Origin of the sequence: Pediococcus cellicola, assembly GCF_001438655.1 — a bacterium.
Classification (GTDB): domain Bacteria; phylum Bacillota; class Bacilli; order Lactobacillales; family Lactobacillaceae; genus Pediococcus; species Pediococcus cellicola.
In genome coordinates this window covers 57,672-112,082 of sequence record NZ_JQBR01000007.1, presented here as the reverse complement: position 1 = coordinate 112,082, position 54,411 = coordinate 57,672, and the positions used below count along the sequence as shown (strand labels likewise).

Below are 54,411 nucleotides of genomic sequence, written 5' to 3'. Positions count from 1 at the left end.
ATATTATTTCAACTGTCAACTTGACAGGGCCTAGTGCACGCATTCCCGGCCTTTTTATTTCTCTAAACTTTAATAATCGAAATCAGAAAAAAAGCTGACTTCTCCGCTTAGTGACGTTACCCATTTATCAAAAAACGCGTCACTAACTTTAACGTTTCGGATCGTGTGGCTTCCCTAAATTGGTGAGTCGCACCTGCAACAATGTGTAGTTCACTGTGTTGATAGATAGCGTGATAGCGCTTAGAAGCCACCATATCTACTACCTTATCCTGGTCACCATGCATTAAACACACGGGACCGGCATAATGCTGTGCCACCTCATAAATGGGTAAAGTTTGGGCGGTTCGCAAGTAAAATCCACCAACAACAGTCCCATCATCAAGTGTGAGCGTTTCTGGAATGGCATCTGGATTATACTTAACGCCCATCAACTTTCCCTTTTGCGCATCATCTTTAAGAGTGGCTGCCGGAGCCAACAGTACCAATTTGGCAATATCTTCTGGATAATAGCCGGCCAGCATGCTGGCCACTACGCCTCCTTGAGAATGCCCCAATAGATAAATTCGTCGAATATTGGGTAAAGATTTGGTATAAGCCAAAATTGCCTGACCATCCGCAATTTCGTTTGGCATTGTCATCTTTGAGAATTGCCCTTCACTTTTACCGCAACCGTTGAAATCAAAACGAATTGTTGCCAGTCCCGCTTCGTGGAGACTTTGCGCAATTTGCGCCAGCAAGGCTGTTTTCTGATAACCTAAATCGCCAGTAAACCCGTGCATCAAAATCACAATATCATAACTGGGTGTCGCCGGTGTTTCTAGAACACCATGCAACTTTAACCCATCCCGTTTAATTTCGACATCCATTTAAAAACTTTCCTTCTCTAGTAAATTAAAAATACTCCATAAGTTATCGTAACAGGATTCTTAACTTTTTTCAGCTTTCAACATCTATATGATTAGTCTTCATACAGGGCAGCCACTTTTTGTTGAATATCAGCATGATCCATAAATTCATCGTAACTGGTTTCCGCTCGATCAACCACACCATTGGATGATACTTCGATAATATGATCCGCAATGGTTTGAATGAATTGACGGTCATGAGAAGTTAAGATAAGTGATCCAGAAAAGTTGATTAAGCCATCATTTAAAGATGTAATCGATTCAAGATCCAAATGATTTGTAGGATCATCTAATAACAAAACGTTGGCCTTGCTTAGCATCATCTTGGATAACATGCATCGTACTTTTTCGCCACCAGACAACTTTGTAATTGGCTTATTAACATCTTCACCTGAGAATAACATTTTGCCTAAGAATCCCCGCAAAAAGGTGTTATCACTCTCTTCTTTAGGTGCAAATTGACGTAGCCACTCCAAAATATCCAAATTTTCATCCGTAAAGTACGCATTAATATCTTTAGGTAAGTAACTGCGTGTGGTGGTCTGTCCCCAAGTAACTGTACCAGAATCTGGCTCTAATTCACCAGCAATAATCTGAAGTAAAGTCGTTGTTGCCAAGTCATTTCGACTTAACAAGGCTGCCTTTTCACCGGGTTTAACGGTAAAGGTCACGTTATCCAAAATTTGCACACCGTCAATAGCTTTTGAAAGTTTATCTACTCGTAACAAATCATTGCCCAGTTCACGTTCTGGCGTGAAACTGATGAACGGATATTTTCGTGTGGATGGTTGAATATCGTCCAGCGTAATTTTCTCTAGTTGTTTTTTACGTGATGTCGCCTGTTTTGACTTAGAAGCATTCGCACTAAACCGAGCCACAAACTCTTGCAACTCTTTGATCTTTTCTTCTTTTTTGGCATTCGCATTTTCTTTAAGTTTAGCCGCCAACTGACTTGATTCCATCCAAAAGTCATAATTCCCGACGTATAATTGGATCTTGCCAAAATCAACGTCACACATCATGGTACAAACGGCATTCAAGAAATGACGGTCATGAGAAACCACAATGACGGTGTTTCGGAAGTTGCCTAAGAAATCTTCAAGCCATGAAATGGTTTGGGCATCCAGTCCATTAGTAGGTTCGTCCAATACTAAAATATCAGGATCGCCGAAAAGAGCTTGACCTAACAGCACTTTCACTTTCTGATTTTCAGTTAACTCGCTCATTTTTTGTGTTTGCATCGTTTCATCAATACCTAATTGCTGTAAAAGCTGTGCTGCGTCAGATTCGGCATTCCAACCGTCCATTTCAGCAAACTCACCTTCAAGTTCTGCCGCTTTTATACCATCCGCATCGGTGAAATCTTCTTTAGCGTACAACGCATTCTTTTCTTGCATAATTTCATAAAGACGCTTATGCCCCATAATGACCGTATCCAAAACGGTTTCTGTCTCAAAAGCATAATGGTCCTGATTCAAACTGGACATACGTTCATTTGGTGAAATTGATACGTGTCCTTTAGTAGGCTGTAATTTACCTTCTAGAATTTTTAGAAATGTAGATTTTCCAGCTCCATTAGCGCCAATAATTCCGTAGCAATTTCCTGGCGTAAACTTTAAATTCACATCTTCATAGAGTTTGCGATCAGAAAATTGCATACTCATATCGGTAACTGTAATCATTTATTATCCTCACTTATCTTGATAAATCCCGTAAAACCGGGGTTAAAATCTCTTCACAATTCTTCAAATGTATCATAAGGAACTAGGTAAACGCAAGCTATTCACTTCAAAATTATCCCAATTATCTGATGTTTACGGCTCCAAAACGATAAAGGCGTGTTTGCTTTTCGGAAACACGTTTTAATGCTATTCTTTAAGTAATAAAAATTGCAAAGTTAGTGAGGGTGAATACATGCAACGCTCTGAACATGATTGTATTAAGTTAGTGCCGCTTTTTAACCACCTACCCGATAGTGATGTGGACAAAATTGAAACCATCATGACGCACAAACATTATGAGGCTGGCGAATCACTTTTTCTTGATGGCGGAAAATTAGATACTTTAATTATTGTCGCCAATGGCCAGGTAAAGGTTTCTAAAATTGCCGCGAACGGTCGCGAGCAGCTCCTCTATCTTCTTCAATCTGGTGACTTTGATGGTGAGGGCGCCCTTTTTCAAGAAATGACACGTAGCTCAACCGGTGTAGCCCTGATTCCTACAAACGTTTGTCAAATTAGTCGAAAAAATTTCCAAAAATTATTAACCACTTCGCCAAGTATCAGCATGAATTTAATTAATGAGTTTGGACAACGGATTTCTTCATTAGAGAAGCGGACCACGGAAGCTTCTACAGAAACAGTGGAAGCACGTATCGGGAATTACCTTGTAGAGACTGGCGCAAGCTTGAATAAGGATTCCTTTAAACTTCCTATTAAAAAGAAAGATTTAGCTATTTATTTGGGAACTACACCAGAAACGGTAAGTCGCAAATTAACAGAGTTCGAACGTAAAGGTTGGATCGAACAGGGGCCACAAAAGCAAATTAAGTTATTGGATAAGGATGCACTTGTCCTAATTGATTAATAAAAAGTACCCACAGCGACTTAAAAACAAGTCTTTGCGGGTACTTTTTAATTTTTCGGTTGCCGCGTCACTTTCACTGCTTTATTGACGAAACGTGTTAAAAGAAGCAGCTTTTTTGCATGCCAGTTCTTGCGGTTTGGGTTGCGGCCACAAGAATGGCCATCGTCCAGAACATAAAAGATTATTAGCGAATTGGGCTAATAATCATCCTTTGTGTGGCGTAGCGCCAGTTCTTGCGGTTTGGGTTGCGACCACAAGAATGGTCATCGTCCAGAACATAAAAGATTATTAGCGAATTGGGCTAATAATTTCCTTCTGTGTGGCGTAGTGCCAGTTCTTGCGGTTTGGGTTGCGGCCACAAGAATGGCCATCGTCCGGAACATGATAGATTATTAGCGAATTTAGCTAATAATCATCCTCCGTGTGACGTAGAAGCTAACCGCTCCTTTTAACACTCTAATTCTATTCTTCTTCCTCCAAACCTTCCCCTGCTTCCTTACCAATTAAGCCCTGCAACAACCTAATCGCCCGGTTATCATCGCCCCGCAACCTTTCCATATATTGCTTCAATGCCGGCCGATCCTCGTTTTCCGCCAACTTAATCGCTCGATCCACAAACAAATTCTGTGTCACATAGTCCTGCACCGTCTCACTCACCATCTCATTTGCACTAAAATACTTATTCTTGCCGTTTTCACCGATCATCGAATACTCACTATATTCATCCGTCGTTGATGCCGGTTTTTCATCTTCATCCAACAACAACTCGCCGACCTCATCATAATGCGCCCGGTTCTGCTGAATCAAATCTCCATACACTTGACGCAAGGCCGGGGCACTCAATCCTTTTACATACCATGAAACTTGATGTAATTTGGCATCTAATACCGTGAAATTTGACACAATATGATTAACCATAGCCCCTGCCGTTGGGACATGATGATCGATTTCTGATTGTTTCTGTTCTGCTGCAAATAATTCTTCTGGTGTTTGTGACATTTTTGGTTCCCCCTAATTTCTTAATATGTCTGTATTATAGCGAGAACAAAAAGAAGTTAACTTGACCAAAATCAAGTTTTAGAAAATCTTTTTGCAAACTTCAAAACGTAAGTTAAGGTTATGCTATAATCATGTTAGCGATTACAGTAACCGTAATCATTTTTTGCATAGGAGGAAATTATTAATGAAATTAGGTGCAATTGAAGCCGGTGGCACAAAATTTGTATGTGCCGTCAGTGATGACAATATTAATGTTGAGGATCGTGAACAATTTCCCACAACTACCCCTGAAGAAACGATGGCGCAGGTTTTTACATATTTTGAAGAGCATCCCGTCGATGCCATTGGAATTGGGTCATTTGGTCCCGTTTCTTTAAACGAAGACGCAGATAATTTTGGCTATATTACTAACACGCCAAAATTAGCATGGAAAAATTATGATTTTTTGGGTGCCATGAAAGCACATTTTGACATTCCCTTTTACTTCACGACCGATGTCAATGTGGCAGCTTACGGCGAATACAAGGCCGGTGCAGGTCGTGGAAAAAAGAACATCTTATACTGGACAGTTGGTACTGGTGTTGGTGCTAGCTATATTCAAAAAGGCAAATTTCTACAGGGCTACAGTCATCCCGAAATGGGCCACATTTTATTACGTCCGGATGAACGTGATCACGGCTTTGAAGGTGTCTGCCCATACCATGGTAACTGTTTTGAAGGCCTGGCAGCTGGTCCAGCTATTGAAAAGCGATTCGGCAAAAAAGGTTACGAAATTGATCCAAGTGATCCATTCTGGGAAATCGAAGCGAACTATATCGCCCAGGCTTGTGTGAATGCAACTCTCATTTTACGTCCGGACATCATTATTTTTGGTGGTGGTGTGATGAAACAAACACAGCTATTTCCACAAATCCAGGCTGAATTTGTCAAACAACTCGCAGACTACGTCGACTTTCCCGAAATTACAGGTTACATTAAGCATGTTGCTTTAGGAGATGACGCGGGAATCACGGGTGCATTAATGTTAGCTAAAAAAGTTGTGAATGAAAAATAGTAAATCTTAAAAACACAGTCGACACCTTTTAAGTGCTGATTGTGTTTTTTGTAAAATCGTTTTCTTTCCCTTCGTCGCTAATTAGGCTAAAATACATTTAACAATAAAATTATTTGAGGAGTGATTCATTTGGCAAAATATGAAACTTTATTACCACGTTTTTTAAAGTATGTGAAAGTCAATACGCGATCCAATCCTGAATCCACCACAGTCCCAACTGACCCTAAGGAAGTTGCTTTCTTAAAAACTTTGGCACAAGAACTTAACGATCTAGGCCTTGAAGACGTCCACACACAACCGCAAAGTGGTTACGTGGTCGCTACCTTGCCTGCTAATGATGGTGGGAATACCCCCGTCCTTGGATATATTGCACACATCGATACGGCTGACTTCAACGCTGAAAATATTCAACCCCAGCTCCACGAGAATTACGATGGGCAATCCGATATTCAATTAAGCCAAGATGGCAAATGGGTATTAAAAGTCTCTGAATTTCCAGCTTTACGAGATTATAAAGGACAAACCTTAGTCACTACAGATGGAACAACCTTATTAGGTGCTGATGACAAATCTGGAGCGGCCGAAATCATGACTGCAATGGAATACTATCTCAGCCATCCTGAAATTAAACACGGCGAAATTCGGGTTGGGTTTGCTCCAGATGAAGAAACTGGTACTGGTGCGGACCACTTCGATGCCAAGGATTTCAACACAAAATATGCTTACACCGTAGATGGTGGCCCATTAGGTGAGTTAGAGTATGAAACCTTTAATGCGGCGCAAACGAACGTAGAAATTCAGGGTAACGAGGTGCATACAGCAACTGCTAAAGGCGTTATGGTTAATGCTTTAAAGGTGGGAATTGACTATCATAATTTAGTTCCAGAAGGTGATCGTCCTGAATTAACAGATGGTCGACAAGGATTCTTCCATCTCTTTAAAATGAGTGGGACACCTGACCATGCTAAATTGGTTTATATCATTCGTGATCACGATCGGAAGGTTTTTGAGCAACGTAAGCAAGAATTACAGAACATCGCTGACAAACTAAATGCTGACTTTGGTGAAGAACGCGTAAAAGTTGAGACCCATGATCAATACTATAATATGCGCGAAGTTCTCGAAAAAGATATGACACCCGTTGAATTAGCCAAATCCGCCATGGAAAACCTAGATATAAAACCAAATATTTATCCCGTTCGAGGTGGGACTGATGGTTCCAAGATTTCATTTATGGGAATTCCAACCCCTAACCTCTTTGCGGGTGGTGAAAACATGCACAGTCGTTACGAATTTGTTTCAACCCAAACAATGGAAAAGGCTGTCGATCTTATTTTGGAAATTAATCGTATTAACAGTGAACAAGCAGCTAAATAACTAAACTTAACACACCAATCAAAAACGCTATTTGTCAATTTCGGTTTTATCAAAACCGTTATTGCAAATAGCGTTTTTATCTCCGAAAAGCAATAGGTGGTGCCTAAGTATTGCTCCTGCGGGATCGCGATCCCGCCTCCACAACACAGACAATCTTGTTTTCACTGAGTCTGAGGACAACTCCGAAAAGCAATAGGTGGCGCCTAAGCATTGCTCCTGCGGGATCGCGATCCCGCCTCCACAACACAGACAACCTTGTTTCTTCACTGAATCTGAGGACAACTCCGAAAAGCAATAGGTGGTGCCTAAGCATTGCTCCTGCGGGATCGCGATCCCGCCTCCACAACACTTAGGCGCCACCTATTAACCGCTTTTCTTCGTTCACTTTTTATGCGACATGTCCTTCCACCGTTGCTATATCAGACTTTCCATCCTGCTTCACAATTGCCTCAATCGCCGCCTTAATTCCCTTCACATCATCTTCCAAACTCAGTGACGGTGTATTCGGCCTGCTTGTCACCTGCTCCGGCAAAAACGGGATATGCATAAAGCCCGCCTTCAACTCATGAAATTCTTTATCAATCATATACTGCACCTGATACATAATATGATTGCAGACATACGTTCCCGCCGTAGTTGAAACACTACTTGGCAGCCCCGCCGCTCTGATTGCCTTAGCCATCGCTTTGACTGGCAACTGCGTAAAGTACGCATTTTGGCCATCTTCATGAACCGGCGTCCCCAAAGGCTGATACCCCGCATTATCCTTGATCCGCCCATCATCAAAATTAATGGCCACGCGTTCTGGCGTCAAGCCAAATCGACCACCTGCCTGACCGATACTCAACACATAATCCGGTTTTTCTTTTAATATCGCCGCATGCGTCACTTCAGCGCATTTTCCAAACACCGTCGGAATTTCAACCTTCACAATTTTGGCTCCCGCAATCTCATCCGGCAAACGTTTAACCGCCTCAATTGCAGGATTAATTTTGTCTTCACCAAATGGATCAAAACCAGTTACAAGTATTTTCATTTTTAAATTCCTCCTTCGTTAAAATGCCAATAAGTACATCAATAAAATTTGAATCACCAACATCGAAATAGCAATCGGTGCTTGTTGTTTGATCACGCCCAGCGGGTCTTTCATTTCCATTAGAGCCACCGGTAACGTATTAAAATTAGCGGCCATCGGCGTCAACAAAGTGCCACAATAACCTGAAGTCATTCCCAGAGCAGCCACAATTACCGCCGAACCACCTTGTGCAACCACAAATGGAATCCCAATTCCGGCTGTAATAACTGCAAATGCCGCAAACGCATTTCCCATAATAATGGTAAACACCGCCATCGCCACACAATACAGAATCACACCTAACAAATGATTTCCCGCCGGAAATACACTAGAAATGGCTTGTGCAGTCACCTTGCCAACCCCGGACGCGGTAAATACCACACCTAAGGTAGCCAAAAGTTGCGGTAACACACCCGCAGAACCAACGGAACGAACCATTCGCTGCGTGTCATCAAAGACTTCTTTCCCAGTTGATTTGGTTAAAACAACTGCCACTACCAAGGAGAGAATGGCCGCCGCCCCAATCCCGACTTGGCCACCAAATGGCGTGAATTGGGCCACCAGAATGGCTACCACTGCTAAAATAACACTCGGTAGAAAAATCCATCCCTTTAGTCGCTCAGCCACTTTTTCTGCGTGAGAGACATCGATGTCTTTAATGTGACCCACTTTCACTTGTTTCAGTAAAGATAAAAGACCAATTACCAGCAGTAGTGCTCCCACAACCGCTTTGGGTAGCCATTGTCCAAGCGCAAAGATAATCGCAAATAACGTCCAAAACAAGCCCGTACCAAACCGTGCCGAATTTGTTTGATCACGGAATGACTCGATGGCTGCGATCAAGAAACCGGCTCCGATTAACACGTACAAAAACGTCAAAATATTATTAATGAGATTAGTCAATATTCCCACGTCCTTTCTTCGCTAATTGGCGATCAAATAAGTGATTATAAATGAAAACGAGCACTAACGTTAACAAGGCGACCGGAATTGAATACAACACAATTCCAGTAGGATTTACTGAGTACCCTAAAGACTTCATTGTACTGGCCATTAATAACACGCCACCAGAAGCCACAAACAGATTCTGTGCAAAAAAGTTACCAAAGTTTTCAGTAGCAGCCGACCTTGCTTTAATGCGATCCACATCTTTGGGAGCTAATTTAGCCTCTACACTAGCTGCCGCCTGCGCCATCGGATTAATTAACGGGCGAATGAACTGAACCTGCCCTTGTAAAGATATCCCAAAGACGCAAGCTAACTCACGAATAAAGAGATAAATATCGAAAATTCGTCCTGGCGTCAAATTTTGAAGCCGATGAATCATATTCACCGCTGAAGCTTTCAATCCGTTACGTTCAATCACACCAATCATTGGTAATGTTAAGAAAAATAACGAAACCATGCGATTATCCAAGAATCCCTGTCCTAAAATGTTTAAAAACTGTGTAAAGTCAATTCCTGATGCTAATGCGGTAGCCAGTGCCGAAATCAGCACTACTGCGACAGTATCTAGTTTAAAGGCAAAGCCCAAAATAATAACTAAGACACCAATTAACCGTATGTATGCCATTAAATGATCCCCCTATATAAAAATTTTAATATTCCTATCATCAATTTATCATGAAAAGTTTCACACCGCAAACTAATTCACAAAAAGAGATCGTTAGCATGTCAAGAATACACCGCAATCACGCCTAAAAGCTCTATAAAAAAATCTTCGCCACAATTTTAGAAAAATTTTTGAATGATCGATAGGACCAATGTTATCCAATTGGGCTAAATAAAGAAAGTAACTGTCTTTGTATGAAAGCCATCTTGGGTTGTACCTTTCGTAAGCAACCAAAATGCATGCGGCAAGTCAACGATAACTCAGACCCATCGCCTATCAAAATGTAGTAGTGGTAGTTGAGTTGTTCGTAGTTCCCATGTAATGACGTAGATATAGACCAGTATTAAGAAGCACCTCGTACTCTATTCACAGTTTTTTACATATAAGATCTTTAGTTCTTGAGTGTAAAAAAGCGCCTGGTCTTTTTCTATTTCTAAACTTAAATAGTCGAAATCAAAAAATTCCTGATGCATTTAAGCATCAGGAACCTTTTTGCGTTTTAAAATACATATATATTTTTTTAATTAAGTATAACTGTTAGTGGACCGAAATTTTATGGCCAAGCTATAGTGACTTTTTATTTTTCGTAATGAGTTTTGAGTTTGCGTATTTTTTTACCTGATCGTGGGCTAGATAAGTCAAAAATATAATCGGACCGAACAACATGTACGCCAGTCGTACAAAAAAAGTTGCCATGGTATCAAAATTCCGGTCGGTGAGTTCGAGCTTTTGGGTCGTTAGATTGTGCTGTAGATTCGCATAACTATTATCACCCCATTTATCCTTTTTGTGATGCTTTTCATGCTCTTTCTGGGTGATTTTTGCACCAAGTTGTAAGAGAGAAATGTTTTTTAGGGATGGTATGCCCCTTTTTAAAAGGCTAAATTGCATTATCCAAGAAACAATGAACCAAATGTTGAAAAAGCTTAATTTTATTTCAATGTGATTATCTTTATTAAGATTAAAAAAAATTATTAACAAGATCATGATTGCTGATTGTTCAGCGATTGCCGTCAAATAGGTTTTATTTTTCATAGGATTACCTCTTGTCTTTTCTTCGCTTAGGAACATAACGATTAAAGACTGATCAGTTATTTAATTCTTATCTGACTATTATAAACAAAAAGTGACTTAAATAAATGGGGGGTGCCAAATTTTATGCTTGATAGATGGGTTAACACTTTTGTTCGTTGGAATTGGGCAAATTCTTATTTTTTTGTCAGTCTCTTTGCTTGCAGCGTTTCTACGTTTATATACAAAAACTAGCGTCAGTCAGGATAAGCCTTAAATACTAAGACCTTAAGGAAAATCATTATATATTTATGTCAGAAAAGGCTGAAAACCGCTATGACCAGTCCGATTCACTCACGGCTGCTTGACTATTTTCCCGAAGTCGTTGTACCACATAGACACTAATTCCAAGCGCAAACCCGATTGTTGCCGGAAGCACCCACGCAAATCCTTGCTCAAAAAAGGGCACATATTTGCTCTCAAAGCCGGTCAAGCTTTGGACAAATCCTGATTTTGAAATCAGTGCTGGAGTTGCATTTAAACCGTCTATCAGAGCCGGAATAAATGTAAAAATTGTGGTCAAGATGTAAACAACTCGTGCGCGAGGGAAAAATGACGATCCTAACGACAAAATAATTAAAGTAATACACAATGGATAAATAAACATCAGAAACGGTTTTGCCGCATTGATAATGGTTTCAAATCCAAAATTAGAAACGATAAACGAAATCACTGAAACAATTACCACATAAGTTTTATAACTCCATTTGGGAAACATGCCATTAAAAGCTGTGGCAAACGAAGTCGTTACCCCCACAGCGGTCGTCATACAGGTAATCGTAGCCATAATAGCAGAAATGTAAACACCCGCGTTACCAAAAAAGTACTGGGTAATTTGACCTAAAGCGATTCCGCCATCACTGGCGATTTTTAAATGACCCAGGCTGGTTGCGCCGACATAAGCTAGCCCTGCATAAATTAAGGCCATCGCGCTTGCTGCAAGGATACCTGATTTAACCGTTAATTTTGCTACAGTAGCTTCTTTTGTGACGCCTAATGCTTTAATCGCCATGATCACGACAATGCCAAATTCAACTGATGCCAATGCATCCATTGTTTGATAGCCTTGAATAATACCATTGCTCATCGCGCCATGCTTCCAAGCACCCGTCACTGCTTGCCCAGCTGTGGTGCCCATTGGTTTAAAAATTGCAATGGCAATTAAAAGAACCACCATGATAATAAAAGTAGGATTCAAATAGCGGCCTAGATAATCCACAATTTTATGTCGATTGAGAGATAATAAAATAACTACGGTGAAGAAACAAGCCGAATAGATTAACAACCAAATTGGCGCACTAGCTGCACTCACATGCGTGGCAATGCCAAATTCAAACGGTACCGTTGCCGTTCTTGGCGTAGCAAACGCTGGTCCGATCGCAATATACAAAATGATGGTAAAAATTAGGGCGTACGTTTTACCAATCGGCTGTGCTAACTCATAAACACCATGTGTCCGTGTAATGGCAATTGCGGCTACTCCTAATAAAGGTAAAACGGTCCCCGTTATGATGAACCCAATAATTGAGCCTAAAAAAGCAGCTCCGGATTGTTGCCCAATTTGAATTGGGAACGTTAAGTTGCTGGCCCCAAAATACATACCAAACAACATTGACGCGACTACAACAAGCTCTTTCCAAGTAAATTTCTGTGCCTGATTCATTAAAAAACTTCCTCTCGTGATATTCTAGTCTCAAATATGAAGAAAATAAAAAACGCCCTCAGGATCATCAGATCCAAAGGACGTCTTCACGTGTTACCACCTTAATTCACAAGTCTTTCACAAAACTTGTCTCACCATGTACGCCATGTTTTTGTTCACTTAATACACTGGCACAATATTGGGTGCAACCATACTTATCTCAACAATAAGTCCGCTAGTCGTTACCTTTCTAAACTAGGAAATGTGTTTTTTCAGCCCCAAACACTTTCTAGAAATTCGCTAGTTCATACTCCGCAAAAACTTCTCCACGTGTTTCTCATTTATATTTAATGTTTTTAATTATAGGCCGTCAAAAATTGGTTGTCAAATCAAATTAAGCAGCCTAATTGTTATTTTTAAACAGCTTGACATCCCCGAATACCAGCGATAAACTGAGGCCAAGTTAGATATCTGTAAAAAATCAATGAAGAGATGAGTATGATCCCGCCATTTTCAAGAGAGCCCTATAGCTGCGAACGGGTAAATGAGTGATCAGAAGATGGTCTTGGAGATATACTGCTGGAAGCCTAGTGCGACAGTAGTGGTGGCGCACATTATCGCGTGAGAACTCAATTAAGCTCTCTAAGGAAATAATTGTGAGATTATTTCGAATTAAGGTGGTATCGTGATCATTTCTGAATTGGAACGCTCGCCCTTAACGTTTTCGTTAGGGACGGGCTTTTTTTATATCTAAAATTAAAACTAAAGGAGTTTTACCTCATGACAACTCAAACAGACTTACGCGCACCTTACCGTTTCGATCAAGTTGGTAGTTTGCTACGAACCTCAGAATTAAAAACGGCACACAAAGATTTTGCAAATAAGAAAATTTCGGCAACTCAATTAGAAACTATTCAGAATCAAGAAATTAAAAAAATCGTCGCAAAACAGGTCAGCCTCGGACTTCACGCTGTAACTGATGGCGAATTTAGCCGTTCTTGGTGGCACCTTGATTTTCTTTGGGGCCTAAACGGTGTTGGTAAATATAATTATCACAAAAGTTATAAATTTCATGGTCAAAAAACCCGGACTGATAATGCCTATTTGACCAGTAAAGTAAGCTATAATCCGGAACACCCATTCTTCAAGGCCTTTCAATACTTGAACTCACTTGTTCCAGAGGGTGTTGTCGCCAAGCAGACCATCCCATCACCTAGTCTATTATTCCGTGATAATCGTAGTGACAACGCGTCAGAATTTTATGAAACTCATCAAGACTACCTCGATGACTTAGCCAAGGCTTATCATCAAACCATTCAACATTTTTATGATCTCGGTTGCCGTTACATTCAATTGGACGACACTACCTGGGCTTTTTTAATCAGTAAACTTGATGAAACCAAAGATGATCCCAACGCACAACAACCTTATCGCAAAATCGCCGAAGATTCTGTATACGTGATTAATCATCTTCTTGAAAATCTTCCGGAAGACTTAACGGTCACAACCCACATCTGTCGTGGAAATTTCCGCTCAACTTTTCTCTTTTCCGGTGGTTATGATGTGGTAGCTGATTATCTTGGTCAACTTAACTATGACGGCTTTTTCCTAGAGTACGATAATGACCGGGCCGGCGATTTCAAACCATTAGCAAAAATTTGGCACCATGATGCTCATAAACGCATTGTGTTAGGCTTGGTCACTTCTAAGTTTGCAGAGTTAGAAGATCAACAACACCTCATTGCTCGCATTCAGGAAGCCACCAAAGAAGTGCCGCTTACAAATCTCGCACTCTCTACCCAGTGTGGATTTGCCTCAACTGAAGAAGGCAATAACTTAACTGCCGACCAGCAATGGGCTAAGCTACAGCTGGTTATTGATACAGCAAAAAAAGTCTGGTCAGATGCCGAATAACATTTTCTAATTTTCAAAACAGCCTCAAACTTCTTTTTTAGAATTTTGGGGCTGTTTTTTGAAGACAACTTGTCATTTAAAAACGTTCAAAAAAGACACTTAGGGCTAAACATGATACTATTAAAGAGAAACAAATTGCAGGAGTGTTTGGGGGAAATAAACATGGGAAAAATTAGAATTAATAATATGAGCTTTCACACATTTAATGGCGTGTTTGCCGAAGAAAAAAAATTAGGGCAACGTTTACAAATCGATGCGGAACTCACCTACCCAATTGAAGAAAAAGTGCAACACGATAATTTAAAGGAAACGGTCAGTTACGCAGATGTCTATCAGACCATTGAAGATTTCGTATTAAATCACAACTATAACCTAATTGAGAGCGTGGCTAATCACCTTCTCAAGCTGATCTTAGCTAAATATCCCACGATCCAAGCCGTTAAACTAAAGGTTCGTAAATACAGCGTCCCAATTGCCGGTATTTTTGACAATATTGAAATTGAGGTTTCTGGAGACCGTAGTCATGAAAAATAAAGTTTATTTAAGTGTGGGATCCAATCTTGGTGACCGACAAGCCAATCTGACCCAAGCCATTGAGCTATTAAAACAAAATCCGGCTATCCAAGTTGAAAAAGTCTCTCCCATTTACCAAACGCAGCCCGTTGGTGGTGTCGTTCAGGATAACTTTTTAAATCTGGCTATCCGTTTACAAACCTCCCTTTCGGCCCATGACTTATTGGACGCCATTCATAAAATTGAACAGGATCTTCGTCGAAAGCGGTTGGTCCATTGGGGGCCACGTACCATTGACTTGGACATTTTATATTTCAATCACGAAACATATCATGACCAAGCTTTGACCATTCCCCATCCCGAAATTGGCAATCGCCGTTTTGTTCTCATCCCACTTTTAGACGTGCTGGATGACCCAGCTTTAATCACCCAAACCAATCAAGCCCTGCAGACCACGCCAGACAAAAATTGGGTGGAAATTTTACACTAACACGAGGTAAATTAACTAATGAATAAAGAAAATAGCGATAAAATTGAAAATGCCGTTCATAACATTATTGAGGCAATTGGTGATGATCCCAATCGTCAAAGCATTCAAGAAACGCCGGCTCGGGTAGCTAGTGCCTATGCTGAAATCTTTTCTGAAACCGGCAAAAAACATTTTCACGATTACAAGATTTTTAACGTTGCTGAAAACGCCGGTATGGTTTTAGTTCAAGACATCCCTTTTTACTCAATGTGTGAACATCATTTGTTACCTTTTTTTGGAACTGTCAATGTTGCCTACGTTCCCCAAAATGGGAAGATTATCGGTTTGAGTAAGATTCCACGTTTAGTGGATTTTGCCGCACACCGTCCAAGTGTTCAAGAAAACATCACCGTTTTAATTGCCAATGAGTTGCAGCGTATTCTGAACCCCAAAGGAATTGCGGTCTCCATTTCGGCCCGCCATATGTGTATGGAAATGCGCGGTATCAACAAATCTGGGCTCTTTACGTATACCAATAAATTTTTGGGTCAATTCAGTACCGACCAAGAACTAAAAAATGAGTTTTTGCAACAAACCCATCAGAGGTAATGACCCATGTGTGAAGAACAGCAAACTTATCAAAACCTGGTTACCCAAATGAACCAGCACGTTCTCGTGACCGAAAACGACCGGGTAGAGATTCTAAGAAAAGTTTTAGTCGCCTTAAATCATCCTGATCACACCTATAAAATTATTCACATTGCCGGAACTAACGGCAAGGGCTCTACTGGGGCAATGCTAGCTGCCATTTTACAAAAAAATGGGTATCAAGTCGGCCATTTTTCTAGCCCTGCCATGGTCGATACACGGGAACAAATTCGCCTAAATGGACAGCTCATTTCTTATGCACAATTTTTAACGGCACATCAATTTATTCGAGAACGGTTACCCAGAGCAATTAAGGCAACCGACCTCTCCATTTTTGAGTGGTTTACCTTAATTGCTCTGGTGGCTTTTCAACAAACCCATATGGATTTCGTGATTCTTGAGGTGGGCCTCGGTGGTAAAAATGACGCAACCAATGCCATTTCATCCCCGTTTTTGAGTGTATTTACACATATTGACTACGACCACACTCAAATTTTAGGCCACACCATTCGTAAGATAGCGATGCAAAAAGCCGGGATTATCAAGCCTGGGACCACGATTTTTGTGGCACCTCACCAAAAAAGACTCACCCGTCAGGTATTACGTCTTACTGCTGCCCAGAATCAGGCCACCATTCACTTTGTTCGTGACATTCATTTAAAAGTCTTGAACGCAGCTTATGAAAGCACCAGTGTCCGAATCAGTGGGCCCTTGATTGCACCACAAACCATCCATTTGGGGCTGGTCGGTACTTTTCAATTAGACAATTTGGCGACCGTTTTAAGTATCGTAACCTGGTTACAACACCATCAGGTTCATCTAGTTACGACCGAGGTGCACACCGCTTTAGCCCAACTTCACGTTTCCGGCCGTATGCAACTTTTACGACAAAAACCTTCTGTCTTTCTGGATGGCGCCCATAACCCAGATAGTGCCAAACAACTGGCAGCCACCTTGAAACGTCTCTATCCACAGCAAAAGGTAATTTTCCTATTAGGCTTTTTAGCCGATAAAAATTACGTGGAAATGTTACAAATTTACTTACCGATGGCCAAAATGATCTATGTCAATACGCCTAGACAACACGAGCGTGCCTTAGACAAATACGAATTGCAACGTGTTGTGACACACCAGTTTCATTTTCCTAAAGAGCATCTGGTGGTGGCACCATCTGCTAAATCAGGGTTACAAATGGCTTTGAAACAAGCAAGCCGTGATGACGTCATTATAATTACCGGTTCTTTTTATTTTATTAAACAGTTCGAAGGTGAAAAAAATGTTTAAACGGCCTGTTGTAATTGCCTCTAACAATCTGGACAAAACTGGTGAACTCGTTTTGTCCCTGAAAGCATCCCGTATTCCAGCAGAATCCTACCGTGCCGTCCACAAACGGGTTCAATTTCCAAAAGAAGGCACTCATAGTTACTTTGAAAACGCCCGCCAAAAGGCCTTATTTATGGCACACTTGCTGCCAGATGACTATGTGTTAGCGGACGATACAGGTATGATGGTAGCTGCTTATCCAGACAAATTTGGCGTTCAGACTGCTTGTCAACTCAAGACTTATCCCACTGATGAAGCTAAAAACCTTTACCTCATTAAGCTTGTTGCCGGAAAAAGTCGCCTCGTTACTTTTCGGACAGAACTTGTTTTATGCACACCCAACCATCATTTATATCATAGCGTGGGAATTTTTAAAGGTACTTTTAGCACTGAAGAACGCGGTCAAAATGGCTTTGGTTTCGATAAAATCTTAGTCCCATTAGGTGACACTCAAACGTTGGCCGAAAAAACAACTGCTCAAAAATTGCCCTTTTTACATCGGACCAAGGCTGTCCATCATTTACTTGAAAAGGTGGTTAAAAATGACTATGAATATTTCTGATCGCACTGATACTTTCAAAAATCCTCAAAATTTTGCAGCACAACTTGCACACCGAACTTTAGTTCAGGAGCGTCAAGTATTTTTGCAGTTTACTGATTTAACTGCTGTACAGCAAGCAACGTTAAAGAAGCTTTTAGCAAATTTTGACGTGGTTAGCCAATCTGAAGAGACGCAAATTCAAACCGTCATACCTCTAGTTGCACTAAACTTATTTATCACTCAGTTTAAGAAACATTTTGCCGACCAATCCAGCGCACAAACTGCTTTGAAGGCCATCTATGAGCACCATACCGTCTATTGGGACTATGGTTCTCACCATCGTGATTTGATTGAAGCCCCTTTAATTTACGGCATCTTGAACATTACCCCAGACTCATTTTATGATGGTGGTCGTTTTTTTACACCAGAAAATATCAAAGCCCAGATTGCTGAAATGGTAGCAGCCGGTGTTGACGTCATTGAACTTGGTGGGCAAACAACGCGACCTGGATTTAAAGAAGTTTCGGTGTCTGAGGAACTTAAGCGCATCATGCCTTACATCGACTATCTCCATCAAACTTATCCACAAATCACGCTTGCGGTGGATACGTATAAATATGACGTCATGAAAAGTTTAGTCGCCACCGGCTATGTGAACATCATTAACGACGTGCAAGCCTTCACGAATGACCCACGTAAGTTAAAACTGCTTGCTCCCACCAAAATCGGGTTGTTAACTATGCACAGCAGTCGCAATACCGAATACCAAAATCTGACGCGAGAAATGCGTACTTTTTTCACTACGAATCTAGCTCAACTCACAGCGGCTGGCATTGACCGCACTAGAATTGCTTTAGATCCAGGCATTGGGTATGCCAAAGTGGCCGATGGCTATCAAGATTATGCGATGATGCGTAATATTGATCAATTCAATGATTTCAATCGACCCACAATGATCGCCATTTCACGGAAGGGATTTGGCGCCAAACTATTTGGGTTAAAAAAGGATGATCGCTTACCCGTTACTTTGATCGCAGAGACCTACATGGCAATTCATGGAGGCAACATTTTACGAGTCCATGATATTGCTGAAACCAAGCAGCTAGTCAAAATGTTACAAACCATTTATAACGGTTATTGGTTCCGAGATTAAATAAAAAAATAAGACGTCATAGATGACTTGGACAAGTTCTTCTGTCCAGAATCAATGACGTCTTATTTTTTATTAATCTAACAGTTTGGCAAAGCTGCCGTCCCAAACGGCTTCATGATGCTTAATGATTGTCTGGGCATCCAAAAGATCCGAATCAAATGTAGTTACTAAGTTTCGCTTGACTTCCACTTGGTAGCCCAAATGATTTGCGATACGAATCGTTGTATCCACACAGTATTCAGCTTGTCCCCCGCAAATCTCAACACTGTTGGTACTGTATGTTTTTAAATAGGCCTCTAAATTTGTATGATAGAAAGCATCTGGCTTAGTTTTGACAATAAACTCGTCTTTTTGTGGCTTAAAGTCTAGGCTGGATGCTAACTGAAATGCTTCTGTATCACTTGGGATCTCTTCATCGGTTGTTTGCACGAAGAAAATTGACTTCTTCGCTTGTCGATAAAGGGCAATTCGATCGTTAATTCCAGAAACAATCTCATCAAAATTCGCCATTTTATTCAGGGCATTTTGCATGTCAACTACGATTAAAACGTCTGCCATAATCTTTCCTCTTTCATCATTGATATTTTTGTTACTTAAATGACGCTGAATTTTCCTTGATACACAAGTGTGTTCAGAATCAATTTTGACGCCTACCAAGAATCAAAAGCTTTACACTCCTACTAAAGTTTCCCAAACAAGCGTCTTATTTCATTATAATACAAAGATTGATTGAAATGGAAAGCGCTACAAATGGATTTAAATTTTTTTAAGAATTAATGAGTTATCCATTTTTTTCAAACAGCGCTATTCATTCGGTCGCGTGGCTTTTTTAACTGCTGCCATAGCTACCGCATTCACGTAATTTAGCGGATTATCATAGTTGGGTTGGAAAAACATATCCACCATGGATAACTCTTCAATCGTCATTTTAGTTTGAATGGCTAAGGAAATGACATTGGCAGATTGTGCACAGTCATATTCACTATAAAAAGCCCCTCCCAGGACAATATGTGTCTTGGGATCCCAAATTAACCGCATCAAAATAGGTGTTGTACTTAACATGAATTCGGGACGATAATTTTCTTCTAAAGTTACGCTTGCTACTTCAACGCCACGCGCCTTAGCGCCACTTTCCGTTAATCCTGAGGAGGCCAAAGTTTTGCCAAACAAGGCCACTGCCGATGAGGCTTGTGTCCCCAAATATTGAGTCGTGGGTGTCTCAATATTTTCTCCAACCAAAATACCTTGACGAATTGCATTTGTGGCGAGTGGAATATAGTCCACTTTTCCGGTGGGATTATAATGGACCACGGCAGAATCGCCCGCAGCAAAAATTGCGGGATCCGAAGCGCGCATGTACGCATCAGTTATAATGGCCCCATTTGGCAGCATCTTAACTTTGCCTTTAAGTAAGTCAGTTGCTGGTCGAAACCCGGCACACAAAACTGCAAAATCAGCCGTGTAAGTTCCTTGTGTGGTCTCCACGGTCACCTGATCATCGCCACTAAAAGATTTCACCATTTCATCCATGGCCAAATTCACACCATGATCCTGGTAGTCTTTTTCAACTCTTAGTGCAATTTCTGGATCAAAGTTTTTGGCTAATACATGCGGTAGCCCGTCAATTAAAGTCACTTTCTTGCCTGCCAGTGAAAGTTGTTCCGCTAACTCTGCGCCAATATAGCCTGCCCCAATAATCACAACTGATTTTGCATCAGGCGAGACTTCACGCAAGATTTTAGCGTCTTGCCAGTCCTTACATAACTTCACCTTTGGATTATCAATGCCCGGTATAGGTGGCAACACTGGTTTGGAACCTGTAGTCATAACCAATTTATCATAGGAATCTGTAAAAGTTTGTCCAGAAGCTAAATCTTTCACTTGAACATTCTTTTTGTCAGTATCAATTTCTAAGACATCGTGACGCATTTTCATCGTCGCTCCTAATTGTTCTAGCTCCTTTGGTGATGTATAAAACATTTTATTGGGGTCAGATACATGATTTCCAACCCATAAGGCAATGCCACAGGAAAGAAATGACAAATTGTCATTGTGTTCATAAACAGTCACCTGATAGTCCGGATGTGTTTTCAAAATTTGTTGTGCCGCATAGGTTCCGGCATGCGTTGCGCCCACAATAATCACTTTCATAAGTATTCCTCCCAAAATTTTGCATTTATTAAGTTCATATGGACTTTTCTTTCGCCATACTAAGATATTAGTGATTTTAGCTTTTCTAAAAATTGACATTCATACTATACGTCGTATAATATAAGATGTTAAATAGTAAGAGGAGGCTAATATGAATATTCAAGCTAGTTCCGAAATCCTAGATGGCTTAGTTTTATCGCTCCTAACCAAGCAAGATTATTACGGTTACGCAATCACCCAAGAAATTCAGCACTCAATAAAGATTTCCGAATCCACCATGTATCCGGTATTAAGACGTTTGCGTAACAAGAAATGGTTAACAACTTATGATCAATCTTATCAAGGACGCAACCGTCGTTATTACCGAATCACCGATGAAGGCATTACTCACTTAAAGGAAATCCTCATTGCTTGGCAAGTTTACCAAAAAAATTTGAATCAAATTTTTAGAAAAGTAGAAATTCCACCCATCAGAGAAAAGAAGGGATCTCAACATGACTAAATCAGATTACATGACCAGTCTTAAAAAACATTTGACGCAATTAACGAAAGCTGAACAAGACGACGTTATCGAATTCTATACCGAATACATCGAAGACGCGGAATTTAAAACTGAATCTGAAATTGTCACCAATTTAGGAACCAGTAAGCAATTGGCACATAAGATTCTAGCAGACTATTCTATTCAAGCCATTGAAAATGATAAAGATCAGGTACAACCCGCATCTAGTAAATCTAAGCTTAAATTAATCTGGATGATACTTTTGGGTATTTTATCAACACCTGTTACCATCCCAGGAACTATTTTAGCCATTATCTTATTTTCCATTGTGCTTATTATCGTAGCTGCTTTCACATTATTTATGCTTGCTCTAATCCTAAGTGGTTTTCTTATAGGCGTTTCAACTTTATATTCAGGAATCGTATTCTTATTTTTGCAGCCGTTTACCGGTCTGTTTTATTTAGGTGTGGGGCTTACAAGCACTGGAATTGCATTACTTATCATCTATATTTCACTTAGAGTTTGGCAAAAATTATTAACCTCTGTCATTCATTCAGTCCACAAAATTTATCAAAAATTTTCTCATCATCAAAGCTCGGTAAAGGAGGCCATCTAACATGAAAAGGTTTCTCAAAATTAGTATCATGAGCATAGCTATTGGTTTGGTTTTCTGTTTTTTGGGTTGGAAAAACAACGGCATTCAATCGATGACTATTGATAAACATTTTGTTCCGAAAATTGTGAAATATACCCATAAAAAGACAGATTTAAAATCATTTACGGCAATCAAAGGCAATCTTTCGGGCTATTATGTGCATATTGTATCCGGTGACAAACCAACTGTTCGTTACACCGGACAAGCACAATCTGCCCCACATTTTAAAATCAAAGATGGTCAATTAATCGTCACGCAGAAAAATAAGAACTACAAAAATATGGTATCAGCAAAAGACGTTCCTAATGAATTATTCATTACGGTCCCTTCATCGACATCTTTAAAATCCCTCGACTGGACACTGAAAAATGATGATCTCGTTTTAAAAAATCTCCATGTTAAAAAGACTAAGCTTAATCTGACAAATGGCTATTACTGGGCTTACCAGAGCTCGCTTGGTAAAGTAATGAGCATTGCCGGTCAAGTTTCACTTCATCAAGTTCGCTTAAGTAATGGTAGTACCTTTACACAAGATGGTGCTTTTAAGATGGTGGGCGGTTCCTATCAAGGTCACATTAAAGTTCACACTGGTTATGTTAACCAGCTATATGGATTAAATAAAAATGATGGTTACACTTTACACGTCGGTTCATCCGATGGAGAAAATATTTGGTATGGAAAAAAAGCGCACACAGATATTATCAAAAATCCACAAGCCACGAATCAAATTTATCTGTATACAAAAGATTTTACTAATCGCGTAGATCATCAATAAGGCTTTGCTTACCACACTCACAATCAGCGCATACGCTTAGCTTTTTTAACATGCTAAACAAAATGTCCAAATGATTCCAAAAAAATCATTTGGACATTTTTTATCTACTCAACTTCGAATTCATTCAGATAAACACTAAATGGTTCCAACGCTCCGGCATTGTATCGTTGCTTGAATGCTGCAATCTCTTCGGCCGAGTTCGTTGCTGGATCCAATTGCAATTTTTCTGCAGGTAAAGGACGATTTGGTCGAATTTTAACATCAATAACTACTGGGCCGCTTGCCTTAACAGCTTCGTCAAACGCCACTTGTAACTCTTTATGCGTCCTAACTGTGATTCCAAGTGCTCCCATTCCCTTAGCAATCATCGCAAAGTCTGCGCCCTGTAAATCAACACCATAAAATGTTTGTTTCTCGTCTTCTTGCTCATCTTTAATAAAGTCAAAACTCTCATTAGAAAAGACAACGTTAATAATATGCAGTTTTTCTTTAACTTGGGTTAAAACATCCTGCATGACCATCGCAAACGCACCATCACCAGCTAAATTAAAGACCTGACGATCGGGATAAGTTAATTTACCGGCAATTGCTGCACCAATTCCATATCCCATCGTGGCAAACAGCGCCGATGTCGTAAACTGTTGTTTAGGATTCATGTTTAAGAACCGCAAACTATTCATCGTGACATCGCCCACGTCAACGGCGAAAACATCATTGCCCGTTGCAACGCGATTAATTTGTTTAAAAACTGATCCTACTTCCAGTGGTTCCGCAGTACTATCTGCTAGTTGTTGCAAATAAGCACGCCAATTTTTCATGTTAGCGACACAAGCATTATAGAATGGACGTTGTGCCACCTCATCGATGTTTTCAACCAATGCCTTCATAGCCTTTTTGGCATCACTCAGTAGTGGCACATCCACGACATGTCGTTTGCCAATTTTTGAGGAATCAATATCTATTTGAATAAATTTAGCATCTGGTTTAAATAATTTTTTCGTCCTTGCAAACGGAAAATCGGCCCCGATCATCATGATAAGATCAGCTTGGGCTAACGTTTCGTTACCAGGTTTGGTTGAGACCCGATAAGCAGATCCCATGTTGCCTTCAAAATCATCAGGAATGATGCCTTTAGAAATGGCGGACATCACAACTGGTAGTTTGAGATGTTTTGCTAAGGCAACTAATTCATCAGTTGCTCCTTTTACACCAATTCCCGCGAAAATTACTGGTCGTTTGGCAGTCGCAATCAGCTCTAATGCCTTCTGCACGTATTGCAAATCTGGTTCAGGTAAAAGTGGTTTCACACGACTATGTCCTGATGCCCAGAAGTCATCGGGAATGTCTTTCGTCCCTAAATCATTAGGAATGGTAACTACCGCTACCCCGTTCTCTTTATACGCTCGCCGAATGGCTTCGTCCACAACGTGCGGTAAACTTTCAGCGGTCATGACTGTCCGGTTATAAACAGATACATCAGCAAACATGGGATTTTCGTTCATTTCTTGAAAGGAATCCCAGTTCATATCCGCGGAACCAACTTGGCCAATAAGTGCTAATACAGGCACGTGATCCATTTGAGCATCGTACAACCCGTTGAATAAGTGGGTGGCACCAGGCCCAGCAGAACCGAAACAAACACCAACTTTTCCCGTCAACTTGGCATGGGCAGTTGCGGCGAAGGCTCCAATTTCTTCGTGACGAACCTGAACGTAGCGAATTTTATCTTTTTCGACCCTTAAAGCTTCCATAGTGCTGTTAATTGAGCCGCCGGGAATTCCATAAACTTGCGCCACATCCCAATCCTCGAGCACCTTCATCATTGCGATTCCTGCATTAATTGTTTTACTCATAATGAATCCTTCTTCCTCAATCAAATATGATTAAAATAAAAAACGTGCCTACGCGGATAGTATCTCATGATTACTCACAAAAAGTAAAAGAAAACGCTCTCATTTTTTTACACTAAAAAACATTGCCTATTTTTAGTGAGCAATGTTTTAAAATCATTTATAGCGTTTGAAGAATTAACCAGATGTTCAAAATAATTAAAACCACCGCAGCAATCCAAGCACAGACGTTTACCCAAGTGCGGTTGGCAAATTCACCCATAATTTTCTTACTACCTGTAAAGATAATTAGTGGTACCATCGCAAATGGTAAAGCGACACTCAAGAACACCTGTGAAAAGGTCAATAGATTCTCGATTTGTGATTCATTACCATGATAGTAGATGGCAAACCCAAGTACAGGGATAATGGCTAACAAACGTGTCAAAAGCCGCTGTGCCCATAATGGCATCCTTAAACGAATGAAACCTTCCATAATAATCTGACCAGATAACGTTCCTGTAATGGTGGAACTTTGACCAGATGACAGCAAGGCAACCGCGAACAGCATACTTAAGACCGGACTCGCAACCGCACCGACAATCTTTGAATCACCTAAAGCATTATACAAATCAACGAATCGACCTAGGTCTGAATTGGTACCAAAGAACAGTGCCGCACCTAAAATTAAAAGTAAACAGTTCACAACAAAGGCCATCGTCAATTGCATGTTAGAATCAGCTACCGTATACCGAATGGCACTACGCACACTCTTCCGATCGTCACGATCAAAGTTACGTGTTTGTGAAATGGAAGAACCTAAGTACAAGTTATGCGGCATAACCGTGGCACCCACGATTCCTAAACCAATGTATAACATTGATTTATTTTCAACAATGTCTCGGCCGGGTACAAAACCGCGTAAAATTTCAGGGACATTGGGTTGAGCCAAAATAACTTCATACAAGAACACGAATAGGATCACAGCAACCAGGGTAGCCACAATTGCTTCAATTTTTCGAAATCCTAGTTTCATTAACAGCAATAAAAGCAAAACATCAAATGCCGTAATAATAATACCGACAATCAGTGGAAAACCAAACAACAGCTCTAACGCAATTCCTGAACCGATGATTTCCGCGATATCAGTGGCCATGATTGCTAATTCAGTAATAATAAATAAGACAATGCCACCGAATTTAGAGGTCTTTTCTCGCGTCAACTGGGCTAAATCCCGTCCAGTTACAATACCAAGCCGTGCTGCCATCGCTTGTAAAAGCATCGCAATCAAGCTTGAGATTAGAATGACACTGATTAATCGATATTTAAACTGAGCTCCACCAGAAATTGAAGTAATCCAGTTACCTGGATCCATATACCCTACTGATACTAATACGCCGGGGCCAAGATAAGCTAAAAATGTCTTTAATGGACCCGCGTTTTGTGGAACTTCCACACTACCGTTAATTTCATCTAAAGATTTATTTGTGCCACCCGTCGATGAAATCATGTGATGTTCCTTATGATTTTTTCGTGAAAATTTGGATGACTTGCCATCCCCGTGAATTTTCACTTCTTTGATCTTCTCTTGATCATTATCTTTTGCCATTGCATTTCCTCTTTTCTATCATTCTCAAAATTCAATCTCTGAATTATCGAACTACGATTACGGAAACGTGTGCCCGTTTTGCAATCCTTAATCCTACCGCGCCAGGTACACGATGGCTTGCATCCTCTGTATCAGATCCACAAACAATCAAATCCGGCTTAAACTTTGGAATAACTTTTTCTAAAATGACATCATCAACATCACCAGCTCCGACCGTTAAACCCGTCACATGTTGTGCGCCTAATTTTTCGGCAATCGTCATATAGTCCTCAACAACATGGCGGACATCATCTTCCTTTTGATCGAGCTTTCCAGGTGTCATCACGTCAAAGATATTGACGTCATCGTCTTCTAACACCGATACGATACACAATTGAATCTGATAATCATGCGCCATAGTTGCCGCATAACGAAACGCACGTAATGATGAATTAGGGTCATCAGCATCAATTGTCAACAACACCCGATGAAAAACAAGTGGTTCACTCAATTCATTAGTTTGCATAACTGCCCTCCCTGTTTTAGTGTCGAATTCATACCACCTAAATGATAGTAACACGTACAGACACAAATTTCTATCAAAAGATAAACGGGTGGTAAAAAAAAGTAAAATTACGGTTATTTTTTGTTTAGGGATGCCTTAATTTTGAACAAAAAAACATGTGATCTCACCTGCATCACATGTTTAATCGTCTTATGACTTAATTTTTTGAAACTTGAACGGACTGCGGCACTTTCTTACTAGCATGTGTGCGTGTATTTCTTCAAAAATAACTATGCTCCTTGCGGGATTGCCATCCCGCATACGTCGATCTCCCTGCTTTTTCCCGCCGAGCTCTAGGACCGTTCGCAGGAGCAGCTTGGTAAATATAACCATGACTCCAGTGGGATCNGCAGGAGCAGCTTGATAAATATAACCATGACTCCAGCGGGACTGCCATCCCGCATACGTCGATCTCCCTGCTTTTTCCCACTGAGCTCTAGGACCGTTCGCAGGAGCAGCTTGATAAATATAACCATGACTCCAGCGGGACTGCCATCCCACATACGTCGATCCCCCTGCTTTTTCCCACTGAGCTCTAGGACCGTTCGCAGGAGCAGCTTGGTAAATATAACCATGACTCCAGCGAGATTGCCATCCCGCATACGTCACGGTTATATTTACCAAGCTAACACTCCTGCTCACGCACTTACTGCCACCTCTCATCCACCTCATTTGGAATATGGAAAGCATCCAAAATCTTCATTGTCTGATGCTGCACCAAATCCTCAATCGTCTTCGGATGATTATAAAACGCTGGTACCGGCGGAATAATCTGCGCCCCAATCTTCGCCAACTTCGTCAAGTTCTCCAAATGAATCACACTCAACGGCGTCTCCCTTGGCACAATCACCAGTTTTCGCTGTTCCTTGATTGTGACGTCTGCCGCACGTGCAATCAAATTATCGCCAATGCCGTACGCGATGGTTGCCACCGTCTTCATACTTGCCGGCACAATTACCATGCCATCATTCAAAAATGACCCACTCGCAATTGACGCTCCCTGATCATTAATATGATAGACCACATCCGCCAACGCATTTATCTGCTTCAAAGAATAGTCAGTTTCCAACTCCAAATTCTTTTTTGCCCACTGGCTCATCACCAAATGAACCTCCACATCATGCAACTTGTGTAATTTTTCCAACAAGTCAATGGCATAAATAGTTCCTGATGCCCCCGTCACACCGACGATAATCTTTTTCATTTTTCGCACCTTCTCACTTTCAAAATTAATTATTTTTCAAAACTTAAATATTTCCTATTCGAGATATTTCTTCCAATCTTTTACTTCTTTAAATTGAGCCCGCTCGAATTGATCCTTCATATCAAATGGCACTGTTCCATCAATCACTAATTTTGATGACATACCACGTGTCCGAATCGATTTTGGATCATATTCAGGTCGCTCCGATGGATCCAACGGATGATTACGCATCCCCGGCAATACCATAATATCTTGGTCAGCCTGGAAACGTGTGTTGATTGTCCAAACCACGTCATTCATATCAAAGATATCCACATCTTCGTCCACAAGAAAGACCGTTTTAAGTTCCTTAAATGACGAAAAGGCAAGTAATGCTGCCTGACGTTGAATCCCTTCATCCGCCTCGTTTTCCTTGTGAATCTGCATGATAGTCATCAACTTACCACCACCTGCAGGCGGATTGTATACGTTCAAAACTTTGCCAGGAATTGCCCGATTAGTTAAGGACAAAATACTTGCTTCAGTTGGAATGCCTGCCATGCTGACATGTTCCTCTGAAGGGCCAATTACGCTTTGCATAATGGGATCCTTACGATGCGTAACCGCGGTCACCTTGATCACTTGTAGTGCTGGATTAGCATCCCCATCATATCCGGGAAATTCTGGCATTGCTTTGCCTGTATGTGTATTGATATCTTCTTGAATACGTTCATTAGGCATGATGTAGCCTTCTAGCGTGTATTCTGCACGTGCCAAAGCTTTTTCATCAACCGTTAAGCCTTGAACCAATTGAACTGGTTCTTGACGAATCGCACCAGCCACACCCAATTCGTTGTAACCCAATGGTGTTGTCGGTGGCTCAAAGGTGGCACCAATGGTGATTGCGGATCCAAACCAATATTAATTGTAATTGGCATGGGTTTGTTCATTTTTTCATATTCTTCAGCAAATGCGCCAATATGACGGCCACCAGGCATAATATAAATGCCTAACTTATCTTTATCTTCAAGAACCATGCGATGAATGGTCACATCACTCATAGTTTTGTCTGGATTTGATCCGTAGACAACCCCAACCGTAATGTATGGGCCCGCATCTCGTGGTGTGTTCGTGGGTGCAGCAACTAACTTACGAATATCGAAATCCGCGTCCGTAGACTTATGTACCACTTCATGAGTTGGAGCATCTGCTTCATCAACGGTAACTGGATTTACGGGTTTTTCAACGGCATCATTTAAAAATTGGCCTAAGGTGTGGTAATCATGATGAAACATCTTACCAACCCGTTTACGGCTTGCCATCAATCCCATTAAAACACGAGTGTTTGGAAAACCTTTGACGTTGTTAAACATCATGGCTGGACCTTCTTGCGTTGGTCGTTGCACAGTTCCACCAGCACCAATATAACGGTAAATGCCAGATAATTCAGCGTCTGGATCAACTTCCACATTGGTTTCATGATATTGCCCAGGTTCTTGCTTTAGTTCTTCAAGCACCTTACGCAAATCATAAACATCTTTTTTTGCCATATCTATAACCTCCAAATTTACATTTTTCTAAAATATTTCTTTATTCAAGGAATAACCTTTAACAATTTCAATTATATAAGTGCAAATTCTTGCGAACAAATCGCGTTTCGACTAGCATTATTCTCAAATGGAATAACAGAAGTGAGGCTTACAAATGACTATCGAAGATTTTAAAAATTTTGTGGTGCTATACCAGACACGCAATGTTTCTGATGCCGCAGTAGAACTACTTATGACCCAATCCGCACTGTCTAAACGGATTCACGCTATGGAAGCCGAGCTTTCCACCAAACTCATCTCAACTAAAAACAAACGTCACCTTGTCATTACTGAGAGCGGTGAAGTGTTTTTTCGTTATGCCGAAACCATCTTAACGCAATACGACTTGCTGACATCAGAGCTTGCTGAATACCGGGAATTAAAAAAAGGAACTCTGCACATTGGCAGCGTCCCGGTTATGTCTCAATATGGATTAATGAAAAAAATGAGTCAGTTTATGCTTGACTATCCGCAAATTAATATCCGACTTGAAGAATTAGAAGGCATTGAGCTCGTTGAAAAACTTCAAGCTAAACAACTTGATCTCGGCATTTTACGTGATGTGCAAACCAAACTTTTAAACAAGTCACAATTTAATTTTATCGACATTGATCAGGATGAATTGAAAATCATTCTGCCTGCCAAGCACCGTTTGGCAAAAAAGAAAAGTCTTAGTATGAACGATTTACATCATGTCGATATTGTCACCCTCAGCCCCGGTTCTGGGATTTATGAACAGGTCGGCAAACTATACCAGCAGGCCGGATTCACACCTAATATTCGATTTACGACCACCCACATCGAAACGCTATTAGGCATTATTGAGAATTCACAACGCCTCACTTTTCTCTTTGAAAAATCAGCCGAACCCTTTATGTCTAAGAACTTCGTGAGTCGTTCGTTTGAGGTTCCCATTTATGACAAACTTCAGCTCGTTTTTCCCCAGGGCACGCTTACTCAAGTCGGCAGACAGTTTATTAATTACCTAAAAAAGCCATAAAAAATCCCCCTTTTGATACTGACTCAATATCAAGGGGGATTTACTGTAATTATTTATAATTTATGTCTTCTGCCAGCTCGAGTCTCGTGGGTTACCTCGATGTCATCAGACGCACTATCGTCTTGATGGCGAGCTTGTCGTTCTGTCCGCGAATGCACAGCTGATTCCTCAGATTCAGTAGCATCTTTTGCTTGAGGACGTTGTTTGGCATGCTGAGCTAAATAGAAAATCGCGCCCAGAACTAGGACCGCCGGTACCAAAATCGCAGCATCTTTTAACCACGGCACAAAAATTCCGGATAGCAGGGCACCGCCAGCAAAGCTACCAATCACGATCCCTGTGTCAGTTGCTTTTTGCTGTGCGCCAACATCGTGGTGCACATATCCCGTGTACAGATTTTCGGACGCCGTACGAATATTGCCGGTCATCATCAAGGACGTAAACGGTCCATCTTGCAATTTTCGAAACTCTTGTAGCTGTGCTGCCGCCGTGATGGCCACCAAAATAACGGTGATCACATCGGGTGCATTGTGGCTAATCATAGCTACCAGTACCATTAAAGCGAACTCATAGGCTAATACAAAGTAAGCACGTTTTAGATAATTTTGTTTAAAATAATGTTGCACATGGCGAATAAAAATGGTTCCCAGGCCAAAGGCAATCAACGCCGTTAAGTAATAACCAACTTTGGCGAACTGTCCTTTGCTTAAACTCACACCCAGTAAAATCAAGTTACCTGTTTGCAATCCGGCAAACACGCCGCCATGCTCTAAGTATGTGTATGCATCCAAGCCACCCGCAATTGCTGCTAAAAAAGCACCAAAGTACAATTGCTGGTAAACCGGATAAACTTGTCTTCTCAAAGAATGTTCCCCCCTTTTTCAACTTATGCCAATTTTTTTCATTCCATGAAAATAACTCACCATGTGTTAGTTTAGCATGAACCACATTCAGACCAAAATATTTTTTTAAGACATTAATTATTCTTTAAAAATGACCCTGCCATTTCTCCTGACAAGGCGCCTGCCGATAACTCGTACGCCTTTAAAGAAGTTCGTCACTAATTTTTTGAAATGCAAATTCACAGCAGGCTTCCCGGAAATCATTTCTTGCCAGTTCCGGGCGATATAGCTCATACGCATCTGTTTGTCCTTGGAAACTAATACCAATCCAAGCTGTTCCTGCTGTCTCTCCTTCCAGTCCAGCTGGTCCTGCCGCGCCGGTGAATGAAACGGCTAAATCCGCATGTAATGTTTTTTGTGCGCCTTGTGCCATGGCTACCGCAACTTCATAACTGACAACCCCATATTGTTGGATAAGTGGTGCTGGCACGCCCAGGAGTTGTGTTTTGACATCATCTGAATAGGTGACAAACCCGCCGGTGAAAATACCAGAACTTCCTGGCACAGAAGTAATTTCGGATTGAAACAATCCGCCAGTCAAGCTTTCCGCTGCTGTAATAGAAATGTTTTTTTCAATTAAACTCTCAACGACATAAGTCACTAATTTTGCGTCCATTTCATAACATCCCCTTGCTTCTTTTGATTCCAGTTTACCGTTCTCTTGAGAAATTACCACTCTGAATCTTAAATCAGCCCTGAAATTCCAGATCACAACTTTTGAAAGCTTTTTAGCCACCAAAAACAAAAGGGGTGAAAAAGTCATTTTAATTTCAACGATCAAAGTTTAGAGACAGAAAAAGACTGGAAATTTTTTCCAGCCTCACCTGATTTTTTTTGACTATTTTTTAATTCGAAAATTCTGTTCATCCGTCGTTTGAACTACAGGGTGTGTCACGAAATAGTCACTAATCAATTCCGTCATATCAATCTGAACTTCCCGTACAATTTTATTGGCTTGAAACATAGGATAATCGCCGCCACCAATGCCACGATACTGATTCAACGCAATCTCTAGCTTCTGATCATCCCGCACTGGTTTTCCATGATAACTCAGGGCAATCAGACGTTCACTTTCCGGTTTATGCAAATCAAACGCGTAATTAATACCACTATAAATATCATAATTATAATATTGACGTTTAGGTTCTTGGAACTTTTTGGACACCGTTACTTGTCCACTCGTATCCAGTGTGAAAAAGCTCGCACACCGCAACAAAGCTGCTTTTAGATCAGCGCCCGTAATTTCTGAAACAACTAGGGTATTCGGATAAACATAACTATTCACAATGTTGCGCATCGTAACCGTTTCATCGTAGCCCAAAACTTCATCATTGAATAAGGCGGTCGCTGAAAGATCAGTTTGGGTGGCAGCCATTTGTACCTGATTAATAAAGGTCAGGTATGGATGCCCATGTAGGCGTGCCGCCATCGGATCCGTGATTTTCATATTTCCTGAAACTTTTCCCATCGGTTCATCTAGCCAATCCTCAACTTTTGCTTGTAAATCACGGGTCAAAGTTTTGAATTTTTCAGTTGGGGTCACATCAGCAACACTGATCAGCTGGGCTTTTTGAGTTTTAACCTGATGCTTGTCATCTATATTTAACTCAATGGCGCCAATATACTTTCCCTTTTCTCCCGGCTGCGTTGTGGGAACGCCCTGACAAATGGTCGCAATTTCACGATGTTGATGTCCCGTAATTAAGGCATCAATCCCAGGCACTTCACTTAAGAGTTGGTAGCCTTCGTTTTCACCAGTCATGCGTTCACTAGGTTTACCGGTTTCTAAGTCATTTTCAAAGCCACCGTGATATGCGACAACAACAATATCTACTTGTTTGCGTAATACCGGAACCCATTTTTTAGCCGCTTTTAAAGCTGATTCAAACTGCCAACCTGCAATATGCTGTTTTTGTTCCCAATGTGGAATGTAGGCCGTGGTCAAGCCTAGAATCCCGACTTTCAACCCATTTTTTTGCAAAATTTTGTACGGAGCATCAATGACTTCAACGTTAGTAGGCTGTTTCAAATTTGCTGCCAAAATGGGATACTTTCGATTGGCCTCACACTGTTGTAAATAAGTCATGCCATAATTAAATTCGTGATTACCCAAGATTCCTGCATCATACCCAACCGCATTAGTTAATTGGGTGTAAACAAAGCGCCACTGGGCCTGTTTTTTGGCTGTAAAGTAGGTTAAAGGAGAGCCTTGAATAAAATCGCCATTTTCGATAGTGATCACCCAATCATCGACTTTAGTTTGTTTTTTCAACTGATCGATTTTGGTGGCAACCTTTAGAAACCCATAGTCCTCGTGATCATCACGCCGACTATAATTCGTCGGATACCAATAACCATGCACGTCACTTGTAGATAAAATGGTTAACTTCATGCTTACACCAACCGTTTCCGTAAAGTTCCTGAGACATAATCAATCAAGGTAACCGTAATGATGATGCCCAATAAAATGATACCCACTCGTGACCAGGTCCGGGTCTGAATCGCAAATAAAAGCGGAGTTCCAATCCCACCAGCACCAACCATTCCCAAAATTGAAGCAGAACGCACCGCAATTTCAAACCGGTATAAAGTGTAGGACAGAAATTCTGGTAAAACAGTGGGTAACGTTGCAAAGACTAACGTTTGGGCCCGATTACCGCCACTACTCATAATGGCTTCACTCGGCCCAAGATCCATGTTTTCAATGGACTCACTAAACAGCTTACCCAGCATCCCAATTGAGTGAATGCTGACGGCTAATACCCCCGCAAACGAACCAGGTCCGACGGCTTTAATAAACATAATTGCCAGTACAATTTCTGGAAAAGTTCGAATGAGCGTAAGCACTAATTTTCCAGAAGTAGAGCGGACATGCCATCGTTTTTTTCCGTTACGAGCTGCCCAAAAAGCAAACGGCACACTCAAAATAGCCGAAATAAACGTTCCCAAGAAGGCCATGGCCAGTGTTTGAAAGATTAGACTAATCAAATCTTCCCCACTGCCATCGTAGACATAGGCCCAGTCTGGATGGAAGATACCAGAAATGATTGATTGGGAAACTTCACCAGCCGAATCTTTAATCCCGGTGAAATGGACTCCCGTAATTCCCCAAATATAAATGATGACGACGATGACTAGCCAAAACAACCATTTATACCGTTTGACTGACATCCCCGTATGACTCGTGATCTGTCCGCTCATAGTAATCGCTCCCTCAAAGTATTGCTTAACCCATCAATGACTAACACGACAATTAGAATACCCAAAATGATGACTGCGGTCTGACCATAAGCAAATTGGTCCAAGGAACGTTGGAGATAAACCCCAATTCCGCCGGCGCCAAGGTATCCTAAGACAGTAGAAGCCCGTACATTGATTTCAAAGGTGTATAAAAAGTAACTCACGAAATAGTTAAATACTTGTGGAATAACAGCGAAAACGACCAGCTGAACTTTATTGGCTCCCGCCGCTTCCAACGCCTCCAAAGGTCCCTCATCGATAGTTTCAATGGCTTCATAAAATAGTTTTGAAATCATTCCGAACGAGAAAATTGCTAACGTAAAAACTCCGGCTACTGGGCCAATCCCCACAATGGCTACAAAGAGTGCCGCCAACATCAGGTCTGGCAACGTTCGAACCAAGTTAAGAATGAAACGGATGAGTCCGCGGAAAAATTTGTTTTTCACAATATTACGGGCAGCTAGGACCGAAAAGGGAATGGCGACCAGCGTCCCAATGGTAGTCCCTATTAGTGCCATTTGAATCGTTTCTAAAATCGGAGCAACGACTAAGTGTGTAAATTGCCAGTCTGGGTGCATCATTTGTTGCAAAAGTGCCAGGAATTGGCCGAAATTCGCAAAAAACATGCCAAAATCCACTTCAGTCAAATCGGCAGTCACGATAATTAGAACCACGAACACAACTAACCAACTGACCGTCTTCAAATGATACTTTTGGGCAAAAGTCCGTTTGGGTACGACATTCATGCTTGTGCCTCGCTTTCCTTCACAAGACTAACTGGCTGATAAATCGCATCTAGATCTTTTTCGGTAACCTTATCAATCGGCTCATCATAAACGAGTTCCCCACCACGCAGTCCAATAATGCGATCGGCAAATCGTCTTGCTAGTGAGACTGAATGTAAATTGACAATCACCGTAATATGAAATTCCTGGTTCAACCGCTTCAAATCATTCATAACAGATTCTGTCGTCAGCGGATCCAACGAAGCAATCGGTTCATCGGCCAAAATAATTTTAGGATCTTGCATAAAAGCCCGAGCAATTGCCACACGTTGTTGCTGCCCTCCAGATAGTTCATCAGCACGACTATACAGCTTTTCACCTAGTCCCACGCGTTGCAATGCTTCGATGGCTTTTTGTTTATCGGCTTTGGAAAATAACCCCAAGGTGCTCTTCCAAGTGCCGTAATAGCCCACACGTCCTGATAACACGTTACGTTGCACACTCGCTCGTTTAACCAAATTAAAGTTTTGAAAAATCATCCCAATACTGCGACGGAGCCGCCGTAAATCTTTGCCTTCAAGATGAACAACAGATTCCCCATCAACAATTAAATCTCCGGACGAAATTTCATGCATGCGATTAATTGTTCGCATGAGTGTACTTTTTCCTGCTCCTGACAATCCCACAATCACTAAAAACTCGCCTTGTGGAATGGAAAGATTGATGTCATTAAGGCCTATTGTGCCATTGTCATAAGTTTTGGAAACGTGTTGAAATTCAATCAGTGGTTTTTCTTGCATAGTTAAAATTCCTTTCATGTTGGCCTAGTTGCAAGAAAAGGAGACCGCGCTAGGCGTCCCCTTTCTTGAAATACACTGTCAATGAAGCCTATTGATTTAATTTTTTTGCCGTCTTGTCGTATGCTCGAATAGCGTCAAAGTTACTATCTTTGGCATCCACATAATTTTCATGTGAGTAAACGGAAGAAATAATTTCGTGTCCTTTTTTCGTTTTAGCAATGGCTTTGAAGGCTTTAGCAATCTTCTTATCCCACTTACTACTCATATCTTTTCGAACAGTAATGGTGTCGTTCGGAATTCCTTTGGTAGTGTAAATAGGAACCACTTTTTTCATAACGTCTTTGGCATCTTTTTGGACAAGTAATCGTGCTCCTTGGAAAACAAAAGCAGCATCAGCATCTCCGTTGTAAACGGCCATAACACCTTGATCATGTCCTTTTACCTGTACAGTTTTAATATTATTTTTATTAATATTAACGCCGTGACGGTAAAGCTCAACAGCTGGATAAATCCATCCTGCAGATGAAGTAGTGTCTTGAACGGCAATTTTCTTACCTTTTAAGTCTTTGATCGACTTGATCCCACTATTTTTGCGAACAACAATTTGTGCTTTATAATCCTTAACCAACTGATTTGTAACTTGGTCATTCGGCTCTTTATAGTCATAACGTTCCGCCTGTAATAAAACTTTGGCGCCATTTTGTTTGTGCGCTAAAACATATGCATCTGGTGGTAAGAATCCGACATCAACTTTTTTGGATCCCATCGCCTCTACAATGGTGTTGTAATCAGTTGAAACCGAAACTTTAACCGGAATTCCAAGTTGCTTTTTCAGCAACCCTTCCAGAGGCTTAGCCTTAGCCTCAATCGTGTTGGCATTGGATGACGGAACAAACTGCACCGTCAACTTCTTAGGTTCGTAAGACTTACTTGAACTACTGGTACTCTTGCCACAAGCTCCTAAAATAAATACAAGTGATAGTGCCCCAATAACTGTAACCAATCGCCTAAAAATTCGCATCAAATTGTCTCCCCTTTTTTTGTATTTGACAATTTTAGTTTAACTTATAATCCGAACAATTTCAATAGTGTTTATTATTATTGTTAGTATTTTACTTTTCTAGAAAAATGATGCTTAACAAAATACTATTTTATTTTAGCTTTTTGCGAACAAACCGTATCCCATCAGTCTTTGAAATTGTAAGCCTTTTCTATGCAATTTGAATTGCGATTCAAAAAAGACTACAAATTTCTCCCATTTGGTTTGCTAACGAAAGAGGAGACTGTTTTCAAGAATCAAAAAATCATTCGATTTACGTCAACTTGTTTTGCATATTCTGCAATTTGAATTTTTTTGTCACTCGTTCAGCCTATTTTTTGGAATAAAAAAAACCACCCTCAGCTTTATTGAAGGGTGGCATTATTTAGAAAGCTTTAAAACCATATCTATATGTGGAATTCCCGTATCAAGATAGACGTCACTTACTGGTTGAAATCCAAAAGAGGTATAAAATTCTTGCAAGTAAGCTTGCGCCTGAATTTTCACCGTTGTGATTTGTGGACTTCCCTGTCCAGCTGCTTCAATCCCACTGGCGACCAACTGACGACCAAATCCTTGTTTTCGAAAATTTGGATTAACAACAACACGGCCAATACGGATGCTTTTCCGATCTGATTCCGGAATTAAACGTAAATAACCCACAAGTTGTCCATCTGTATTTTTTATCTGCAGGTGTCGAGAAATTATATCAGCATCATCCACTTCTTGATAGGCACAATTTTGTTCTACCACAAATACTTGCGTGCGCAATTTATAGATTTGAAAGAGTTCTGTATTCGTTAACTGTTGAAACGTTTTTATCTGAATTTGCATACTTTTACCTACCTTAATTAGGTTCTCGTGAACTTCAAATTTTGTTTCAATTTAAGTTCATTTATCATATTGTAACAATAATTGTTGCAAGCGACGTTTAAAATTTCTAATAAAATCCTGCAATATGACCATCAGCAAACAGAACCCACCGATTTTATCAGTATACTCCTGATATACTAGTATTTTTCATCTCATTTGAAAACGTCATTTTAACTACAAACTACCTATAGTAAATTAGGTCAATCTGATGCGTACAGAATTCGTGGCAATCATAACTTGGAGGTTGGTACTAATTTTGTTAACGACGCTGATACGTTTAACCTGTTTTTGCCGCTTGTGAAGAAGTAAAAAAAACTAAGAGTGACTGTTCTTTTATAACGCAATCACTTTTCGAATAATAGATCCTAACAACCTCGAAGATTATTGCAGTATATAATTTTTGAAACTTTTACCATGCTCACTTAATTTTAAGTAGCTTTAAATTATGCATCATTAATCTTAACAAATAAGTCTTTGTATGCCTATTACGCCCTTGCGTTAAGTACTTTCATAGACTTGTTGCTTTGCTTAATTCTCTTTTTTATCATGATTCGGTAATCATTCTTTTTTTGTTACTTATCCTGTATAATACATGTAAACGAATACAACCACTGGGAGTTGGTAAAATGTTACAAGTGAAAAATCTGAATAAATCATTCGGACAAATGCAGGCCGTTAGTAACGAAAGTTTTACCGTTAATGATGGTGAGATTCTAGGCTTAATTGGTCAAAATGGGGCAGGAAAAACAACTACTTTTCGCATGATTTTAGGCCTACTGAAGCCGGACGCTGGTTCCGTATTCTGGAATGGACATCCATTTACTCGTAAAGATCAAGACATTGTCGGATTTTTGCCGGAGGAACGCGGGCTTTACCTCAAAATGACCGTTGAAGAACAAGTCGTTTATTTTGCCGAACTGCGCGGCCAGAAACCCGCTGTTACCAAGCAGAAATTAGATGATTGGATGCAACGTTTTGCGGTTAAGGGTAAACGAACAGACAAAATTAAGGACCTCTCTAAGGGAAATCAACAAAAGGTCCAATTGATCGCCACTTTGATCCATGAACCCAAATTGGTTATTTTAGATGAACCGTTTAGCAGCCTAGATCCCGTTAATGCCAGTCTTTTGGAAGACGGCATCGAACGTTTAAAATCACAAGGATCAGCAATCATCTTTTCCTCACATGATATGGGTAATGTTGAAAAAATTAGTGACAAGTTACTGATGCTTCGCCAGGGAGAAACTGTTTTAAACGGCGTCACCAACGAAATCCGTGAAAGCTTTGGAGACACTCGAATCTTCATTCAGTCCCCACTGACTGCAGAAGAACTATTAGCAATTGACGGTGTGCTTAGCGTCAAAAAATATCAAAATGGCTTTGAGTTGAAACTAGCCAACCCTGAAGTTGGTAAAGCTGTTTTTGCAGCCGCAACTAAAGATGGTTATATTCGTGAATTTTCCCAACAACCACCGACACTAGACGAGATCTTCCGCATGAAAGCAGGTGTCTCCCATGAATAAATTTTGGGTTGTTTGTAAACAAGTGATTCGAAAAAATATCAAAAGTCCCTCTTACATTGTTTTACTGCTAATGCCCATTTTGCTGCTAGGCTTCATGTTTGGGCTTGCGGCAATTCGAACGCACACTAATGAAACACCGCAAATTGCTATTATCAGTAACAGCGCACCATTTAGAACTGCTTTGGTAAAAAACAAGTCCAAAGACTACGTCGTCAAACGTGCCGTTGATACTTCAAAAAAAGCCGAAAAGGCCCTATCACGTGAAAAGCTCGATGGTTATTTGACGATCACACTAACTGGAAAACAGGTGTCAGCCGTTTATAAATCACGAACTAACGGCAATAGCTTGGACACAACAAGTTTGAAGAACACGCTAAATTCATTAAAAATGCAGCAAACCGCTGCTCAGCTTGGGCTTACTTCCAAACAACTTACACAATTGTTTACACCAGCAAGCTTTAAGACCCAATCTGTTTCCTATACGAATGGAAAAGAAAGAGCGCAAAAAAATAATCAACAAGACATTAATAGTATTTTGGCAATGGTAGTCACCATTCTGATTTATATTTTCATGGTTAGTTATGCAAGTCTAATTGCGCAAGAAGTTGCCACGGAAAAAGGCTCTCGTATCATGGAAATTTTGGTGAGCAGTGTAGCTCCTCAGATTCAATTCTTTGCTAAAATTACGGGGATGTTTGCCCTTATTCTGCTACAGGTTGTGATCACGGCAATTTGCGGACTACTAGGCATGAAGTACTTGAGTGGCAATATACAGTTTTTGAAAGATATAGATTTAAGTCAAATTCAGCCAAACTTTGTGATCATACTAGGCCTATTTTTCATTTTAGGAATCACACTTTACACCATCTTAGCTGCCGGCTTAGGCGCCTTAGTTTCACGCGCCGACCAAGTCAGTCAAGCTGTTTCGCCACTCACCATAATTGGCTTGGTCGCTTATGGTGCCTCTTTTGTGGCAATGAATTCCAACACCTTCTTGATCAAATTAGGTTCCTTTGTACCATTTGTTTCACAAAGCATCATGCCCGTTCGCTATGCCATTGGCAATGCGTCCACCATGGATGCCGTAATTAGTTTAGTGGTTTTGGCGGTCACCATTGTGCTTGTGACCTGGTTTACCACCAGACTTTATACCAAACACGTTTTGGATTACTCTGACAAAAAAATTTGGAAACGAATTTTTAAGCGAAATAGCTAGGTATTTCCATTTATACCCATTTCAATTTGCGGTATGGTTAAGTTAGTTCATTTTAAGGAGGTTTTTCAATATGAAAGTTTCAGTGCCCACATCAAACGGCTTGTTGTTAGACAAATACGGAAAATATGCCGCTAAAGACGAAATTTATAACGGTAATCCGGCTGTTTCATTCCCTATCGAAATTAAAGAGGTTCCTGCAAAAGCGAAAACACTTGCGCTTACCCTGGTTGACTTTGATTCCGTGCCTGTCTGTGGCTTTGCTTGGATTCACTGGACAGCCATCAATATCCCTGCTGCTGCCTCGGTGACGATTCCAGAAGATGCCAGCCGTAAAGGTGGTATTACTATGATTCAAGGTAACAATAGTACAGCTGGACCTCTAGTTGGACAAAAAGATCCTTTAACTACTCGTCACTATGTTGGTCCGACACCACCAGACAAAACCCATGACTACTGGTTGACTATTTATGCATTAGACACTCAGCTTGATTTACCAGAAGGCTTTTGGTTAAATGAGTTTTATCATGCTGCAAAAGGCCATATTTTAGAAAAACAACGCTTAAGCATTCCGAGTCGTGCGTAAGCATTAAAAGCAGACGTAAACCGTGTATAATAACGATTTACGCCTGCTTTTTAATTTCATTTAGTAGTCTGTAGTTTTCCCTTAACATCTTATGTTTTCCTTATCAAAAAAGCCACAAAACGTTCACAGCTTTTTAAATTCGATTTAATCTATCTCCTGCATACTTAGTATATAAATTCAAAGGAGTGGTTTGTATGTTATTAAATAATCAAAATCAATCTTTTTTAGAGGTCCAAATTTTGGGCGTTTATCAAACTAAAATTGAAGTTAAAACCGTCTCCGGAAAATGTCTCTTCGTTTATCCCACTAAAACGCAAAAAGACGATCCTCTTTTCTGGCAATCGCTAAAAGACATTATCAAGGCCAAACTATGGTTACCAATCAATAAAACCTTACATCAGTTAATTGATTCCGATTGGCTGGTCGCAACTAATGCTTAAATCAGCCTAACTTTAAAAGTTCTTCTGAGCTTTTATCATCCGTTCAAGAAATTTTTTCACAATTTGAATTTCAGCATCAGAAAAATCTGCCACAGCTGCGAGCGTCTCTTCTCGCAGCTTTTTATGTAGCTCCATGTAAGCCTTGGCTAATCTCTGTCCTTTAGGTGTTAGCTTTAGATACACCGTACGTTTATTTTGAGGGTGATGGAATTTTTCCACTAACGCCAACCGTGCCAGATGATTGATCCGTCTTGACGTCCCCCCTTGTGTAATCTGAATAGCATTTACAACTTCACTCACCGTTTTTTCACCAATCAACAAAACATCTAAAATGTCCAAATCGTTGTGTGTCAGGCGACTCTTTTTAGGATCATCGCCAATTGCCGCATGTTTTACCATCCAATTTTCATGTTGATTATGGGTTTCTCGATTCCCAATTTGATGAAGTAATGCATTAATTTCTTTAAATTGCGTTTCGTTCATAGTTTCACCCTCCCACTATATATTACCAGTAATTTATAGTTGACAGCAAGGATTTTTACGGTTATATTGAATGCATTACTAGTAATATAAAAAACAAAAGGAATGATTATTTATGAAAGCATTACTACTTAAAAATTTTAAAACGGCACCTGTATTTTCAAATAACGCCTCAGAACCCGAACCGGATCAGACGTTTGACACCTTGATCGATGTGTTGGCCGCACCAATTGAGAACTTCGATAAAGCCAATGCGGCTGGCCGCCATTACTCAAGTACTTATTGGCATCCCGCATTTCCAAGTAACCCGTTCCAAGTGGCGTTCGCACGGTAATCAAAATTTAAGTTTAAAAATGACAACTCCTTCGTAAACAGTGTAAAATAAAGGCAACATCAAGCCGTAAAAGAGGGAGCATATGTCAGAACCTTATTTTAATAAAATTACTGCAAATGGTTATCATCAGATCGAAAATGAAATTGCAGCTTGGAAAGCCAAACGACCTGCGCTAATTAAAGCTTTAGCGGAAGCGAGCGCACTTGGTGACCGATCAGAGAATGCAGAGTATACGTCAGCAAAGCGCGATCTACGGCATCTGGAGAGCCGCCTTCACTTTTTAACAAAACAACTTCAATATTCAAAAGTTGTGACCCCAACTGATAATCAAATTGTTGAAATTGGAAAGTACGTCACTATTGAATTTACAGATGATCACGATCAAGTCACTTATCAAATTGTGGGCAAACAAGAAGCTGATATTAAAGTAAACAAGATTTCGCTAGACTCGCCATTGGGATCAGCATTGATGGGTAAGACGGTTGCCGATGTGGCGACTGTGCAAGCACCGAATGCCACCTATCAGGTGAAAATTTTAGCTGTCAAATTATAAATAAAATCGGAATTGAAAGAAGATGTCCCTCAATTCCGATTTTTTCATGTGTTTTAAGTTAGACAATCACGTTTTTGGCGGTCTCTCTTTTTATTAACTATAAACAATCTTGTTTCCTAATAACTTGTGAAGGTGCCTTCTTCTACGTCTCGCAAATAGGTCTTTAAATTATGAAAAAAGGCTGCTGGATTATCTCGACTATGAGAATGACCACTATTAGGTGACAATACAAATCGAGCATGAGGCAATGTCTGCTGCATACGTCTGCCCGCAGCCAAAGGCATCGTATCATGATCCCCAAACGTTAAAAGCGTCGGGACTTTAATTTCATGTAGCCGATCACGCACATCCCAGCCATTTAGTTTACCGACCATTACAAATTCATTGTTTCCTTGAAAATAGTTATACACGGCTGTAGCTAAATACCCACCCGCCACTTTTTTTCTAGCTTCCGGATTACGCATCGAAAAATTGCTGTCTAAAATATGCACGTAATGTTGATATTCCGGATCCTCAAACTTCTCCGCTTTTTCAATTTCTTCCATGTATGACACTTGAAATGGTGTGAGTGTTTCTTGACGTAACTGGTTCACATGGGGTGTATATTCTGCAATATTATCAATCATACTCATAATAATTAAGCCCTTAAGATGCTGTCCATATTTCAACGCATATTCTTGCGCAATCAAGCCACCCCATGAGTGTCCTAATAAATAAAAGTGATCTAAGCCGAGTTTTTGACGTACTTCCTCAATTTCATCTATGTAATAATCGAATGTAAGATAGCTATCACGAATGGCCGGATCAGAAAAATCTGGTTGATCCGAAAAATATGAGCCCAACTGATCATACATGGAAACGCGAACACCCAGATCCGCTAGATGTTCATCAAAATGTTCAAATTCTTCGTGTGTGCCCCCCGGTCCACCATGCAAGCACAATAAATTAATCTTGCCAGATCCAACTGTTCGTGTAAATAAATGATACCCATTCTCCAATGTCACAATGTGTGTCCCATTTTTCATCCTATTAGCCTCCTTGAAATAAAAAAATCATCGGTAGAAGATAAACTCCTACCGATGATCCCAAAATTGTCTAACTCAAACGAATTAGCAAATTAAGAAGGAAGATCCACCGGCAGCCATCTTAATTACGCTAATCAATTGAATCTGATTTAAAACGAAACTTTGGCTTTGCATATGAATCCCCTTCTCTCTAAATTATAGTTATTATGCAACCACAAAATGAGAAAGTCAATAACTTTTTAATTTTATTTTAATTTAGCCCTGAGTCTTATTATGTGAATGTGCTGGAGCTGCATCTGCCATATGATTCAAGGTTGCCATATCAGCTTCACTAATTTCAAAGTCGAGTTTTGCATTGTCTTCAATATGAGACTGTCCCACGGCTTTTGGTAATGGTAAGACACCATTTTGGAGACAGAAACGTAGGGCTAATTGAGCCACACTGACATGATACTTTTCCGCCAGAGTCTCCATTTCATCATTTTGTAACAAACCACCTGTAGCCAAAGGTGAGTAAGCTTCAACCAAAATTCCGTTTGCTTTAGAAAAGCTCGTAATTTTTGGTTCCGTAAAACCGACATAGTACTGAATTTGGTTAACCATTGGTTTTACTTTAGCATCAGCTAAAACATTTTCAAGATCCGAAACAGCAAAGTTAGATACCCCAATGGCCTTGGCACGACCGCTAGCATAAATATCTTGCATTGCGCGCCAAACCTCAGTATTACCTTTATCATAATTTTGTCCAGCTTGTCCCCATGGCCATGGCGCATGTACTAAGTACAAGTCTACGTAGTCAATATTTAGTTTGGTAAATGTACTATCAAAATCAGCCATGGCTTCATCGTAAGTTTTACTTTCCGCCGGCAATTTAGATGTCACAAAGATCTGATCACGTGGAATTCCCGAATCACGCACGGCACGTCCAACATCTGCCTCGTTGCCATACGCTTTGGCTGTATCAATGTGACGATAACCCACCTTCAAGGCATTAAGCACAGCTTGATAAGCCACATCCCCTGCTGGTGTTTGCCAGGTTCCAAAGCCCACTTTAGGGATTTTGACACCATTTGCTAATTCAAATGTATCTGTTAAAACTGACATAATTCGCCCTCATTTCTAAAAATTAATTGGGACATGAAATGCCCCACAAATTAAATTGTACGCGTTTTCTTTTTACTGGTCGATTAATAAGGCTTTTGCTTCCTAGTAGATACTCAGATTTAAAACAAAACTACATAATTAACGGGCCATTCAGATCTTGTACATTTTTTGTGCCAACATGAATTACTTTATGCTCATAGTGATTTCCTAAAACATAAAATCGCAGACTGTCTTGACTTGGATCAATAATATTTGTTAATTCTTGACGCATTTTTAAAAATTCCAAATCATCAATTAAACATTCAAAAACTGAATTTTGTACCCTTTGTCCATATCTTGTACAAGCTTTTGACACCCGGTTTAAACGACGTGTTCCACCATCCGAAGTAATTGCAATATCATACGCTGCTACAACTAACATAATTTCACCTACTTCCAAAGAAATGGTGGATATTCATCCAAGTCTCCACGCAAAAAACGTGCTAGTAACATTGCTTGTGTGTAGGGTACTAACCCCCAAGAAATTTTTTCATTTAAATAAGGATGAACAATCTTGTCTTGTTTCCGCTGTTGCCATTCTTCAATAAACTTTTTTCTACCATCCTCATGTAGTAGGACAGCACCATTTTCTTTTTTCTGAAAATCTTTCGCATTTACAATTTTTTTATTAATTAATCTTATAACAAATCTGTCCGCATATACGCCACGTAACTCTTCCATTAAATCCAAGGCTAAAGACATCCGTCCAGGTCTATCTTGATGCATGAATCCCACGTAAGAATCTAGGCCAACTGTTTCAAGTGCAGCCGAAACATCATGTGCCAACAATGTATAGGCAAAGGAAAGCAATGCATTCACCTTGTCTAAGGGTGGCCGTCGATTGCGACCATGAAACTGAAATTCTTTTTTCTGTTGTAAAATCAATTGATCAAATAATCCGTAATACAAGGTAGCCGCGTTTCCTTCAATACCTCGGATCGTATCAATATCCTCCTCAGATAAAAGTTGCTGGATAACCTCTTGTAATTGACTTGATGCTAGTTTAAACTGTTGTGTATTTATGACCAACGCATGATCTCTGGTAGCTCGTTCTAACATCCAACGTTGGTTATATATTTTCCCAATAATAAAGTTTCGTGCTATCAGACCACTTTTTTGATTATCTTCGGAAACTTGATATTGCTTTTTTCGCAACACAACATTTCCATTGGTCACTCCAATTACCCTTCCCATCAAGCTACCACTGGGAGACAAGAAAGTTATAGGAATTAAACTTTTCATGCACTCATTCATTAAAGCAGGACTAGCTCCTGCACGCCCAAACGTCACAACTCCCTCCAAATTGAGCAGCGGAACTTTGCCCAAGACCTGCTTATTCACACGAATTTCAATATTACCGCCATCCAAAGATAAATAAGCATCAGGTGACGTTATAAAAAGTGTATTTAATAACTTTCTCAATCGTTCAACCTCCGCTTTAGATAACTATGAACAGTTTGTTTAGATAATAATTCTGGTAGACAGATATTAGCTAGTGAACAACTTTTGCACCATGGTCCAGTTTTGACCTTTGGCGTAAATCGTTTTTCCCAATATTGATGCATCTTGTTTATCGTATTAAGTAATTGTTCACGCATAGATTCGGTAAATTCAATTTCTTCGCGCCGTCTAGTCTGTTGATAAAAAATACTGCCTGAATGAATCGTACATCCAAGCATTTCTTCCAAACAAACTGCTTCCGCTAATAACTGTAAAGCATCAGACAAATCATATTTTTTGTGTCCATGCTTATATTCAACTGGTTTAGGTATATATTTTTTGTCACTGCCAAAAACGGTTACACCATTAGGGTCCTCTTCAAATTCAACAACGTCACAAATGCCTGTCAACCCCAGTTCACGGGAATGGATTGGTAGAGAGCGTACAATTAATTTATTTTTTCTTTTCTCCCGAATTTCAGGCTGATCTGCTTTTGTATGTAAAATTTGTCCATCATATGTTAAAAAATTATCTTGCCACGCCTGTTCAACATGAATTAGCGACCATTGTCGTTGACAAAAACGAAAATGCTGTATTCCAGATATCATCAGAAAATCATCTTCAGAATATTCCACTTTTTTCATCTCCACTGTAACGTAGTATCATTCTCTAACATCATAATATCATCGTTTTTAGAAATGTAAACGCTTTATTTATAAACTTCATATATTGTGAAAAATATGAATAACTAACATTAGTATCTGAAACGATGCTTATTTTAATTCACACATCCATAAAGGATGCGACTACATAAGCTGTAGTAGTTCCATCTGCATTGACTGATTTCAATTCACACATCCATAAAGGATGCGACTTTTATCAGATCATACAAGTGCTCTAAAGAAAATATTTCAATTCACACATCCATAAAGGATGCGACTAAAAGGAGATCTATATTATGGCAGATGTTAAAATTTCAATTCACACATCCATAAAGGATGCGACATAAAATTATCTTGGTCAGCACTATAAGCTTTTTATTTCAATTCACACATCCATAAAGGATGCGACAAAAGTATCCTTAGTGTTCTGAGCAATATCATCAAATTTCAATTCACACATCCATAAAGGATGCGACAGTAGCAGCTATCAAACAGATTATGCAAGACGATGTATTTCAATTCACACATCCATAAAGGATGCGACTTCTTAGCTGGTTTAGTTTTAGGTTTAGTATTTTTAATTTCAATTCACACATCCATAAAGGATGCGACTGACACGCTAACGGGCTTAGTGTGGCGGGTCAAGTTATTTCAATTCACACATCCATAAAGGATGCGACGGTAACACTTTCACAATTGAACGTTATGGCGCTATTTCTATTTCAATTCACACATCCATAAAGGATGCGACCATTAACAGCATTAGCAAGCACCCTAAGATTTTTATTTCAATTCACACATCCATAAAGGATGCGACATTTGCGAACTAACAATGATTTTGCACTGTTTATGATTTCAATTCACACATCCATAAAGGATGCGACGGGATTGGCCAAGGAATACTTAGAAACTCAAATATTTCAATTCACACATCCATAAAGGATGCGACAAACCAATTGGTTTGTTATTACCATCGCCTGTTAAATTTCAATTCACACATCCATAAAGGATGCGACAGCGCCAGAAAAGTCAACACCATCATGACTTGAATTTCAATTCACACATCCATAAAGGATGCGACCAAACATAGTTGCATTCCGTTCAGCCTTGGTGTCGATTTCAATTCACACATCCATAAAGGATGCGACAATTGCTTGTTAAATTTTGCTTTATCTTTAGAATCATTTCAATTCACACATCCATAAAGGATGCGACGGCTGGAACTCAATTACTGCTTACTCGGTTAAAATTTCAATTCACACATCCATAAAGGATGCGACGGTTTGGTGGACATGTTCGGATATGATTTTGTGATATTTCAATTCACACATCCATAAAGGATGCGACTCTAAGGTTTGATAGTTTAATGGCGTGATATATGATTTCAATTCACACATCCATAAAGGATGCGACCCAGTACCCGCGAAGAGGTATACAACTATGCTATATTTCAATTCACACATCCATAAAGGATGCGACTTAAATAACACCCGCGCGAATGCGAAGATGAACATTTCAATTCACACATCCATAAAGGATGCGACCGGTAGCGACAACCTTACCGGGATGGATTGCGTATTTCAATTCACACATCCATAAAGGATGTGACCACTGCGCCGATTGCGATCAAACCTACAACTTGTAATTTCAATTCACACATCCATAAAGGATGTGACATCATCTAGGGCCGCCCTTTCTCCAATAGATAAAGATTTCAATTCACACATCCATAAAGGATGTGACTAAAATTATCTTGGTCAGCACTATAAGCCTTCTATTTCAATTCACACATCCATAAAGGATGTGACGCGCAGTCATACCACCCCATGTTATTCTTATTGTATTTCAATTCACACATCCATAAAGGATGTGACATTGCGATTTTAATGGTGTAAATTTGCCTAAACAAATTTCAATTCACACATCCATAAAGGATGTGACATTATTGGTTGTTAGAAAATTATGACGTGCATTTTATTTCAATTCACACATCCATAAAGGATGTGACGCAGTCTTAACCACTTGCTGATTTACTTGTTCTATTTCAATTCACACATCCATAAAGGATGTGACCTTATGTAAACGCAAGTATGGGCGATACCATTGAAATTTCAATTCACACATCCATAAAGGATGTGACCAGCGTCTCCGATCATCACTCCTGCTACCAGTCCAATTTCAATTCACACATCCATAAAGGATGTGACTCGAACTTTCTGATATGCTAGCTTCTCATGTGTCATTTCAATTCACACATCCATAAAGGATGTGACACTCTGCAGGTTCGCGACGACTACGAGCAAGACCTATTTCAATTCACACATCCATAAAGGATGTGACAATTCTTAACTACATATAATTGACGTCCATTTTCAATTTCAATTCACACATCCATAAAGGATGTGACGATTGGGTCTCCACATGCTATCTGGCCTAGGACAGATTTCAATTCACACATCCATAAAGGATGTGACGGGTTAAAAAATTGGTGGGCGATTACGATTATAAATTTCAATTCACACATCCATAAAGGATGTGACGTTTTGCCGGTGCGCGGTGGTTGTTGAACAATAATTATTTCAATTCACACATCCATAAAGGATGTGACTTGGGAGCGACCCTACTCGTTGTCGGATTCAAGTGCATTTCAATTCACACATCCATAAAGGATGTGACTGTTGGTTGGCCGCTATTTTTGTAAGGAGGATATATTTCAATTCACACATCCATAAAGGATGTGACTGGTCACGCAAGTTAATGTATTTCAATACGGATTCATTTCAATTCACACATCCATAAAGGATGTGACAATCTGAAACGTATAAAGGTGTTTGGTCGGATATTATATTTCAATTCACACATCCATAAAGGATGTGACAAGCTTATTCTTTAAAGTCACTGGACTTATTAGGATTTCAATTCACACATCCATAAAGGATGTGACAGCCAATTTCACCTGATTTTATTAAGAATTTCATATTTCAATTCACACATCCATAAAGGATGTGACATGTTGCGTACCCACGCACAAAGAAAGCTACTGATATTTCAATTCACACATCCATAAAGGATGTGACAATACTCTTCTTCGGTGTTAGTTGCGATCACTGATATTTCAATTCACACATCCATAAAGGATGTGACTGGATAATTAAATACGGAAGCTATGGCATGCCTAATTTCAATTCACACATCCATAAAGGATGTGACTTGTTGGAACTAGTGTAAACGCCACTTGCAGTTTTATTTCAATTCACACATCCATAAAGGATGTGACTTGTTGCGTACCCACGCACAAAGAAAGCTACTGATATTTCAATTCACACATCCATAAAGGATGTGACAATACTCTTCTTCGGTGTTAGTTGCGATCACTAAAATTTCAATTCACACATCCATAAAGGATGTGACTACTTTCCATGTGCATTCCACCATGTAATCGTTCTATTTCAATTCACACATCCATAAAGGATGTGACACGATAGTCACCAACCCAACCGCCAGCCACGTTGTATTTCAATTCACACATCCATAAAGGATGTGACCCACGAGCAGTCTTGCTAGAAATTGGAGTTCCATTATTTCAATTCACACATCCATAAAGGATGTGACCAGCGTTTCACACTTGACCCGCTTGGATTACCCATTATTTCAATTCACACATCCATAAAGGATGTGACGTGTCAGTATCAATGGTTATTTCACCATGCTGTTCAATTTCAATTCACACATCCATAAAGGATGTGACCGTGATCAAGGGCCAGACTGGTCTAAGTATCAGGATTTCAATTCACACATCCATAAAGGATGTGACGGTCTTGCAATGATCCAGTAATTTTAAGCATTACTATTTCAATTCACACATCCATAAAGGATGTGACCAATGCAATTGAGCAGGCCAACATGGGCTGGATTATTTCAATTCACACATCCATAAAGGATGTGACATTAGCCCAATTGCCTTTGAACACGTAATCTGGTATTTCAATTCACACATCCATAAAGGATGTGACAACTGCTGCACTGTCAGCATTATCAGCTGCACTTATTTCAATTCACACATCCATAAAGGATGTGACTTTCAATTGATTTGGAGGTAATGGAACCTTCAAGATTTCAATTCACACATCCATAAAGGATGTGACGCGATATTACCAGTCTGAATAGTTCCAATCGCATATTTCAATTCACACATCCATAAAGGATGTGACGCAATAATTCCAATACCACCTAGCTGTAACCCACTATTTCAATTCACACATCCATAAAGGATGTGACTCCTACCACCAAATTGGTCAGCATTCGGGTTCATAATTTCAATTCACACATCCATAAAGGATGTGACCTTGCACCAGACCCATAAGCACGCTTCATGTAGCATTTCAATTCACACATCCATAAAGGATGTGACTTGGAATTGCCTCGAATGAGTTTTCCTGATTGTTTATTTCAATTCACACATCCATAAAGGATGTGACGGTTACCAATTGGTGCGGTACTAGCGACTGACGTTATTTCAATTCACACATCCATAAAGGATGTGACGTACTTGTTCTAGCCCTCTTCCACGGATGAAAGATTTCAATTCACACATCCATAAAGGATGTGACAATCAGAGTTTTTAATAACTCGCTTTGCTGTTGTATTTCAATTCACACATCCATAAAGGATGTGACATCAGCTCCTAAACGAGCATAGTAGCCTGCTTTCGATTTCAATTCACACATCCATAAAGGATGTGACCGCCACGATTAAGTTGTGACAATGCAATAATCGATTTCAATTCACACATCCATAAAGGATGTGACCGCAAAATATAGTGTACTCAATTATCGAGTACCTATATTTAGACGGCTGTACATAATTTAAAAACTTTTAACGAATAAATACAACAAAAAATAAACAATTTTCTGCAAATATTGGTGCGAATCGCCTTGTAATTCTGTGTGCACTTCACTCTCGCACTTTACTACCAATTGCATTAGTAATTTAAAGAGCCAAATCTGCCTTCTCCCAAACCAAATTCTTCACTATATGAGCCTTCTTCAGCAATGAAAATATCCTGTTCTGGATAATAACGCACACTACCATCTGCAACTAGTTTACCGAGATAACTACCCTTTTTCCCCGGATCTCCATAAACAGAAACACAATATTTTTGAGCCTGCTTTAAAAGTCCCGAAATGTTTTCAAATTTACTTTTTTCAGAAATGAGTTGAGCTGCAATATTTTTGCCCTCACCATACTGAACAATCACATCAGTTGTTGCTGAATCGATTACCTGAAACAAGTTAGCAACTGTATTTGGAGCCACACTCAAATAGGTAGCCGGTACTGTCTTGTTTTTGTGATAATAGTTGACTTCACTACCGAAATTTGGGCTTTCACCCGCATTGCTGCCAATCAACGGATAAAGCTTTAAACCATTTTTACTTGGATAAGGAAGATCAGAACTTCTTTTGGTGTATAAACGTATAAAGTAATCTCGCACAATTTTATCTGATAAAAGATCTTGGTTAACGTTATTAGCCAATAAAACCTTTGTAATGCCAGCTGCTTCTCCCAAGAACTTTAGCGGCCCTCCTACATTCTCCACACTTTTATCCATTTGTATCAAATAAGTATAACCCATCTTCACTTCATTGTTACGATTACAACGTCCTGCAGCCTGCACGATACTATCAAGTCCTGCGCAAGAACGAATCACGCATTCAAAACTCAAATCCACGCCAGCTTCAATTAGGTTGGTTGAAAAAACGACAATCTTCTTTGTATTTGTTTGGAGATTTTTCAGTTGTTCTCGGATTTCTGAAAATTCAACCTGCCGGTGCTTTGAGCACATCGCCGTTGATAAGTGATACTTAAGTAATCCTTCTTGCTCATCTAACGCCTCATATGCTTTTCGAACTGCTGCCTTGGTATTTAAAATCACTAATAAGCTATGAACACCCTGTTGCAACTTATTCTCTATAAATTCTATCAAATTCTCAAGAGAAAAAGTTTTTAACTGTTTATCCTCATTGAAGACAGGTTGAATAGTAACACGCTTAAATGCTTGTTGTGCCAATTTTAAATCAGGCACGATTTCTTTATTGATAGGTAAACCATTACTGATTTTATCTAGCGCAGGTTGAGTTGCTGTACACAATAAGCTAGTTGTTCCCTGCAGTTTCAGCCATTTTAAAGCAGCGTTGTTCATCTCAATACACTTAATTGGCAACGTTTGAATTTCGTCAAATATCACAACAGCATGTACCAATTGATGCATATGCCTGATGTTTTTACTTCCTTTTCCAAACAAAGCATTCAGATAGGCCACTTGAGAAGTTAAAATAATTGGTGAATCCCAACTGTCCCAAGAGTAATAATAGCTAGCTTTCTGTGGTTCATGAGTAACCGTCGAATGATATTCTAAGATGTTGTCGTCCTTATCTTCACTATTAGTCAAGCGTTTGCGAATTACGTTAGCGTTTTGTTCAATAATCGTTGTATAAGGCACAACATAGATAATTCTATCTACATTCTGTAATTGGGCCTTTCGTAGTGCAAAACGTAAACTGGAAAGTGTTTTTCCTCCGCCTGTAGGAACAGACAATGAATAAATTCCAGTTTGATCACTAGCCGCGGCAAAACAAGCGTCAGACATTTCTTGGCGCAGTTGATTAAGCCGTTTCGTTTTGTCATTCTTTTCTTTCGTGTTCATACGGATTTGCG

At 40.0% G+C, this 54,411-nt stretch carries 49 protein-coding genes, 1 pseudogene and 1 CRISPR repeat array (1 of these 51 cut by a window edge); of the genes and pseudogenes, 20 read left to right on the top strand and 30 right to left on the bottom strand.

What is annotated here, in order from left to right:
* Nucleotides 1–116 precede the first annotated feature (116 nt).
* Nucleotides 117–866: an alpha/beta hydrolase gene (locus tag IV80_RS07400; protein ID WP_057751639.1), complete on the bottom strand. Its 750-nt coding sequence runs from the start codon at nucleotides 864–866 to the stop codon at nucleotides 117–119.
* Nucleotides 867–958: 92 nt separating this feature from the next.
* Entirely contained in the window at nucleotides 959–2,587 is a 1,629-nt protein-coding gene (locus tag IV80_RS07395) for an ABC-F family ATP-binding cassette domain-containing protein (protein ID WP_057751636.1), read from the bottom strand.
* Nucleotides 2,588–2,819: 232 nt separating this feature from the next.
* On the opposite strand from IV80_RS07395, the gene IV80_RS07390 reads away from it, so the two are divergent.
* Nucleotides 2,820–3,491: a Crp/Fnr family transcriptional regulator gene (locus IV80_RS07390; RefSeq protein WP_057751634.1), complete on the top strand. Its 672-nt coding sequence runs from the start codon at nucleotides 2,820–2,822 to the stop codon at nucleotides 3,489–3,491.
* Between the two features lie 462 nt (nucleotides 3,492–3,953).
* On the opposite strand, the gene IV80_RS07385 is transcribed toward IV80_RS07390, so the two are convergent.
* Nucleotides 3,954–4,490: a ferritin-like domain-containing protein gene (locus IV80_RS07385; protein ID WP_057751632.1), complete on the bottom strand. Its 537-nt coding sequence runs from the start codon at nucleotides 4,488–4,490 to the stop codon at nucleotides 3,954–3,956.
* A gap of 184 nt (nucleotides 4,491–4,674) precedes the next feature.
* On the opposite strand from IV80_RS07385, the gene IV80_RS07380 reads away from it, so the two are divergent.
* Both IV80_RS07380 and pepT read left to right on the top strand, forming a co-directional pair.
* Nucleotides 4,675–5,544, top strand: coding sequence for an ROK family protein (locus IV80_RS07380; RefSeq protein ID WP_057751630.1), 870 nt, complete (start codon nucleotides 4,675–4,677; stop codon nucleotides 5,542–5,544).
* Between the two features lie 129 nt (nucleotides 5,545–5,673).
* Entirely contained in the window at nucleotides 5,674–6,921 is a 1,248-nt protein-coding gene (gene pepT, locus IV80_RS07375; protein ID WP_057751629.1) for a peptidase T, read from the top strand.
* 388 nt (nucleotides 6,922–7,309) lie between these two features.
* Here pepT and pcp read toward each other — a convergent pair whose 3' ends face one another.
* From pcp to brnQ, 5 genes are all read right to left on the bottom strand, one after another.
* On the bottom strand, nucleotides 7,310–7,957 hold the full coding sequence (gene pcp / locus IV80_RS07370; protein ID WP_057751627.1) for a pyroglutamyl-peptidase I: 648 nt from the start codon (nucleotides 7,955–7,957) through the stop codon (nucleotides 7,310–7,312).
* An 18-nt stretch (nucleotides 7,958–7,975) separates the two neighbouring features.
* On the bottom strand, nucleotides 7,976–8,899 hold the full coding sequence (locus IV80_RS07365) for a DUF979 domain-containing protein (RefSeq protein WP_057751625.1): 924 nt from the start codon (nucleotides 8,897–8,899) through the stop codon (nucleotides 7,976–7,978).
* A complete protein-coding gene (locus tag IV80_RS07360; protein WP_057751623.1) occupies nucleotides 8,892–9,569 on the bottom strand; it encodes a DUF969 domain-containing protein in 678 nt (225 codons plus the stop codon). The genes IV80_RS07365 and IV80_RS07360 overlap by 8 nt, the downstream gene beginning before the upstream one ends.
* 603 nt (nucleotides 9,570–10,172) lie before the next feature.
* A complete protein-coding gene (locus IV80_RS07355; RefSeq protein ID WP_057751621.1) occupies nucleotides 10,173–10,643 on the bottom strand; it encodes a hypothetical protein in 471 nt (156 codons plus the stop codon).
* A 310-nt stretch (nucleotides 10,644–10,953) separates the two neighbouring features.
* Nucleotides 10,954–12,342, bottom strand: coding sequence for a branched-chain amino acid transport system II carrier protein (gene brnQ, locus IV80_RS07350; RefSeq protein WP_057751618.1), 1,389 nt, complete (start codon nucleotides 12,340–12,342; stop codon nucleotides 10,954–10,956).
* Between the two features lie 759 nt (nucleotides 12,343–13,101).
* On the opposite strand from brnQ, the gene IV80_RS07345 reads away from it, so the two are divergent.
* The 7 genes from IV80_RS07345 (at nucleotide 13,102) to folP (ending at nucleotide 18,882) form a co-directional block, all read left to right on the top strand.
* Nucleotides 13,102–14,235: a vitamin B12 independent methionine synthase gene (locus tag IV80_RS07345; RefSeq protein ID WP_057751616.1), complete on the top strand. Its 1,134-nt coding sequence runs from the start codon at nucleotides 13,102–13,104 to the stop codon at nucleotides 14,233–14,235.
* A gap of 162 nt (nucleotides 14,236–14,397) precedes the next feature.
* Nucleotides 14,398–14,769: a dihydroneopterin aldolase gene (gene folB / locus IV80_RS07340; protein WP_083490558.1), complete on the top strand. Its 372-nt coding sequence runs from the start codon at nucleotides 14,398–14,400 to the stop codon at nucleotides 14,767–14,769.
* A complete protein-coding gene (gene folK, locus IV80_RS07335; protein WP_057751614.1) occupies nucleotides 14,759–15,238 on the top strand; it encodes a 2-amino-4-hydroxy-6-hydroxymethyldihydropteridine diphosphokinase in 480 nt (159 codons plus the stop codon). The genes folB and folK overlap by 11 nt, the downstream gene beginning before the upstream one ends.
* Nucleotides 15,239–15,256: 18 nt before the next feature.
* Nucleotides 15,257–15,826, top strand: a complete 570-nt coding sequence (gene folE, locus IV80_RS07330) for a GTP cyclohydrolase I FolE (RefSeq protein ID WP_057751612.1) — start codon at nucleotides 15,257–15,259, stop codon at nucleotides 15,824–15,826.
* Nucleotides 15,827–15,832: 6 nt separating this feature from the next.
* On the top strand, nucleotides 15,833–17,149 hold the full coding sequence (locus IV80_RS07325; RefSeq protein ID WP_057751609.1) for a bifunctional folylpolyglutamate synthase/dihydrofolate synthase: 1,317 nt from the start codon (nucleotides 15,833–15,835) through the stop codon (nucleotides 17,147–17,149).
* Nucleotides 17,142–17,750 (top strand): non-canonical purine NTP pyrophosphatase, encoded by a 609-nt coding sequence (locus IV80_RS07320; RefSeq protein WP_057751607.1) that lies wholly within the window; start codon nucleotides 17,142–17,144, stop codon nucleotides 17,748–17,750. Before IV80_RS07325 ends, IV80_RS07320 begins: the two co-directional genes overlap by 8 nt.
* A complete protein-coding gene (gene folP / locus IV80_RS07315) occupies nucleotides 17,737–18,882 on the top strand; it encodes a dihydropteroate synthase (RefSeq protein WP_057751647.1) in 1,146 nt (381 codons plus the stop codon). Before IV80_RS07320 ends, folP begins: the two co-directional genes overlap by 14 nt.
* Nucleotides 18,883–18,954: 72 nt before the next feature.
* Here the strand turns inward: folP and IV80_RS07310 are convergent, their stop codons facing one another.
* The gene (locus tag IV80_RS07310) at nucleotides 18,955–19,440 is read right to left on the bottom strand and encodes an isochorismatase family protein (protein ID WP_057751605.1); all 486 of its coding nucleotides are present in this window, start codon (nucleotides 19,438–19,440) and stop codon (nucleotides 18,955–18,957) included.
* 246 nt (nucleotides 19,441–19,686) lie between these two features.
* The gene (locus tag IV80_RS07305; protein WP_057751603.1) at nucleotides 19,687–21,033 is read right to left on the bottom strand and encodes an FAD-dependent oxidoreductase; all 1,347 of its coding nucleotides are present in this window, start codon (nucleotides 21,031–21,033) and stop codon (nucleotides 19,687–19,689) included.
* 151 nt (nucleotides 21,034–21,184) lie between these two features.
* Between IV80_RS07305 and IV80_RS07300 the strand changes: the two genes are divergently transcribed.
* Genes IV80_RS07300 through IV80_RS07290 form a run of 3 tightly spaced genes read left to right on the top strand, consistent with a single transcriptional unit; the run spans nucleotide 21,185 to nucleotide 22,965 of the window.
* A complete protein-coding gene (locus tag IV80_RS07300) occupies nucleotides 21,185–21,535 on the top strand; it encodes a PadR family transcriptional regulator (RefSeq protein WP_057751601.1) in 351 nt (116 codons plus the stop codon).
* Entirely contained in the window at nucleotides 21,528–22,151 is a 624-nt protein-coding gene (locus IV80_RS07295) for a DUF1700 domain-containing protein (protein WP_057751599.1), read from the top strand. Before IV80_RS07300 ends, IV80_RS07295 begins: the two co-directional genes overlap by 8 nt.
* A gap of 1 nt (nucleotide 22,152) precedes the next feature.
* Complete coding sequence (locus IV80_RS07290; protein ID WP_057751596.1) at nucleotides 22,153–22,965, top strand: DUF4097 family beta strand repeat-containing protein; 813 nt, start codon at nucleotides 22,153–22,155, stop codon at nucleotides 22,963–22,965.
* A gap of 104 nt (nucleotides 22,966–23,069) precedes the next feature.
* Here the strand turns inward: IV80_RS07290 and spxB are convergent, their stop codons facing one another.
* The 5 genes and pseudogenes from spxB to IV80_RS07260 all read right to left on the bottom strand — a co-directional run bounded on the left by spxB (nucleotide 23,070) and on the right by IV80_RS07260 (nucleotide 29,680).
* Complete coding sequence (spxB, locus tag IV80_RS07285) at nucleotides 23,070–24,818, bottom strand: pyruvate oxidase (RefSeq protein ID WP_057751595.1); 1,749 nt, start codon at nucleotides 24,816–24,818, stop codon at nucleotides 23,070–23,072.
* A 157-nt stretch (nucleotides 24,819–24,975) separates the two neighbouring features.
* Nucleotides 24,976–26,304 (bottom strand): Nramp family divalent metal transporter, encoded by a 1,329-nt coding sequence (locus IV80_RS07280; RefSeq protein WP_057751645.1) that lies wholly within the window; start codon nucleotides 26,302–26,304, stop codon nucleotides 24,976–24,978.
* A 142-nt stretch (nucleotides 26,305–26,446) separates the two neighbouring features.
* Entirely contained in the window at nucleotides 26,447–26,908 is a 462-nt protein-coding gene (locus IV80_RS07275) for a universal stress protein (RefSeq protein WP_057751593.1), read from the bottom strand.
* Between the two features lie 685 nt (nucleotides 26,909–27,593).
* Nucleotides 27,594–28,151: a UbiX family flavin prenyltransferase gene (locus tag IV80_RS07265; RefSeq protein ID WP_057751588.1), complete on the bottom strand. Its 558-nt coding sequence runs from the start codon at nucleotides 28,149–28,151 to the stop codon at nucleotides 27,594–27,596.
* Nucleotides 28,152–28,205: 54 nt separating this feature from the next.
* A pseudogene (locus IV80_RS07260) lies at nucleotides 28,206–29,680 on the bottom strand (UbiD family decarboxylase).
* A 154-nt stretch (nucleotides 29,681–29,834) separates the two neighbouring features.
* On the opposite strand from IV80_RS07260, the gene IV80_RS07255 reads away from it, so the two are divergent.
* A complete protein-coding gene (locus IV80_RS07255) occupies nucleotides 29,835–30,719 on the top strand; it encodes a LysR family transcriptional regulator (protein WP_057751586.1) in 885 nt (294 codons plus the stop codon).
* Between the two features lie 53 nt (nucleotides 30,720–30,772).
* On the opposite strand, the gene IV80_RS07250 is transcribed toward IV80_RS07255, so the two are convergent.
* The 8 genes from IV80_RS07250 to IV80_RS07215 all read right to left on the bottom strand — a co-directional run bounded on the left by IV80_RS07250 (nucleotide 30,773) and on the right by IV80_RS07215 (nucleotide 38,259).
* The gene (locus IV80_RS07250; RefSeq protein ID WP_083490556.1) at nucleotides 30,773–31,582 is read right to left on the bottom strand and encodes a YoaK family protein; all 810 of its coding nucleotides are present in this window, start codon (nucleotides 31,580–31,582) and stop codon (nucleotides 30,773–30,775) included.
* A 181-nt stretch (nucleotides 31,583–31,763) separates the two neighbouring features.
* The gene (locus IV80_RS07245) at nucleotides 31,764–32,237 is read right to left on the bottom strand and encodes a CinA family protein (protein ID WP_057751584.1); all 474 of its coding nucleotides are present in this window, start codon (nucleotides 32,235–32,237) and stop codon (nucleotides 31,764–31,766) included.
* Between the two features lie 222 nt (nucleotides 32,238–32,459).
* Complete coding sequence (locus IV80_RS07240; RefSeq protein ID WP_057751582.1) at nucleotides 32,460–34,013, bottom strand: bifunctional metallophosphatase/5'-nucleotidase; 1,554 nt, start codon at nucleotides 34,011–34,013, stop codon at nucleotides 32,460–32,462.
* A 2-nt stretch (nucleotides 34,014–34,015) separates the two neighbouring features.
* Nucleotides 34,016–34,792 carry a phosphonate ABC transporter, permease protein PhnE gene (gene phnE, locus IV80_RS07235; protein WP_057751643.1) on the bottom strand — a complete coding sequence of 259 codons (777 nt, stop codon included), beginning with the start codon at nucleotides 34,790–34,792 and terminating at the stop codon, nucleotides 34,016–34,018.
* Between the two features lie 26 nt (nucleotides 34,793–34,818).
* Complete coding sequence (gene phnE / locus IV80_RS07230; RefSeq protein ID WP_057751580.1) at nucleotides 34,819–35,607, bottom strand: phosphonate ABC transporter, permease protein PhnE; 789 nt, start codon at nucleotides 35,605–35,607, stop codon at nucleotides 34,819–34,821.
* Nucleotides 35,604–36,386: a phosphonate ABC transporter ATP-binding protein gene (gene phnC, locus IV80_RS07225; protein WP_057751578.1), complete on the bottom strand. Its 783-nt coding sequence runs from the start codon at nucleotides 36,384–36,386 to the stop codon at nucleotides 35,604–35,606. Before phnC ends, phnE (IV80_RS07230) begins: the two co-directional genes overlap by 4 nt.
* Before the next feature lie 88 nt (nucleotides 36,387–36,474).
* On the bottom strand, nucleotides 36,475–37,407 hold the full coding sequence (locus tag IV80_RS07220; RefSeq protein ID WP_057751575.1) for a phosphate/phosphite/phosphonate ABC transporter substrate-binding protein: 933 nt from the start codon (nucleotides 37,405–37,407) through the stop codon (nucleotides 36,475–36,477).
* A gap of 399 nt (nucleotides 37,408–37,806) precedes the next feature.
* Entirely contained in the window at nucleotides 37,807–38,259 is a 453-nt protein-coding gene (locus IV80_RS07215) for a GNAT family N-acetyltransferase (RefSeq protein WP_057751573.1), read from the bottom strand.
* A gap of 665 nt (nucleotides 38,260–38,924) precedes the next feature.
* Here IV80_RS07215 and IV80_RS07210 point away from each other — a divergent pair.
* From IV80_RS07210 to IV80_RS07195, 4 genes are all read left to right on the top strand, one after another.
* Nucleotides 38,925–39,821 (top strand): ABC transporter ATP-binding protein, encoded by an 897-nt coding sequence (locus IV80_RS07210; RefSeq protein WP_057751571.1) that lies wholly within the window; start codon nucleotides 38,925–38,927, stop codon nucleotides 39,819–39,821.
* Nucleotides 39,814–41,037: an ABC transporter permease gene (locus IV80_RS07205; protein WP_057751569.1), complete on the top strand. Its 1,224-nt coding sequence runs from the start codon at nucleotides 39,814–39,816 to the stop codon at nucleotides 41,035–41,037. The genes IV80_RS07210 and IV80_RS07205 overlap by 8 nt, the downstream gene beginning before the upstream one ends.
* A 70-nt stretch (nucleotides 41,038–41,107) precedes the next feature.
* The gene (locus tag IV80_RS07200) at nucleotides 41,108–41,620 is read left to right on the top strand and encodes a YbhB/YbcL family Raf kinase inhibitor-like protein (protein WP_057751567.1); all 513 of its coding nucleotides are present in this window, start codon (nucleotides 41,108–41,110) and stop codon (nucleotides 41,618–41,620) included.
* A 194-nt stretch (nucleotides 41,621–41,814) separates the two neighbouring features.
* Nucleotides 41,815–42,060, top strand: coding sequence for a hypothetical protein (locus IV80_RS07195; RefSeq protein ID WP_057751564.1), 246 nt, complete (start codon nucleotides 41,815–41,817; stop codon nucleotides 42,058–42,060).
* A 12-nt stretch (nucleotides 42,061–42,072) separates the two neighbouring features.
* Here IV80_RS07195 and IV80_RS07190 read toward each other — a convergent pair whose 3' ends face one another.
* Nucleotides 42,073–42,543, bottom strand: coding sequence for a MarR family winged helix-turn-helix transcriptional regulator (locus tag IV80_RS07190; protein ID WP_057751562.1), 471 nt, complete (start codon nucleotides 42,541–42,543; stop codon nucleotides 42,073–42,075).
* A 112-nt stretch (nucleotides 42,544–42,655) separates the two neighbouring features.
* Between IV80_RS07190 and IV80_RS07185 the strand changes: the two genes are divergently transcribed.
* Entirely contained in the window at nucleotides 42,656–42,874 is a 219-nt protein-coding gene (locus IV80_RS07185; RefSeq protein WP_057751560.1) for a hypothetical protein, read from the top strand.
* Nucleotides 42,875–42,956: 82 nt separating this feature from the next.
* On the top strand, nucleotides 42,957–43,427 hold the full coding sequence (greA, locus tag IV80_RS07180) for a transcription elongation factor GreA (RefSeq protein ID WP_057751558.1): 471 nt from the start codon (nucleotides 42,957–42,959) through the stop codon (nucleotides 43,425–43,427).
* Nucleotides 43,428–43,543: 116 nt separating this feature from the next.
* Here the strand turns inward: greA and IV80_RS07175 are convergent, their stop codons facing one another.
* From IV80_RS07175 to IV80_RS07150, 6 genes are all read right to left on the bottom strand, one after another.
* Nucleotides 43,544–44,452: a proline iminopeptidase-family hydrolase gene (locus tag IV80_RS07175; protein ID WP_057751555.1), complete on the bottom strand. Its 909-nt coding sequence runs from the start codon at nucleotides 44,450–44,452 to the stop codon at nucleotides 43,544–43,546.
* 255 nt (nucleotides 44,453–44,707) lie between these two features.
* Nucleotides 44,708–45,556: an aldo/keto reductase gene (locus IV80_RS07170; RefSeq protein WP_057751553.1), complete on the bottom strand. Its 849-nt coding sequence runs from the start codon at nucleotides 45,554–45,556 to the stop codon at nucleotides 44,708–44,710.
* A gap of 130 nt (nucleotides 45,557–45,686) precedes the next feature.
* Nucleotides 45,687–45,977, bottom strand: coding sequence for a CRISPR-associated endonuclease Cas2 (gene cas2 / locus IV80_RS07165; RefSeq protein ID WP_057751551.1), 291 nt, complete (start codon nucleotides 45,975–45,977; stop codon nucleotides 45,687–45,689).
* Nucleotides 45,978–45,985: 8 nt separating this feature from the next.
* The gene (gene cas1c / locus IV80_RS07160; RefSeq protein WP_057751549.1) at nucleotides 45,986–47,017 is read right to left on the bottom strand and encodes a type I-C CRISPR-associated endonuclease Cas1c; all 1,032 of its coding nucleotides are present in this window, start codon (nucleotides 47,015–47,017) and stop codon (nucleotides 45,986–45,988) included.
* Nucleotides 47,014–47,670, bottom strand: a complete 657-nt coding sequence (gene cas4, locus IV80_RS07155) for a CRISPR-associated protein Cas4 (protein ID WP_236699586.1) — start codon at nucleotides 47,668–47,670, stop codon at nucleotides 47,014–47,016. Before cas4 ends, cas1c begins: the two co-directional genes overlap by 4 nt.
* 140 nt (nucleotides 47,671–47,810) lie before the next feature.
* Nucleotides 47,811–52,505: direct repeats of the CRISPR family, unit length 32 nt; unit sequence ATTTCAATTCACACATCCATAAAGGATGTGAC.
* A gap of 173 nt (nucleotides 52,506–52,678) precedes the next feature.
* Nucleotides 52,679–54,411: the 3' portion of a CRISPR-associated helicase/endonuclease Cas3 gene (locus tag IV80_RS07150; RefSeq protein WP_057751545.1), read on the bottom strand. 742 nt of this gene lie beyond the right edge of the window; the window shows 1,733 of its 2,475 coding nt (coding positions 743–2,475); its start codon lies off the right edge, out of view; it ends in the stop codon at nucleotides 52,679–52,681.

Excerpts from the sequence above, each read along its gene's own strand:
- IV80_RS07305 (WP_057751603.1), bottom strand. The coding sequence starts at position 21,033 with ATGAAAGTGATTATTGTGGGCGCAACGCATGCCGGAACCTATGCGGCA.
- folB (WP_083490558.1), top strand. The coding sequence starts at position 14,398 with ATGGGAAAAATTAGAATTAATAATATGAGCTTTCACACATTTAATGGC.
- IV80_RS07385 (WP_057751632.1), bottom strand. The coding sequence starts at position 4,490 with ATGTCACAAACACCAGAAGAATTATTTGCAGCAGAACAGAAACAATCA.
- IV80_RS07210 (WP_057751571.1), top strand. The coding sequence starts at position 38,925 with ATGTTACAAGTGAAAAATCTGAATAAATCATTCGGACAAATGCAGGCC.
- brnQ (WP_057751618.1), bottom strand. The coding sequence starts at position 12,342 with ATGAATCAGGCACAGAAATTTACTTGGAAAGAGCTTGTTGTAGTCGCG.
- folE (WP_057751612.1), top strand. The coding sequence starts at position 15,257 with ATGAATAAAGAAAATAGCGATAAAATTGAAAATGCCGTTCATAACATT.
- IV80_RS07205 (WP_057751569.1), top strand. The coding sequence starts at position 39,814 with ATGAATAAATTTTGGGTTGTTTGTAAACAAGTGATTCGAAAAAATATC.
- greA (WP_057751558.1), top strand. The coding sequence starts at position 42,957 with ATGTCAGAACCTTATTTTAATAAAATTACTGCAAATGGTTATCATCAG.
- pcp (WP_057751627.1), bottom strand. The coding sequence starts at position 7,957 with ATGAAAATACTTGTAACTGGTTTTGATCCATTTGGTGAAGACAAAATT.
- IV80_RS07245 (WP_057751584.1), bottom strand. The coding sequence starts at position 32,237 with ATGGACGCAAAATTAGTGACTTATGTCGTTGAGAGTTTAATTGAAAAA.
- IV80_RS07360 (WP_057751623.1), bottom strand. The coding sequence starts at position 9,569 with ATGGCATACATACGGTTAATTGGTGTCTTAGTTATTATTTTGGGCTTT.
- IV80_RS07345 (WP_057751616.1), top strand. The coding sequence starts at position 13,102 with ATGACAACTCAAACAGACTTACGCGCACCTTACCGTTTCGATCAAGTT.
- IV80_RS07320 (WP_057751607.1), top strand. The coding sequence starts at position 17,142 with ATGTTTAAACGGCCTGTTGTAATTGCCTCTAACAATCTGGACAAAACT.
- cas2 (WP_057751551.1), bottom strand. The coding sequence starts at position 45,977 with ATGTTAGTTGTAGCAGCGTATGATATTGCAATTACTTCGGATGGTGGA.
- IV80_RS07190 (WP_057751562.1), bottom strand. The coding sequence starts at position 42,543 with ATGAACGAAACGCAATTTAAAGAAATTAATGCATTACTTCATCAAATT.
- IV80_RS07170 (WP_057751553.1), bottom strand. The coding sequence starts at position 45,556 with ATGTCAGTTTTAACAGATACATTTGAATTAGCAAATGGTGTCAAAATC.
- spxB (WP_057751595.1), bottom strand. The coding sequence starts at position 24,818 with ATGAGTAAAACAATTAATGCAGGAATCGCAATGATGAAGGTGCTCGAG.
- IV80_RS07275 (WP_057751593.1), bottom strand. The coding sequence starts at position 26,908 with ATGCAAACTAATGAATTGAGTGAACCACTTGTTTTTCATCGGGTGTTG.
- phnE (WP_057751580.1), bottom strand. The coding sequence starts at position 35,607 with ATGAATGTCGTACCCAAACGGACTTTTGCCCAAAAGTATCATTTGAAG.
- phnC (WP_057751578.1), bottom strand. The coding sequence starts at position 36,386 with ATGCAAGAAAAACCACTGATTGAATTTCAACACGTTTCCAAAACTTAT.
- IV80_RS07215 (WP_057751573.1), bottom strand. The coding sequence starts at position 38,259 with ATGCAAATTCAGATAAAAACGTTTCAACAGTTAACGAATACAGAACTC.
- IV80_RS07300 (WP_057751601.1), top strand. The coding sequence starts at position 21,185 with ATGAATATTCAAGCTAGTTCCGAAATCCTAGATGGCTTAGTTTTATCG.
- IV80_RS07380 (WP_057751630.1), top strand. The coding sequence starts at position 4,675 with ATGAAATTAGGTGCAATTGAAGCCGGTGGCACAAAATTTGTATGTGCC.
- IV80_RS07295 (WP_057751599.1), top strand. The coding sequence starts at position 21,528 with ATGACTAAATCAGATTACATGACCAGTCTTAAAAAACATTTGACGCAA.
- phnE (WP_057751643.1), bottom strand. The coding sequence starts at position 34,792 with ATGTCAGTCAAACGGTATAAATGGTTGTTTTGGCTAGTCATCGTCGTC.
- IV80_RS07255 (WP_057751586.1), top strand. The coding sequence starts at position 29,835 with ATGACTATCGAAGATTTTAAAAATTTTGTGGTGCTATACCAGACACGC.
- IV80_RS07265 (WP_057751588.1), bottom strand. The coding sequence starts at position 28,151 with ATGAAAAAGATTATCGTCGGTGTGACGGGGGCATCAGGAACTATTTAT.
- IV80_RS07220 (WP_057751575.1), bottom strand. The coding sequence starts at position 37,407 with ATGCGAATTTTTAGGCGATTGGTTACAGTTATTGGGGCACTATCACTT.
- IV80_RS07290 (WP_057751596.1), top strand. The coding sequence starts at position 22,153 with ATGAAAAGGTTTCTCAAAATTAGTATCATGAGCATAGCTATTGGTTTG.
- IV80_RS07390 (WP_057751634.1), top strand. The coding sequence starts at position 2,820 with ATGCAACGCTCTGAACATGATTGTATTAAGTTAGTGCCGCTTTTTAAC.
- IV80_RS07175 (WP_057751555.1), bottom strand. The coding sequence starts at position 44,452 with ATGAAAAATGGGACACACATTGTGACATTGGAGAATGGGTATCATTTA.
- IV80_RS07280 (WP_057751645.1), bottom strand. The coding sequence starts at position 26,304 with ATGATTTCATCGACGGGTGGCACAAATAAATCTTTAGATGAAATTAAC.
- IV80_RS07355 (WP_057751621.1), bottom strand. The coding sequence starts at position 10,643 with ATGAAAAATAAAACCTATTTGACGGCAATCGCTGAACAATCAGCAATC.
- folK (WP_057751614.1), top strand. The coding sequence starts at position 14,759 with ATGAAAAATAAAGTTTATTTAAGTGTGGGATCCAATCTTGGTGACCGA.
- folP (WP_057751647.1), top strand. The coding sequence starts at position 17,737 with ATGAATATTTCTGATCGCACTGATACTTTCAAAAATCCTCAAAATTTT.
- IV80_RS07325 (WP_057751609.1), top strand. The coding sequence starts at position 15,833 with ATGTGTGAAGAACAGCAAACTTATCAAAACCTGGTTACCCAAATGAAC.
- IV80_RS07240 (WP_057751582.1), bottom strand. The coding sequence starts at position 34,013 with ATGAAGTTAACCATTTTATCTACAAGTGACGTGCATGGTTATTGGTAT.
- IV80_RS07195 (WP_057751564.1), top strand. The coding sequence starts at position 41,815 with ATGTTATTAAATAATCAAAATCAATCTTTTTTAGAGGTCCAAATTTTG.
- IV80_RS07395 (WP_057751636.1), bottom strand. The coding sequence starts at position 2,587 with ATGATTACAGTTACCGATATGAGTATGCAATTTTCTGATCGCAAACTC.
- IV80_RS07200 (WP_057751567.1), top strand. The coding sequence starts at position 41,108 with ATGAAAGTTTCAGTGCCCACATCAAACGGCTTGTTGTTAGACAAATAC.
- IV80_RS07400 (WP_057751639.1), bottom strand. The coding sequence starts at position 866 with ATGGATGTCGAAATTAAACGGGATGGGTTAAAGTTGCATGGTGTTCTA.
- IV80_RS07310 (WP_057751605.1), bottom strand. The coding sequence starts at position 19,440 with ATGGCAGACGTTTTAATCGTAGTTGACATGCAAAATGCCCTGAATAAA.
- IV80_RS07185 (WP_057751560.1), top strand. The coding sequence starts at position 42,656 with ATGAAAGCATTACTACTTAAAAATTTTAAAACGGCACCTGTATTTTCA.